Annotated in this window: 54 protein-coding genes and 1 tRNA gene (1 of these 55 running past the window's edge); 16 read left to right on the top strand and 39 right to left on the bottom strand. The window is 72.7% G+C overall.

The annotated features are described in order from the left end of the window. Nucleotides 1-386 carry the final stretch of a sensor histidine kinase gene (locus ACYVP9_RS21445; RefSeq protein ID WP_460607006.1) on the top strand. The gene continues 703 nt to the left of window position 1, outside the view, so only the last 386 of its 1,089 coding nucleotides appear in the window; the start codon falls outside the window, past its left edge; it ends in the stop codon at nt 384-386. A gap of 2 nt (nt 387-388) precedes the next feature. Here ACYVP9_RS21445 and grpE read toward each other — a convergent pair whose 3' ends face one another. Further along, on the bottom strand, nt 389-859 hold the full coding sequence (gene grpE, locus ACYVP9_RS21440) for a nucleotide exchange factor GrpE (RefSeq protein ID WP_460607005.1): 471 nt from the start codon (nt 857-859) through the stop codon (nt 389-391). Nucleotides 860-894: 35 nt separating this feature from the next. Here grpE and ACYVP9_RS21435 point away from each other — a divergent pair, with 35 nt between their 5' ends. Further along, nucleotides 895-2,586 (top strand): Hsp70 family protein, encoded by a 1,692-nt coding sequence (locus tag ACYVP9_RS21435; protein ID WP_460607004.1) that lies wholly within the window; start codon nt 895-897, stop codon nt 2,584-2,586. A 7-nt stretch (nt 2,587-2,593) separates the two neighbouring features. Next, nucleotides 2,594-4,675 (top strand): fibronectin type III domain-containing protein, encoded by a 2,082-nt coding sequence (locus ACYVP9_RS21430; protein WP_460607003.1) that lies wholly within the window; start codon nt 2,594-2,596, stop codon nt 4,673-4,675. Here ACYVP9_RS21430 and ACYVP9_RS21425 read toward each other — a convergent pair. Then, complete coding sequence (locus tag ACYVP9_RS21425; protein ID WP_460607002.1) at nt 4,639-5,121, bottom strand: tRNA (cytidine(34)-2'-O)-methyltransferase; 483 nt, start codon at nt 5,119-5,121, stop codon at nt 4,639-4,641. The genes ACYVP9_RS21430 and ACYVP9_RS21425 overlap by 37 nt on opposite strands. A 393-nt stretch (nt 5,122-5,514) precedes the next feature. Between ACYVP9_RS21425 and ACYVP9_RS21420 the strand changes: the two genes are divergently transcribed. Further along, complete coding sequence (locus tag ACYVP9_RS21420) at nt 5,515-6,258, top strand: class I SAM-dependent methyltransferase (RefSeq protein WP_460607001.1); 744 nt, start codon at nt 5,515-5,517, stop codon at nt 6,256-6,258. Here the strand turns inward: ACYVP9_RS21420 and ACYVP9_RS21415 are convergent. From ACYVP9_RS21415 to ACYVP9_RS21405, 3 genes are read right to left on the bottom strand one after another with little or no spacing between them, the layout of a single operon-like run. After that, a complete protein-coding gene (locus tag ACYVP9_RS21415) occupies nt 6,236-6,505 on the bottom strand; it encodes a hypothetical protein (protein WP_460607000.1) in 270 nt (89 codons plus the stop codon). The genes ACYVP9_RS21420 and ACYVP9_RS21415 overlap by 23 nt on opposite strands. Before the next feature lies 1 nt (nt 6,506). Next, nucleotides 6,507-8,240 carry a sodium:solute symporter family protein gene (mctP, locus tag ACYVP9_RS21410; RefSeq protein WP_460606999.1) on the bottom strand — a complete coding sequence of 578 codons (1,734 nt, stop codon included), beginning with the start codon at nt 8,238-8,240 and terminating at the stop codon, nt 6,507-6,509. After that, nucleotides 8,237-8,476 carry a DUF3311 domain-containing protein gene (locus ACYVP9_RS21405; protein ID WP_460606998.1) on the bottom strand — a complete coding sequence of 80 codons (240 nt, stop codon included), beginning with the start codon at nt 8,474-8,476 and terminating at the stop codon, nt 8,237-8,239. The genes mctP and ACYVP9_RS21405 overlap by 4 nt, the downstream gene beginning before the upstream one ends. 51 nt (nt 8,477-8,527) lie before the next feature. On the opposite strand from ACYVP9_RS21405, the gene ACYVP9_RS21400 reads away from it, so the two are divergent. Then, nucleotides 8,528-10,063 (top strand): sensor histidine kinase, encoded by a 1,536-nt coding sequence (locus ACYVP9_RS21400; RefSeq protein WP_460606997.1) that lies wholly within the window; start codon nt 8,528-8,530, stop codon nt 10,061-10,063. 22 nt (nt 10,064-10,085) lie between these two features. Here the strand turns inward: ACYVP9_RS21400 and ACYVP9_RS21395 are convergent, their stop codons facing one another. Together ACYVP9_RS21395 and ACYVP9_RS21390 are read right to left on the bottom strand one after the other, a co-directional pair. After that, the gene (locus tag ACYVP9_RS21395) at nt 10,086-10,337 is read right to left on the bottom strand and encodes a WhiB family transcriptional regulator (protein ID WP_460606996.1); all 252 of its coding nucleotides are present in this window, start codon (nt 10,335-10,337) and stop codon (nt 10,086-10,088) included. A gap of 259 nt (nt 10,338-10,596) precedes the next feature. Next, a complete protein-coding gene (locus ACYVP9_RS21390; protein WP_460606995.1) occupies nt 10,597-11,535 on the bottom strand; it encodes a diacylglycerol/lipid kinase family protein in 939 nt (312 codons plus the stop codon). Between the two features lie 33 nt (nt 11,536-11,568). Here ACYVP9_RS21390 and ACYVP9_RS21385 point away from each other — a divergent pair, with 33 nt between their 5' ends. After that, a complete protein-coding gene (locus ACYVP9_RS21385) occupies nt 11,569-11,970 on the top strand; it encodes a hypothetical protein (protein ID WP_460606994.1) in 402 nt (133 codons plus the stop codon). A gap of 13 nt (nt 11,971-11,983) precedes the next feature. On the opposite strand, the gene ACYVP9_RS21380 is transcribed toward ACYVP9_RS21385, so the two are convergent. The 5 genes from ACYVP9_RS21380 to sodN form a co-directional block, all read right to left on the bottom strand. Beyond that, nucleotides 11,984-13,264 carry an outer membrane protein assembly factor BamB family protein gene (locus ACYVP9_RS21380; RefSeq protein ID WP_460606993.1) on the bottom strand — a complete coding sequence of 427 codons (1,281 nt, stop codon included), beginning with the start codon at nt 13,262-13,264 and terminating at the stop codon, nt 11,984-11,986. 50 nt (nt 13,265-13,314) lie between these two features. Then, nucleotides 13,315-14,136: a sigma-70 family RNA polymerase sigma factor gene (locus tag ACYVP9_RS21375; RefSeq protein WP_460606992.1), complete on the bottom strand. Its 822-nt coding sequence runs from the start codon at nt 14,134-14,136 to the stop codon at nt 13,315-13,317. Then, entirely contained in the window at nt 14,133-14,540 is a 408-nt protein-coding gene (locus ACYVP9_RS21370) for an ATP-binding protein (protein ID WP_460606991.1), read from the bottom strand. The genes ACYVP9_RS21375 and ACYVP9_RS21370 overlap by 4 nt, the downstream gene beginning before the upstream one ends. Nucleotides 14,541-14,604: 64 nt before the next feature. Continuing rightward, on the bottom strand, nt 14,605-15,258 hold the full coding sequence (locus tag ACYVP9_RS21365) for a histidine phosphatase family protein (RefSeq protein WP_460606990.1): 654 nt from the start codon (nt 15,256-15,258) through the stop codon (nt 14,605-14,607). 16 nt (nt 15,259-15,274) lie between these two features. After that, complete coding sequence (gene sodN, locus ACYVP9_RS21360) at nt 15,275-15,676, bottom strand: superoxide dismutase, Ni (protein ID WP_460606989.1); 402 nt, start codon at nt 15,674-15,676, stop codon at nt 15,275-15,277. 98 nt (nt 15,677-15,774) lie between these two features. On the opposite strand from sodN, the gene ACYVP9_RS21355 reads away from it, so the two are divergent. After that, entirely contained in the window at nt 15,775-16,098 is a 324-nt protein-coding gene (locus ACYVP9_RS21355; protein WP_460606988.1) for a S24/S26 family peptidase, read from the top strand. 10 nt (nt 16,099-16,108) lie between these two features. Here the strand turns inward: ACYVP9_RS21355 and ACYVP9_RS21350 are convergent, their stop codons facing one another. After that, nucleotides 16,109-17,332, bottom strand: coding sequence for a S53 family peptidase (locus ACYVP9_RS21350; RefSeq protein ID WP_460606987.1), 1,224 nt, complete (start codon nt 17,330-17,332; stop codon nt 16,109-16,111). Nucleotides 17,333-17,634: 302 nt separating this feature from the next. Here ACYVP9_RS21350 and ACYVP9_RS21345 point away from each other — a divergent pair, with 302 nt between their 5' ends. Beyond that, nucleotides 17,635-18,861, top strand: coding sequence for an NAD(P)-dependent malic enzyme (locus ACYVP9_RS21345; protein ID WP_460606986.1), 1,227 nt, complete (start codon nt 17,635-17,637; stop codon nt 18,859-18,861). A gap of 193 nt (nt 18,862-19,054) precedes the next feature. On the opposite strand, the gene ACYVP9_RS21340 is transcribed toward ACYVP9_RS21345, so the two are convergent. Together ACYVP9_RS21340 and yczR are read right to left on the bottom strand one after the other, a co-directional pair. Further along, a complete protein-coding gene (locus tag ACYVP9_RS21340) occupies nt 19,055-19,546 on the bottom strand; it encodes a LysM peptidoglycan-binding domain-containing protein (RefSeq protein WP_460606985.1) in 492 nt (163 codons plus the stop codon). A 101-nt stretch (nt 19,547-19,647) separates the two neighbouring features. Beyond that, a complete protein-coding gene (gene yczR / locus ACYVP9_RS21335) occupies nt 19,648-21,114 on the bottom strand; it encodes an aminotransferase-like domain-containing protein (RefSeq protein ID WP_460606984.1) in 1,467 nt (488 codons plus the stop codon). A gap of 86 nt (nt 21,115-21,200) precedes the next feature. Between yczR and yczE the strand changes: the two genes are divergently transcribed. Continuing rightward, nucleotides 21,201-21,827, top strand: coding sequence for a membrane protein YczE (yczE, locus tag ACYVP9_RS21330; RefSeq protein WP_460606983.1), 627 nt, complete (start codon nt 21,201-21,203; stop codon nt 21,825-21,827). Nucleotides 21,828-21,833: 6 nt separating this feature from the next. Here the strand turns inward: yczE and ACYVP9_RS21325 are convergent, their stop codons facing one another. From ACYVP9_RS21325 to ACYVP9_RS21305, 5 genes are all read right to left on the bottom strand, one after another. Continuing rightward, a complete protein-coding gene (locus ACYVP9_RS21325; protein WP_460606982.1) occupies nt 21,834-22,019 on the bottom strand; it encodes a DUF6104 family protein in 186 nt (61 codons plus the stop codon). Between the two features lie 6 nt (nt 22,020-22,025). After that, nucleotides 22,026-26,000: a multifunctional oxoglutarate decarboxylase/oxoglutarate dehydrogenase thiamine pyrophosphate-binding subunit/dihydrolipoyllysine-residue succinyltransferase subunit gene (locus tag ACYVP9_RS21320; RefSeq protein WP_460606981.1), complete on the bottom strand. Its 3,975-nt coding sequence runs from the start codon at nt 25,998-26,000 to the stop codon at nt 22,026-22,028. 89 nt (nt 26,001-26,089) lie between these two features. Further along, nucleotides 26,090-26,836, bottom strand: coding sequence for a hypothetical protein (locus ACYVP9_RS21315; protein WP_460606980.1), 747 nt, complete (start codon nt 26,834-26,836; stop codon nt 26,090-26,092). Beyond that, a complete protein-coding gene (locus tag ACYVP9_RS21310; protein ID WP_460606979.1) occupies nt 26,833-27,909 on the bottom strand; it encodes an ABC transporter ATP-binding protein in 1,077 nt (358 codons plus the stop codon). Before ACYVP9_RS21310 ends, ACYVP9_RS21315 begins: the two co-directional genes overlap by 4 nt. Beyond that, the gene (locus tag ACYVP9_RS21305) at nt 27,906-28,895 is read right to left on the bottom strand and encodes an LLM class F420-dependent oxidoreductase (RefSeq protein WP_460606978.1); all 990 of its coding nucleotides are present in this window, start codon (nt 28,893-28,895) and stop codon (nt 27,906-27,908) included. Before ACYVP9_RS21305 ends, ACYVP9_RS21310 begins: the two co-directional genes overlap by 4 nt. A gap of 59 nt (nt 28,896-28,954) precedes the next feature. On the opposite strand from ACYVP9_RS21305, the gene ACYVP9_RS21300 reads away from it, so the two are divergent. Both ACYVP9_RS21300 and ACYVP9_RS21295 read left to right on the top strand, forming a co-directional pair. Further along, nucleotides 28,955-30,730 carry a gamma-glutamyltransferase family protein gene (locus ACYVP9_RS21300; protein WP_460607244.1) on the top strand — a complete coding sequence of 592 codons (1,776 nt, stop codon included), beginning with the start codon at nt 28,955-28,957 and terminating at the stop codon, nt 30,728-30,730. An 11-nt stretch (nt 30,731-30,741) separates the two neighbouring features. Then, nucleotides 30,742-31,341, top strand: coding sequence for a TetR/AcrR family transcriptional regulator (locus ACYVP9_RS21295; protein WP_460606977.1), 600 nt, complete (start codon nt 30,742-30,744; stop codon nt 31,339-31,341). Here ACYVP9_RS21295 and ACYVP9_RS21290 read toward each other — a convergent pair. Both ACYVP9_RS21290 and ACYVP9_RS21285 read right to left on the bottom strand, forming a co-directional pair. Further along, nucleotides 31,280-31,951: a phosphatase PAP2 family protein gene (locus ACYVP9_RS21290; protein WP_460606976.1), complete on the bottom strand. Its 672-nt coding sequence runs from the start codon at nt 31,949-31,951 to the stop codon at nt 31,280-31,282. The two genes, ACYVP9_RS21295 and ACYVP9_RS21290, sit on opposite strands and share 62 nt — an antisense overlap. 14 nt (nt 31,952-31,965) lie before the next feature. Further along, nucleotides 31,966-32,472 carry a DoxX family protein gene (locus ACYVP9_RS21285; protein WP_460606975.1) on the bottom strand — a complete coding sequence of 169 codons (507 nt, stop codon included), beginning with the start codon at nt 32,470-32,472 and terminating at the stop codon, nt 31,966-31,968. Nucleotides 32,473-32,547: 75 nt separating this feature from the next. Between ACYVP9_RS21285 and ACYVP9_RS21280 the strand changes: the two genes are divergently transcribed. Beyond that, on the top strand, nt 32,548-32,874 hold the full coding sequence (locus ACYVP9_RS21280) for a plasmid stabilization protein (protein WP_460606974.1): 327 nt from the start codon (nt 32,548-32,550) through the stop codon (nt 32,872-32,874). Nucleotides 32,875-32,878: 4 nt separating this feature from the next. Here the strand turns inward: ACYVP9_RS21280 and ACYVP9_RS21275 are convergent, their stop codons facing one another. The 6 genes from ACYVP9_RS21275 to ACYVP9_RS21250 form a co-directional block, all read right to left on the bottom strand. Continuing rightward, the gene (locus ACYVP9_RS21275; protein WP_460606973.1) at nt 32,879-35,296 is read right to left on the bottom strand and encodes a glycoside hydrolase family 65 protein; all 2,418 of its coding nucleotides are present in this window, start codon (nt 35,294-35,296) and stop codon (nt 32,879-32,881) included. Then, nucleotides 35,293-36,027, bottom strand: a complete 735-nt coding sequence (locus ACYVP9_RS21270; RefSeq protein WP_460606972.1) for a beta-phosphoglucomutase family hydrolase — start codon at nt 36,025-36,027, stop codon at nt 35,293-35,295. Before ACYVP9_RS21270 ends, ACYVP9_RS21275 begins: the two co-directional genes overlap by 4 nt. Nucleotides 36,028-36,086: 59 nt before the next feature. Beyond that, the gene (locus tag ACYVP9_RS21265; RefSeq protein ID WP_460606971.1) at nt 36,087-36,392 is read right to left on the bottom strand and encodes a chorismate mutase; all 306 of its coding nucleotides are present in this window, start codon (nt 36,390-36,392) and stop codon (nt 36,087-36,089) included. Next, complete coding sequence (locus ACYVP9_RS21260; RefSeq protein ID WP_460606970.1) at nt 36,389-38,008, bottom strand: SelB domain-containing protein; 1,620 nt, start codon at nt 38,006-38,008, stop codon at nt 36,389-36,391. The genes ACYVP9_RS21265 and ACYVP9_RS21260 overlap by 4 nt, the downstream gene beginning before the upstream one ends. Then, nucleotides 37,999-39,273: an L-seryl-tRNA(Sec) selenium transferase gene (gene selA, locus ACYVP9_RS21255; protein WP_460606969.1), complete on the bottom strand. Its 1,275-nt coding sequence runs from the start codon at nt 39,271-39,273 to the stop codon at nt 37,999-38,001. The genes ACYVP9_RS21260 and selA overlap by 10 nt, the downstream gene beginning before the upstream one ends. A gap of 33 nt (nt 39,274-39,306) precedes the next feature. Further along, nucleotides 39,307-39,402 (bottom strand) — tRNA-Sec (locus tag ACYVP9_RS21250). Nucleotides 39,403-39,440: 38 nt separating this feature from the next. On the opposite strand from ACYVP9_RS21250, the gene selD reads away from it, so the two are divergent. After that, nucleotides 39,441-40,436 (top strand): selenide, water dikinase SelD, encoded by a 996-nt coding sequence (gene selD / locus ACYVP9_RS21245; RefSeq protein WP_460606968.1) that lies wholly within the window; start codon nt 39,441-39,443, stop codon nt 40,434-40,436. Between the two features lie 114 nt (nt 40,437-40,550). Here the strand turns inward: selD and ACYVP9_RS21240 are convergent, their stop codons facing one another. The 4 genes from ACYVP9_RS21240 to fdh all read right to left on the bottom strand — a co-directional run bounded on the left by ACYVP9_RS21240 (nt 40,551) and on the right by fdh (nt 46,522). Next, on the bottom strand, nt 40,551-40,883 hold the full coding sequence (locus ACYVP9_RS21240) for a YnfA family protein (protein ID WP_460606967.1): 333 nt from the start codon (nt 40,881-40,883) through the stop codon (nt 40,551-40,553). 400 nt (nt 40,884-41,283) lie between these two features. Continuing rightward, nucleotides 41,284-42,282, bottom strand: coding sequence for an NrfD/PsrC family molybdoenzyme membrane anchor subunit (gene nrfD / locus ACYVP9_RS21235; protein WP_460606966.1), 999 nt, complete (start codon nt 42,280-42,282; stop codon nt 41,284-41,286). Further along, nucleotides 42,279-43,298: a 4Fe-4S dicluster domain-containing protein gene (locus ACYVP9_RS21230; protein ID WP_460606965.1), complete on the bottom strand. Its 1,020-nt coding sequence runs from the start codon at nt 43,296-43,298 to the stop codon at nt 42,279-42,281. The genes nrfD and ACYVP9_RS21230 overlap by 4 nt, the downstream gene beginning before the upstream one ends. Further along, nucleotides 43,295-46,522, bottom strand: coding sequence for a formate dehydrogenase (gene fdh / locus ACYVP9_RS21225; RefSeq protein WP_460606964.1), 3,228 nt, complete (start codon nt 46,520-46,522; stop codon nt 43,295-43,297). Before fdh ends, ACYVP9_RS21230 begins: the two co-directional genes overlap by 4 nt. Nucleotides 46,523-46,604: 82 nt before the next feature. On the opposite strand from fdh, the gene ACYVP9_RS21220 reads away from it, so the two are divergent. Further along, nucleotides 46,605-47,462 (top strand): formate/nitrite transporter family protein, encoded by an 858-nt coding sequence (locus tag ACYVP9_RS21220; protein WP_460606963.1) that lies wholly within the window; start codon nt 46,605-46,607, stop codon nt 47,460-47,462. Between the two features lie 3 nt (nt 47,463-47,465). Here ACYVP9_RS21220 and ACYVP9_RS21215 read toward each other — a convergent pair whose 3' ends face one another. The 5 genes from ACYVP9_RS21215 to ACYVP9_RS21195 are packed head-to-tail and all read right to left on the bottom strand — an operon-like array spanning nt 47,466 to nt 52,940. Continuing rightward, a complete protein-coding gene (locus ACYVP9_RS21215) occupies nt 47,466-48,302 on the bottom strand; it encodes an MEDS domain-containing protein (RefSeq protein ID WP_460606962.1) in 837 nt (278 codons plus the stop codon). Between the two features lie 49 nt (nt 48,303-48,351). Beyond that, on the bottom strand, nt 48,352-50,121 hold the full coding sequence (locus ACYVP9_RS21210; protein WP_460606961.1) for a glycoside hydrolase family 15 protein: 1,770 nt from the start codon (nt 50,119-50,121) through the stop codon (nt 48,352-48,354). Between the two features lie 3 nt (nt 50,122-50,124). Further along, nucleotides 50,125-51,012 (bottom strand): Rieske (2Fe-2S) protein, encoded by an 888-nt coding sequence (locus ACYVP9_RS21205; protein WP_460606960.1) that lies wholly within the window; start codon nt 51,010-51,012, stop codon nt 50,125-50,127. Then, nucleotides 51,012-51,989, bottom strand: coding sequence for a TIGR03557 family F420-dependent LLM class oxidoreductase (locus tag ACYVP9_RS21200; RefSeq protein WP_460606959.1), 978 nt, complete (start codon nt 51,987-51,989; stop codon nt 51,012-51,014). The genes ACYVP9_RS21205 and ACYVP9_RS21200 overlap by 1 nt, the downstream gene beginning before the upstream one ends. A gap of 36 nt (nt 51,990-52,025) precedes the next feature. After that, the gene (locus ACYVP9_RS21195) at nt 52,026-52,940 is read right to left on the bottom strand and encodes an AraC family transcriptional regulator (RefSeq protein WP_460606958.1); all 915 of its coding nucleotides are present in this window, start codon (nt 52,938-52,940) and stop codon (nt 52,026-52,028) included. 107 nt (nt 52,941-53,047) lie between these two features. Here ACYVP9_RS21195 and ACYVP9_RS21190 point away from each other — a divergent pair, with 107 nt between their 5' ends. Next, complete coding sequence (locus tag ACYVP9_RS21190; RefSeq protein ID WP_460606957.1) at nt 53,048-53,974, top strand: NADP-dependent oxidoreductase; 927 nt, start codon at nt 53,048-53,050, stop codon at nt 53,972-53,974. 67 nt (nt 53,975-54,041) lie between these two features. On the opposite strand, the gene ACYVP9_RS21185 is transcribed toward ACYVP9_RS21190, so the two are convergent. Beyond that, nucleotides 54,042-55,094 (bottom strand): NAD(P)-dependent alcohol dehydrogenase, encoded by a 1,053-nt coding sequence (locus ACYVP9_RS21185; RefSeq protein ID WP_460606956.1) that lies wholly within the window; start codon nt 55,092-55,094, stop codon nt 54,042-54,044. A 30-nt stretch (nt 55,095-55,124) separates the two neighbouring features. Further along, nucleotides 55,125-55,601 carry an NUDIX domain-containing protein gene (locus ACYVP9_RS21180; protein WP_460606955.1) on the bottom strand — a complete coding sequence of 159 codons (477 nt, stop codon included), beginning with the start codon at nt 55,599-55,601 and terminating at the stop codon, nt 55,125-55,127. A 61-nt stretch (nt 55,602-55,662) separates the two neighbouring features. Between ACYVP9_RS21180 and ACYVP9_RS21175 the strand changes: the two genes are divergently transcribed. After that, nucleotides 55,663-56,994 carry a serine/threonine-protein kinase gene (locus ACYVP9_RS21175; protein ID WP_460606954.1) on the top strand — a complete coding sequence of 444 codons (1,332 nt, stop codon included), beginning with the start codon at nt 55,663-55,665 and terminating at the stop codon, nt 56,992-56,994. The last annotated feature ends 104 nt before the right edge of the window (nt 56,995-57,098 follow it).

The following is a 57,098-nucleotide window of genomic DNA, read 5'->3' as shown; positions in this document are numbered from 1 at the left end:
GCGCCGAGCAGCGCGAGGTGGCCCTCGAGCTGCAGACCGCGCCGGTGCGGGTGGTGGGGGAGCGGGCCCTGCTCGACCGCCTCGTCAGCAACCTGGTGACGAACGCGGTGAAGTACAACGAACCCGGCGGACGGGTGTCGGTGGCCGTCACGCCCGACGGGGCCGTCCGCGTGCTCAACACCGGACCCGTGGTCGCGCCCGAGCAGGTGCCCGGGCTGTTCGAGCCGTTCCGGCGGGCGTCCGGCGAGCGGCTCGACCACGGCGGCGGGGTGGGCCTCGGCCTCACCATCGCGCGGGCGATCGTCGCGGCCCACGACGGCACCATCACCGCGCACGCCCGGCCCGAGGGCGGCCTCGACGTCGTCGTGGAGCTCCCGCGCGCCTGACGTCAGGGCGAGCGGTACCGGCGGACGACCACCCGCGCCGGGCGCAGCGAACGGCGCGGCTCGGTGACCACCAGGCCGGCCTCGATCACCGACGCGACGGTGCGGTCGTCCGCGGCGACGTCGGTGTCGACGACCTCGGTGGCCTCCATCGTCGCGTGGTCGAACGGCGCACCCGGGGCCGGCGACACCAGCGTCCCGCCCCGTCCGACGATCATGCGGGCGAGCGAGTCGATCATCGTCTCGAAGCCCACCCGCTCCCGGCGGGTGCGCGCGGTCGCCGCCAGCGCGACCGCGTCGCGGTGCAGCGCGTACAGGTCGGTGAGCAGCACCGGGTCGGCCGAGCCCGTCTCCTGGCGCCGGGCGCCGTCGGCCAGCCGGTCGAGGGTCTGCTGCTGACGCGCGACCACGCGGGCGAGATCGGTGACGGCGTCGGCGACGTCCTGCAGGCCGGGTCCACCGGGGGATTCGTCCACGGACCGATCGTAGGAACCCTCGGTACGCTCCGCGCGTGCCCGTCCACGGAATCGATCTCGGCACCACCTGCAGCGCCGTCGCCCTGGTTGGGTCCGACGGCCGCCCCGAGGTGCTCGCCGGCCTGACCGGCGAGCCGACGACGCCGTCGGTGGTGCTGTTCGCCTCACCCGACGAGCACCTGGTCGGCGAGGGCGCACGGCGCCAGGCACGGCTCGACCCCGATCACGTGTGCGCGCTGGTGAAGCGGCGCATGGGCGAGTCGCAGTGGCGGTTCGTGGCCCACGGCAAACCGTGGTCGGCGCCCGCCGTCTCGTCGCTGATCCTGAAGTCGGTGTGCGCCGACGCCGAGTTCGCGTCCGGACAGCCGGTGCAGTCGGCGGTGATCACCGTCCCCGCCTACTTCGGCGACGAGGAGCGGCGCGCGACGGTGCTCGCCGGGGTGTACGCCGGGCTGGACGTCGTCGACGTGCTGTCCGAGCCGATCGCCGCGGCGCTGGCCTACGGGTTCGGACGACTCGACGGCGGCCTCGGCCTGCAGAAGGAGACCGGCACGGCGGGCGCCGAGACCGTGCTCGTGTACGACCTCGGCGGCGGCACCTTCGACGCCACCGTCATCGAGCTGGCCGACCGCCGCATCTCGGTGCTCGCCGTCGACGGCGACCACCAGCTCGGCGGCGCCGACTGGGACGAGCGGCTGAGCCTGCACCTCTCGCGCCGCTTCTGCGCCGAGAACCCGGACGCGGAGGACCCGCTCGACGACTCCGCCGGCTCGCAGGCCCTCGTGCTCGCCGCCGAACAGGCCAAGCGGGAACTGTCCGACCGCGAGGCGACCGACGTCGTCGTCGCCCACGACGGCGCGCGGGCGACGATCACGGTGACCCGCGCCGAGCTCGAGGACATGACCCGGGCCCTCGTGCGGCGGACGGTCGAACTGACCCGTGCCTGCCTCGACGCCGCCGTCCGGCGCGGAGTGGGCCGGGTCGGCCGGGTGCTCATGGTGGGCGGGTCGTCGCGCATGCCGATGGTGGCCGCCGCGCTGCGCACCGAGCTGGGACTCGAGCCCGAATTGCACGATCCCGACCTCGCCGTCGCCCGCGGCGCTGCCGTGTTCGGGCAGAAGAAGGACCTCGAGCGGCTCGTGCTCAGCGACCTCGTGACCCGCGGACGGCTGCCGCACGGCGCCGTGCTCGAGCAGGCACCGCCGGCCGAGCTCGACGACGCCTGCCGCCGCGTTGCCGACGCGCTGGCGATGCCGCTGGCGCAGGTGCGACGCGCGATCGAGGTGCGGGTCGACACGGTCGTGTCCCGGGGTTTCGGGGTGCTGGCCGCGAACCCGATGAGCGGCGAGCTGGAACCGGTCTGGCTGGTGCACCGCAACGACCGGCTGCCGGTGCGGGTGCAGCGTTCGTTCGGCACCGTCCGACCCGACCAGGACGCGATCGAGCTGCGGGTCGTCGAGCAGATCGGCCAGGTCGAGTCCAGCCATCTGGCCGACACCAAGCTGCTCGTGGCGGGGGCCATCGAGGGCATTCCGCCGGGGTACGACGAGGGCAGCGAGGTCCGGGTCAGCTTCGAGATGGGCTTCGACGGCGTGCTCACGGTGACCGCTTTCCACGTGCAGGCGAACCTGCCGCTCGTGCTCACGGCGCAGACCGGCGCGACGCTGTCTCAGACCGAGGTCGCCCGCGAACGGCACCAGTTGCACCAGCAGCGACGACGGGACTGACACGGCCGTGTCATTCGACGCCAACGACTACCGCAAACGGGTGCTCGCCGCCGTCCACAGACGCGGCGGGGCGGACGCGTCCGACCCGTTCGAGATCTACGACATCCCCGTCGACGAGGCCGACCGGTGGACCGACGGCCAGGTCGCCGCGCAGCTCGACGAGGTGTGGGCGTTCTGGCAACGCACCCGCGACCACCCGAAGTACGGCACGCTCGCCGGCGTGCTCGTCGAGACGCACGAGCAACGGTGCGCGCCGCTGCGGCACGCGGGATCGAGGGCCGGTCTCGCCGCGTCGGTCCGCGGCGCGCGGGAGCAGCAGCACTCCGCCCGGTTCGAGCTGCTCGACCAGGCCGTCCGCCGGCTCGTCTCCCGGTACCGGGGCATCCCGCGCGACAAGATCGACGGGCTCGTCGAGATCGGCGCGCTCGGTGGCCTGACCGCGGACGAGGTGCACGCCCGGCTGCGGCACCACCGCATCGTCGACGCGCCGGCGGCCGTGCCGGCGGCGACGCCCGCCCCGGCGGTGAGCGAGCACCGCCGTCAGCAGGTCCGCGACCTGCTCGACGAGTTCGGTCGGCTGCAGGAGATGCCGGCGCCGCCGACCCTGCTCGCCCTGCTCGGACTCGACCCGACCGCCGACGAGGGCGAGATCCACCGCCGCGCGTCGTCGTGGCGCGCGCGCTGCCGCGAGCTGCCGCCGTCGCGGTTGCGGGCGGTCGCCGACGAACTGCTCGTGCACGTGCGCGACCTGCTCGAGTCCGGACCGATCGTGCTCGCCGGCTACGTCGACGCGATCGCCGCCGACGTGGCCGCCGCCCTGCGCCCGCAGGTGCGGGCGGCCGTGCTCGTCGAGGACCGGCTCGTCGCCGACGACCACGCGCACCTGCTCGGCGAGGCCGTGGCGCTCGGGCTGGACGCACGCCGTGGCCGGCGCCTCATCACGGGCATCGCCACCGAACTGGGCGTCGAGGTCGATCCGCTCGGGGAGCCGTCGTCCGCGCCGGCGCGGCCGCGCGAGACGTCCTCGCCGCTGTGGGAGCAACGGCTCAAGGCCGCCCGCGCAGCCCTGCGGGAGGGCCGCCTGATCGAGGCGCGCCGGCTCGCCACCGAGGCGTCGGTCGAGGCCGGTGGGCAGGGCGCGACGCCCATCCGCGCCCTCGCCGACGAGATCGCCGACGCGCTGCGCGAGGCCGAGCGGCGGTGGCGGGCCGCGGCCACGGCGGTCGCGGCCCGGCGGTTCGCCGAGGCGGTCGGGCATCTCGAGCACCTGTGCCGTACCGCCACCGACGTGCCCAGCCCGACGGGCAATGCCCGCGCCGAGCGCGAGCTGGAGCGCGCCCGGCGCGAGCTGGCCACCGCCGATGCCGAGGTCGACGCCGCGCTCGCGTCCGCCGACCCGGCCGAGGCGCTGCTCGGCGTGCTCGAGCGCTTCCCCGAGCATCCCCGCGCGGTCGAGGCGCTCGCCGACGCGCCGCTCGCGGCGCCGTCCGCCGTGCGGGCCGTCCGCGACCGCACGGGCACGGTCGTGGTCACCTGGCAACCCTCGCCCACGCCCGGCGTCAGCTACCGGGTCGGGCGGACGGAGCCCGGCGGGTCGGTCCGCACCGTCGCCCGCACGTCCGCCACGACCGTCGAGGACGGCGGCGCGCCCACCGGCGCCGTCCCGGTGTACGTCGTCGCCGCCTTCCGGGCCGGACGGTCGTCGGCCGAGGTGTCGAGCGGGCCCGCAGCCGCGCCGGCGACCTCACGGCCGCCCGCGGTCGGGCCGACGTCGGCCCCGCCCCGGCCCCCAGCACCTGCGGCCGCACCGCCGCCGGCCCCGCGCGCTGCGACGCTGACGGCGCCGCGCGCCGTGGTGGCGGCGCGGCTGCCGGACGGCGGGGTGGTCGTGCGCTGGTCGGGACCGTCCGGGGCCGAGTACCGGGTGGCTCGCCGCACCCCCGAGGGGCGCGAGCAGGTCGTGGGCCGCACCCGCGCGCTCGAGATCGAGGACGGCGGGGCTCCCCACGGTGAGTTGCCGGTCTACGTGGTGTCGGCGAGCCGCAACGGCATCTACTGCGGCGAGGGCAGCTCGGACGCGCCGGAATAGCCCCCCTGTCGCCATGCCTCGTAGGCGGCGACGGCGGCGGCGTTGGAGAGGTTCAGCGACCGTCGCCCGGCCAACATCGGGATGCGCACCCGTTCGGTGACCCGGGGGTGGGCGAGCACCGCGGCGTCGAGGCCGGTGGGTTCCGGACCGAACACCAGGGCGTCGCCCGGACGGTAGGTGATGTCGGCGAAGGACGTCGTCGCCGAGGCGGTGAAGGCGAACGCCCGCGCGTCGGGCAGCGCGTCCCACAGGGCGTCGAGCGTCGGATGGACGGTGACCTGGGCGAGGTCGTGGTAGTCGAGCCCGGCGCGCCGCAGCTGCGCGTCGGTCATCGTGAAACCGAGCGGTTCGACGAGGTGCAGGTGCGCTCCCGTCGCCGCCACCATGCGGATGGCGTTGCCGGTGTTCGGCGGGATGCGCGGTTCGACGAACACGACGTGGAACACGCCTGCACGGTAACGGTCCCGGCACGCCTCGCCCCGGGTGACCGTCGCCGTGGTGTCTGCCGCGGACCGCTCACGACACCCCTCGCGTCGGCCCTTCTGCTCTGCCCTCCTAGATGCGGGCACGGGCCTGCGCGCCGGTGCGGGCAGAGCAGAAGCATCGGTGAGGGTCGCATTGCGCACCCGTGCGGGCAGAGCAGAAGCATCGGTGAGGGTCGCGTTGCGCACCCGTGCGGGCAGAGCAGAAGCTTCGGTGAGGATCGTGTTGCGCACCCGTGCGGGCAGAGCAGAAGCATCGGGGAGGGTCGTGTTGCGCGCGGGTGCGGGCAGAGCACAAGAACTCAGCGAAGGAGGGTGGCCGCGCTGTGCGTTTGCGGCCTGCGCGACGCTGGAGGCGTGCCCGACGCGTACTTCGAGGACGAGTACCTCGCCGACCTGTACGACCGCATCGAGGTGCGCAACGGCCCGGACGAGCAGTTCTACTTCGCGCTCGCCCGCCGGGCCGGGCGGGTGCTGGACGTCGGCTGCGGCACCGGCGCGATGCTCCACCACCTGCGCGACACCGGGCACACGGGCCGTCTCGTCGGGGTCGACCCCGCCGCCGGCATGCTCGCCCGGGCACGGCGCCGCGACGACATCGAATGGGTGCAGACCTACCTGGCCGACGCGGGCTTCCGGGCCGGGTTCGACCTCGCGTACATGACCGGCCATGCCTTCCAGGTGCTGCTGGACGACGACGCCGCGCGCGAGCTGTTCGAAGCCGTCCGGAAGGCCCTCGTGCCCGGTGGCCGCTTCGCGTTCGAGTCCCGCAACCCGTCCGCCCGGGCCTGGGAGGGTTGGAAGCCCGACGGGGTGAGCGAAGTGCGTGACCGGGACGGGCGCATGGTGCGGGTGTGGCACGAGGTCGAGGAGGTCACCGCCGATCCCGACCCTCTCGTGACCTTCACCGAGACGTTCGCCGTGGACGGCGAGGCCGAGCCACGGGTCAGCCGCAGCACCTTGCGCTTCCCGCGGGAGAGCACGATCGACCGCCTGCTCGCCGACGCCGGCCTCGTCGTCGAGGCCCGTCACGGGTGGTGGGACGGCGCCCCGTTCACAGCCGGCAGCCGGGAGATCGTCACGGTCGCGATGCGGCGGTGACGGCAGGGACGTCAGGGACGCCGCGCTGCCGTCGGCGCGGCGTCTCGCGGTAGGCGGCGAACCCGAGAGCGACGGCGAAGCAGCCGGCGGCGCCGATCCGCGACATCGGCAGCGTCACCACGCCGGCCAGCAAGACCGTCGCCCCAGCGGCAGCGGCCCGGGCGGGGCGCCAGTAGCGCCCGCCCCGGCCGCAGGCCGCGAGCAGGCCGCCCACCAGCAGCCCCAGGCCGAGTACCACCACACCCACGTCAGGGATGCTTCTCCTGCTCGTGGCCGGAGGTCAACGCCGCCGCCTCGGCCTGCACCTCGTCCGACGCCTGCTCCGAGTAGTAGTCGGACGGCTGGGTGCTGTCGGTGCCGGCCGGCGCCTTGAGCGCCGTGAGAATCAGCGTGAGCACGACCGCGATCAGGATGTTGATCACGAGCGCCGTGACGCCGATGTACACCTTCGTCGAGGTGAAGGGGATCTCGGCGATCGAGGCCGCGAAGTGCTTGGTGCCGTTCACGGTCGTCTCGGGTTTGCCGTCGACGATCTTCGTCACCGTGTCGGGCGCCTTCTGCAGGTACGCCTCGACGGTGCCGTAGACCATGCCGGCGGCCCAGCCGGCGAGCAGCGCCCACCGGTGCAGCCAGCGCGTGTAGAGGCCGATGACGATCGCGACGAGCGTCTGCAGGATCCACACGCCGCCGAGCAGCTGCATGTTGATGGCGTTGGACTTGTCGAGGAACAGCACGAACAGCAGGGCGCCGAACTTCACGAGGATCGACACGATCTTGCTGACCGCCGCCTCCTTCTTCGGTGACGCCTCGCGCTCGAAGAACTCGCGGTACACGTTGCGCGTGAAGAGGTTCGCCGCCGCGATCGACATGATCGCCGCCGGGACGAGCGCGCCGATCGCGATCGCGGCGAAGGCGACCCCCGCGAACCAGGACGGGAACGCCTCCTGGAAGAAGTGCGGGACGGCCAGTTGCGGGTTCACCACGCCGTCGGACCCGACGACGTCCATCCGGCCGGTGTTGACGAAGTAGATCGCCGCGAAGCCGAGCAGGGCGAGCAGGGCGAGCATCAGCGAGTACGCCGGCAGGATCGCGGTGTTGCGGCGGATCGTGTTGCGGGTGCGGCTGGCGAGCACCGCCGTCATCGAGTGCGGGTACATGAACAACGCGAGCGCCGAGCCGAACGCCAGCGTGCCGTACGCCCAGTAGGTGCCCTCGCCGGTCACGAACGCGCCCGCGGGTTTGCCGGTCTGCGGGTTCGGCGTCGTCAGCTTCGTCTTGGCCGCGTCGAACATGTCGCCGAAACCGATCTTCGCGCCGACGTAGATGATCGCCACCACGATGACGATGTAGATCAGCGTGTCCTTGACGAACGCGATCAGCGCGGGTGCGCGCAGACCCGAGGAGTACGTGTAGGCGGCCAGCACCGCGAACGCGATGATCAGCGGCAGGTCCTTGACGAACTCGTTGGACGAGCCGCCGAGCCCCATCGTGTCGAAGACCGCCTGGATGCCGACGAGCTGCAGCGCGATGTAGGGCATCGTCGCGACGATGCCGGTCAACGCCACCGCGAGGGCGAGACCCCGGCTGTCGTAGCGCCCGCGCACGAAGTCGGCCGGGGTGACGTACCCGCGCGTCTGCGCCACGCTCCACAGCCGCGGCAGGAACACGAACACGATCGGGTACGCGACGATCGTGTAGGGCACGGCGAAGAACCCCGACACCGCGCCGGTCGCGAACATCGCCGCGGGCACCGCGACGAACGTGTACGCCGTGTAGAGGTCACCGCCGAGCAGGAACCACGTGACGACGGTGCCGAAGCGGCGTCCGCCCAGCCCCCACTCGTCGAGGCTGTCCATCGACTCGGCGCGGCGCCAGCGGACGGCGACGAAACCGCCTGCGGTGACGACGACGAAGAAGAAGACGACGACCGCGAGCTCGACGCCGTTGACGCCCTCGTTGGCGGCCAGCAGGGGCGCGCTCACCGCTCGCCCCGTCCGCGCTTGATGACCAGGTACGCCGAGTAGGTCATGATCGGCGTGAGGATCACCCACAGCAGCTGGTACCAGTAGAAGAACGGCCAGCCGGCGAGCTTCGGTGTCTCGCGGGAGTACGTCGGGACGAGGGCGAGGGCGATGCACGGGATGGCCAGCAGGATCACCACCGCGGCGACGGCACCGCCGGACAGACGGCGACGTTCGGGATCGGGCGAAGCGGACACTGGCGCCTCCGGCGTGCGGGACGTAACGGACGATCTGGCACCTTAGTACCGATGTCCGCTCTCACCGACACCCTCGCGGCGCGTACCTCCCTGACGGACGCCCAGGTCGACCACATCGCGCGCCTGGTCGGCGAGTGGCAGCTGCTGTCCGATCTCGCCTTCGCCGACCTGCTGCTCTGGGTGCCGATCGCGGTGCCGTCGGGCGAGGGCGGCAGCGTGCCCGGCTTCCTCTGCGTCGCCCAGTGCCGTCCGACGACCGGCCCGACGGCCTACCAGCACGACCAGGTCGGCGTCGTGCTGCAGGGCAACCGGGTCGCGCCGCTGCGCATCGCGTGGGCCGAGTCGCGCATCTTCCGCGAGGTCGACCCCGACTGGGACGGCGACCTTCCCATCCGGCGCGAGGCGATCCCGGTGCGCTGCCGCACCGGCGACGCCGACACGGACGACGGCGAGGTCATCGCCGTCATCGGGCGCGACGCGAACCTCGCGAGCGTGCGCACCCCCAGTCAGCTGGAGCTCGTCTACCTGCAGACCGCGGCCGACCTCGCCGGCATGATCGCCGACGGCACGTTCCCCTCGGCCGACTCGCTGCGCTCGGAGGAGGGCGCGACCCCGCGGGTGGGCGACGGTCTCGTCCGCCTCGAACCGGACGGCACGATCATCTACGCCAGCCCCAACGCGCTGTCGGCGTTCAGCCGCCTCGGCGTCACCGGGCCGGTGCTGTCGGAACCCATCGACGCGCTCACCAGCAGCGTCGCCGAGGACCCGTTCGACGCGAGCGACCTGGCGGTGGCCGTCCGCGACGCCATCGACGGGGGACACCCGGCGAGCATCGAGATGGAGGCGCAGGGGGCCGTCATCTGGTTCCGCGCCTGGCCGCTGCGCCCGCGCGGCGAGACGCTCGGGGCGCTGCTGCTCGTGCAGGACGTGACCGAGCTGCGCCGCCGCGACCGGCAGATCATGAGCAAGGACGCGACGATCCGCGAGATCCATCACCGCGTGAAGAACAACCTGCAGACGGTGGCCGCGCTGCTGCGCCTGCAAGCCCGGCGGGTGGCCGTGCCCGAGGCGCGGACCGCGCTGGAGGAGTCGATGCGCCGCGTGCAGTCGATCGCTCTCGTGCACGAGACGCTGTCGGTGTCGATCGACGAGGCCGTCGACTTCGACGAGATCGTCGACCGGCTGCTCGAGATGCTGGCCGACGTGATGGGCTCACGCTCGCGCGTGGCCATGCGCCGCGAGGGGACGTTCGGGGTGGTGCCGGCCCAGGCGGCCACGCCGCTGGTGCTGGTGCTGACCGAGATCGTGCAGAACGCGATCGAGCACGGCTTCCCCGACGACCGGACGGGCACGGTGACCGTGCACGCGCAGAGTGCGCGGGGCACGTTGCGGGTGACCGTGCGCGACGACGGGGTGGGGCTGCCCGAGGGCTTCACGGGGGCGAAGTCCGACCGGCTCGGCCTGCAGATCGTGAACACGCTGGTGTCGGCGGAACTGCACGGGGAGGTCGCCTACCGGCCGTCCCCGGGCGGAAACGGAACCGACGCCGTGCTCAGCATGTCGCTGGGAGCACGGCGCCGGGTGTGACGCTGTCTGTGTCCGGGTTCGTTCAGGCCAACCGTGCGCGGGTGCGCGCGTTGCGCCGCTTCAGGGCGCGTCGCTCGTCCTCGGACAGTCCGCCCCAGACGCCGGCGTCCTGACCGGACTCCAGCGCCCAGGTCAGGCAGTCCTGGATGACCGGGCAGCGTCGGCAGACGCTCTTGGCCTGTTCGATCTGCAGGATCGCCGGGCCGGTGTTCCCGATGGGGAAGAACAGCTCCGGGTCTTCGTCACGGCAGATTGCGTGGTGCCGCCAGTCCATGTATCGATCTCTCCTCACTCGCGGTGGCCTCTCGGCCGCGCGCTTGTGAATCCTTTCACGAGCTGGCGCGTGGTTCAAGCAGCGGCGACGCAGGTCACCGGCACGTTCCCCCGCGCCCGGATTGTGGATCAGTGCCACCGTGGTGCCTGACCGAGAACGCTTTCTCCCGGACGGCGCCCACGCGCGGTGGCGACTTCGGGCGACGGTACGCGCTCGCCCGGTTCCGCGTCGAGGGTTGCGCTCCGAAATCTTGCGCGAATCAGGGCGAATCAGGCATCGGTGTGACGACCCTGATGGCCTCCGGTACGGAACGGAACGTCACCTTGTCCCGCGCGTCCAGTGCGTCCCCGTCGACCTGGAACGGGAGTGGCTCGTCGGCGATCAGCGTCAGGTGATCGACGTCATGGGCGCTGAACGCCCCGTACCGTCCGACCCGGGGCCGCGAGCCCGAGAGCCGGGCCATGCTCACGAGCATGCCGGCCGTCCGCATCCGCCGGCGCGCGTAGACGCCCAGACCGGACTCGAGGGTCACCTCGGGCGTGGGCCGCAGCGGACGGTTCCCCACGTACGTCCACGGGTCGGTGTTGGTGACGATCGCGAAGTGGATGTCGTCCCAGCGCGTGCCGTCCGCCAGCTCGACCGCCAGGTGGGGGTGGCGGCGGTCGGCTCGGAAGAACTCCTGAACCCCGACGCGGGCGTACAGCGTGTGCGTCGAGCGCTTGCCCTGGCGACGGCGTCGTTCGACCCCGTGGACGATCGCGGCGTCGAAGCCGAGGCCCGCGGCGAAGCAGAAGTACCGATCGTCCGCCTGGCCCATGCTCACCGTGCGGCGCGAGCCCGATCGCAGGCCCTCGAGCAGTCCGCCGGTGGCCTCGACGGCGTTGTTCGGCAGGCCGAGCGCGCGGACGAACACGTTGGTCGACCCGGCGGGCACGATGCCCAGCGCGGGGACGCGGTCGTGCACGCCGTCGGTGAGCAGCCCGTTGATCACCTCGTTGACGGTGCCGTCGCCGCCGAGGGCCACGACGACGTCGGTGCCGCCGCGCATGGCGCGGCACGCGAGGGCGGCGGCGTGGCCGCGGTTGGCGGTCTCGGCGATCTCGAGCTCGGCCTCGCCGGCGAGCGCGTGCGCCAGCACGTCGCGCTCGCGGTCGCTCACCGCGGTCGCCCGGGGGTTGGCCACCACGAGAACTCGCACGCGACTCACCCTAGATACATTGGGGTGGTGCGCGTGAACCGGACCGATCTGTCGGACGTCCCGACGCCGATCCGGGCCGCCTGCGGAGTGCTCGTCCTCGAGGCGCTCGCCCTGTTCGCCGCGGCCGCCTTCTACGTCTACGGGACGGCGTTCGGGCACCCGAACGGCGTCGCCCGCTCGCTGGTGGCCGCCCTCATGGCCGCCGGTGTCGGCGTCGGCATCCTCATGGGCGCGAGCGGGTTGCTGAAGCTCAGCCCGGCCGCCCGCTCGCCCATGGTGGTCGTGCAGTTGCTGGCCCTTCCCGTCGCGTACAGCCTCGCCTTCCAGGCCGGACGGGTGCTCTGGGGTGGCCCGATCCTGATCGCCGCGGTCGCCGTGATCTACCTGCTGTTCACCCCGCCGGCCCGGCAGGCGCTGGACCGCGACCCGCTGTGACGCGGCGCCCGGCTCACCCCAGCCGGTAGACGTCCACCCGGCCCAGCTCGGAGGAGTCCGACTCCGCGACGTACAACCAGCGTCCCGAGCCGGCGACGACGTGCCCGGGTACGGCGCCCACGACGGTCGTCCCGGACCGGTCCAGCGCGACGGACGAGCCGCCGCGCTCGTCGTGCACCCAGATGCGCCCGCCGCTCGTGACCGTGTCGAGCGTGTGGTCCTCGAAACCCGTGGCCGCCCCGAGCGCTCGCGCCGCGGCGGAGAACCCCGCCTCGCCGTCGACGATTGTGAGGAGGCGGTCGGCGACGTCGCACGCGATCAGCCGGCTGCCGTCCGACACGCACGAGCCCGCCGGCCCGGGGGCGGGGACCCGGACGCGGCCGCTCGCGACCGACAGCACCCCCGTGCGCACGGTCACGGAGGCCGCGGTGATCGCTCCGAGGTCGACGTACGCGCCGATCGACGTCCCGGGGGCCGTCCAGACGACCCGCCCCGTGCGCAGGTCCCGGCCCGAGCGGACGCCACGGTCACCGTCGCCCAGCGCGACGCTGCCCTCGCGCACGACGCCCGTCATCGCGACGTCGCCGGTCACGACGTCGGTGAGACTGCCGGGCACCTGCCACCCGGTCCGGCCGGTGGCCGCGTCCAGCCGCAGGGTGGCGACCTGTGCGGCCGGCGGGTTGCCCAGGGGCACGACGTCGACCACGATCCCGTTCCGGTCGGCGCCGCGGATGCTGACGATGTTCTGCCGTCCGCCGCGGAAGCCGACCGGGTTGGACCACATCAGGCGGCCGTCGCGCAGCCGCAGCGCGGCCACCCCCAGGTCGTTGCCGACGTGGCCGTCGCGTTCCGGGCCGCCCTCGTAGCCGACGACGAGCAACGGGCCCACGGCCGAGTCGACCGCGGTCGCGCCGCGGACCAGGGTCGACAGCCTCCTGCCGTCGCCGCCCCGGATCCGCGACGCGGCGTCGTACGCGCTGCGGGTGCGCCACAGGACGCGACCGGTCGCGGTGGCGACGGCGGCGAGACCTCTGTTCCCGTCCAGGCCGAGGACGGTGACGCTGCCCCGGGCGACGATCGAGTGCACCCGACCGAGGCCGGTCCGCAGGGTGTCCCAGACGACGGGCCCCGGTCGGGCCGCGCGCGCGCCGCTGGGCGGTAGCGTCCGCGCCGCGACGGCGCTGGAGCTGGACCCGGACGGGCCGGACGGACGCGTGTCCGGCGCGTCCGCGGTGCACCCCGCGACCGTCGCCGCGAGCACGAGCGTGGCGAGCGCGGCACGTCCTGCGGGCATGACCCGACCGTAGGACGGCACGGGCGGTCCGTCAGGGGGAGTGGTACCCGTCAGGAACGGCGGCGGCGCGGCTCGGTCGGCGGCTCGGGAGCGCCGAGGCTCTCGCGCAGCCGCCGCAGGCCACGCGCGACGAGGCGCGACACCTGCATCTGCGAGACGCCGACGATGGCGGCGATCTCGGTCTGGGTCTTGTTGGCGATGAAGCGCAGCAGCAGGATCTCGCGCTCGGACTCGGGCAGGTTCGCGATGACCCGGCGCAGCATGGCGCGCTGCTCGACCTGCTCGAACCCCTCGTCGACGACGCCGAGCATCGGGTGCTCGGGCACGTTCTCGCCGGGGGCGGCGAGCACGTCGATCGGCACGCCCGAGTAGGCGCGCGCGGCATCGAGCGCCTCGAGCACGGTCTCCTCGTCGACCTCGATCCGCTCGGAGATCTCCTTCACCGTCGGCGCGCGGCCGAGCTCCTGGCTCAGGTCGGCGCGGGCGGCGTTGAGCGTGGTCTGCAGTTCCTGCGCCCGCCGCGGCACGTGGATCAGCCAGCCGGTGTCGCGGAAGTGACGCTTGATCTCGCCGAGGATGGTGGGCGTCGCGTAGGTCGAGAATTCCAACTTGCGCTCGGGATCGAAGCGGTCGATCGCCTTGATGAGCCCGATGGCGCCGACCTGCACGAGGTCGTTCATCGGCTCGTTGCGGCCCGAGAACCGGCGGGCGAGGTAGACGACGAGCGGCATGTGCTGCTCGACCAGTTGGTCGCGCAGGCCCTGCCGGCGCGGGCTGTCCTCGGGGAGCTGGTGCAGCTCCGCGAGCATGCGGGCCGCTTCGCCGTGGTCGCGGCTCGGCTTCTGCGACTTCTGCGCCTTCTGTTCCGTCACCGGGGTTCGCGCTTCTTGACCACGGAGATGGTGAGACGGTCGGACGCGGCCTGGACGTCGATCTCGGACGCGAGCGCGCCCAGCACGGTCCACGCGAAGCCGTCCCGGTCGGGCTCGGCGACGCCGTCGGTCACGACCGTGGTGTGGACGCGCAACTCACCCGAGCCGACCTCGAACCGGGCGACCAGCGTGCCGCGGCCGTCCGCCGTCGTGGCGGCGTGCGGCAGCAGCAGCGAGCAGGCCTCGTCGACGGCCAGGCGCAGGTCCTCGATGTCGTCGATGGTCAGGTCGCAGCGCGCGGCGAGCGAGGCAGCGGTGAGCCGCAGCGTCGACACGTACGCGACATCGGCGGGGGTGCGCACCTCGACGACGTCGACATCGGTCCGGACTTCCGCGCTGGTCATGGGCTTCCTCGGGTCGAAGACGAATCCGCCCGGTGGGTCCGGGCGGGCGAACCGTCCGGCACGGCTACGTGACGGGGTTCGGCAGGTTCCAGTGCTTCAGCGTAGGGGTGCCGTACTGCGCGCCCAGCACCGACGGCGCCGCGGTGCCAAGCAGCAGCTTGGCGCCGCCGTCCGGGGGCAGGCCGATCCAGCGCGCGCCGAGGGCCCGGCTGAAGTGTCCGTGGCCGACGAGCACGACGGGACCGTCCGCCAGCAGGGGCGCCACACGACGCAGCACGCGCTCGGCCCGGGCCGCCACCTGTGCAGGGCTCTCGCCACCCGGGCAGCCGTGCGTCCAGACCGTCCAGTCGGGGACGTCCTCGCGGATCTCGGGCGTGGTGCGGCCCTCGTACTCGCCGTACTGCCACTCGCCGAGGTCCTCGATCGTCTCGTCGACACGCAGCCCGGCAAGCCGCGCCGTCTCGGTGGCGCGTTGCCGCGGGCTGCTGAGGACGAGGACGGGGTCGATCGCGGCGAGCTGGTCGCGCAGGGCTTCGGCCTGCTTCTCGCCGTTGCCGGTCAGCGGGATGTCGGTGGTGCCGGTGTGCTCACCGCCCACGCTCCACTCGGTCTCGCCGTGGCGGACGAGCCACAACTCGACGTCGTCGCCGAGCTCGACACCGAGATCGGGCACGCCGGAGGCGGGCCCCTGACCGGGACCCGCCTCCGAAGTTGTCATGCTCGAACCCGCCGGATCAGGCGGCCTGCTTGGTCTCCCAGAAGATCTTGTCGATCTCGGCGATCTGGTCGAGCAGCTCCTGACCCTTGGCCGGGTCGACCTCGCCCTTGCCGCCGGCGGCGCCGGCCGCCTTGGTGGCCTTGTTGAACAGCTCGTGCAGCTGCGGGTACTTCTCGAAGTGCGGCGGCTTGAAGTAGTCGGTCCACAGCACCCAGAGGTGGTGCTTCACGAGCTCGGCGCGCTGCTCCTTGATCATGAGCGCGCGGGTGCGGAACACCGGGTCCTCGTTGCCCTGGTACTTCTCCATGATGGCCTTGACGGACTCGGCCTCGATGCGGGCCTGGGCGGGGTCGTAGACGCCGCAGGGCAGGTCGCAGTGGGCGTACGCGGTGGTGCGAGCGGTACGGAAAAGGCGCATAGTCTGGGTCCTCCAGTACGAGTGCGGGACATGCTGAGCCGGGACGATCTCGACCCTACTCAGGTGCACGTTCCCCCCTGAGGAGAGTCGGTAACCGCGTGGGGCGCTGGTTGCGCGTCGCCGTGTCCGGCCCGTCGATGGTGCCGACCCTGCGGCACGGTGACGTCCTGCTCGCCCGCCGCGGCTCCCGGGTGCGGGCCGGCGACGTCGTGCTCGCCCGCTTCCGGGACCTGCCCGACCGGCTGGTGGTGAAACGCGCCGTCCGGCCGTCGGACGGTGGCTGGTGGGTCGTGTCCGACAACGGGTTCGCCGGCGGCGACAGCACCGTGCACGGCCCCGCGGACGTCGAGGCGCGGGTCGTGCTGCGACTCGGCCCGGGCAGACCACGACGGCCCCGACGCAGCGCGCCGGGGCCGTCGTAGCGGGGGACCGTCAGAACGCCGCGGTGCCGTTCGGCGTGCCGAGGCCGGTGGGGCCGTCCCAGCCGGTGCGGGCGTTGCACCACACGGTCGTGGAGCACGAGCCGTTCGAGCCGCTGGTGACGTCGTTGAGCGCACCGCTGTTCGACCACGTGTACGAGGCCGGGTAGCCCGAGAGGTTGCCGCCCATCGTGTAGACGGACGCGATGATCGGCGACGAGGCGCTCGTGCCGCCGTAGACCTGCCAGCCCGACGCGCCCTGGTAGGCGGTCGAGTCGTAGACCGCGACACCGGTGTTCGGGTCGGCGACGGCGGAGACGTCCGCGTTGGCCTTGCCGGAGCACTGCGTGACCGAGGTCTGCCACGAGGGCTTCGCGTTCAGCGTCGAGCAGCCGCTGCCGGCGCCGCTCCACGCCTTCTCGCTCCAGCCGCGGGTCGTGCCCGAGGCCTTCGACAGGCTGGTGCCGCCGACGGCGACGACCGAGTCGAAGCTGGCGGGGGACTCGATGCCGTAGCCGTCGTCACCGGTCGACGCGGTGACCGCGATGCCCGGGTGGTTGTAGGCGGACGTCTGCGCCGAGTCGCTGCCGCCGTAGCTGTTGCTGATGGCGGAGACCCCCTGGGAGGCGGCGTAGTTCACGGCCGTGCCGAGGTCGGAGAACGAGGTGCTCTTCGCCTCGACGAGCAGGATCTTGCAGTCGGGGCAGGCCGCGGACACCATGTCGAGGTCCAGGCTGATCTCCGTCGCCCAGCCGGCGTTCTTGGCCGGGAGCGAGGTGGTGCTACCGGTCTGGCTGACCTTCCTGAAGCAGCCGTTGCCGGTGGTGCAGGCGGGCAGGCCGTACTGCGAGCGGTAGACGCTCAGGTCGGACGCCGCGGTCGGGTCGTCGTAGGCGTCGACGATCGCGACCGTCCGGCCGCTGCCGGAGGCCGAGCCGAGGGCGTAGGCCGAGCGGATGTCCGCCGGGCCGTACCCGGCGGGGGTGGTCGTGACGACGGGCTTGCGTCCGCTGTTCACGACCACGCGGGCGAGACACGACGCGACGCCGACGCGCGTGGGCGCGGCGCAGGTGCGCTCGTTGCCGTGGGCGGTGGCGTGGAAGCGCGCGGCCGGGACAGCGGCCACGCCGGACGGAGTGGCGTTCGCGGTGGCGGGCAGGGCGGCGACGATGGTCGCGCCCGCCGCGGCGGTGAGTGTCGCAGCGATGGTCACGCTGCGGGTGAATCGACGCCTCATGGACGTGGTGCCTCCTCGACGACGGCAACTTAGGAGTTGCATGTGAATGCCAGGGAGACTCTGCCCCACAAAAAGCCGTTTAGGAAGACAAACCGGACAACTCGCGGGGTGCGGCGCGCGGTTGCCGGGGTGCGGGCCCCGTGAGCGGGCTCATCGGCTCCCTGCGCGAAACAGCTGCGACCACGTGTCAGACTGGAGCGGTACGGGCAACCCCCGAGGCCAGCAGCACGCGCCGCACCCGGCGCGCATTCCGACACCGGCCGGGTGACCTCTGCCCCGGCCACCACTCGAGGAAGCACATCGTGGTTGCCCACCAGTCCGACGCCGCCGTCGGCACCGCCCCGTCCGCCCCGTCCGCCCCTGCGGGACCGTCCGCTCCCGACAGCGAGGTCTTCCGCGCCCACCGCGGCGGCAAGCTCACCGTCGCCAGCACCATGCCGCTCGTCGACCGGCACTCGTTGTCGCTCGCCTACACCCCCGGCGTCGCCGAGGTGTGCACCGCGATCGCCGCGGACGAGCGCCTGGCTCGCGAGTACACGTGGCGCTCCCGGCTCGTCGCCGTCGTCAGCGACGGCACCGCCGTGCTGGGCCTGGGCAACATCGGTCCGGCGGCCGCGCTGCCCGTCATGGAGGGCAAGGCGGCGCTGTTCAGCGAGTTCGCCGGCATCAACAGCGTGCCGATCGTGCTCGACACCACCGATGCGGACGAGATCGTCGAGACCGTCGCCCGGATGGCTCCGTCCTTCGGCGGCATCAACCTCGAGGACATCTCGGCGCCCCGCTGTTTCGACATCGAGCGGCGGCTGCGGGAGCGGCTCGACATCCCCGTCTTCCACGACGACCAGCACGGCACCGCGATCGTGACGCTCGCGGCCCTGCGCAACGCCGCCGCGGTGACCGGGCGGACGCTCGCCGACCTGCGGGTCGTCGTGTCCGGGGCGGGCGCGGCCGGCGTGGCGTGCACGGACATCCTGCTGGCCGCGGGCATCGGCGACATCGCCGTCGCCGACTCGAAGGGCATCCTGCACCCCGGCCGGGCGCACCTGTCACCGGTCAAGGAAGCGCTCGCCGCCCGGACGAACCGCGCCGGGCACACCGGGTCACTCGCCGACGCGATGGTCGGTGCGGACGTCTTCCTCGGCCTCAGCGCCGGACACGTGCCCGAGAGCGTCGTCGCCACCATGGCGCCGGGCGCGATCGTGTTCGCCCTGGCCAACCCCGACCCCGAGGTGCACCCGGACGTCGCGCACCGCCACGCGGCCGTCGTGGCCACCGGGCGCAGCGACTACCCGAACCAGATCAACAACGTTCTCGCGTTCCCGGGCGTGTTCGCCGGGGCCTTCGACGCGAACGCGTCCGCCATCACCGAGTCGATGAAGCTGGCCGCGGCCGAGGCATTGAGCGAGGTCGTCGGCGACGCGCTCGCGCCCGACTACATCGTCCCGACGCCGTTCGACTCCCGCGTCGCGCCCGCCGTCGCCGCCGCCGTCTCGCGGCAGGCGGTGCTGGACGGCGCCGTCCGCGCCTGACCCTTGCACGGTCCGGCACGGTTCGGTCGCCCGTCTGACGGTCCGTCGGTCCGTCCGGCTGTCCGTCCGTCGGTCTGTCCGTCGGCCCGAAGGTGATCACGAAGAGGACGGGCTCGTCGGAGCGGGCAGAAGCTCTTCTTGATCACCGGACGGAGGTGGGGAACGTCTCGCCTCCCGGCCGCAGCAGGTCGGGTCAGGGAGCGGACGTCACCGTCATCGAGGCGGTCGCGCCGCGGGGCGTGATGGTGACGACCTGGCCCGGACGGATGAGGTCGGGGTTCGCGCCGATGGCGTCACGGTTGCGCAGGTACAGCTGCTCGTAGCCCTGCATCCTGAACCACCGCGCGATCGCGGTGAGGCTGTCGCCCGGCTTGACCGTGTAGACCACGGGCACCTGCGTCACGGGCGAGCGCAGGGCCACCGGCGACGACGCGAACGACGGCAGCGGACGGGGCGCGGCGGTGGGCGTCCGCCCGGCGGGGGCGGACCCGCTGCCGCGGGCGTCCGAGGCAGCGGCGCGCAGCGCGTGGGGGACGCCGGGGTCGGCGGCCGCGCGGGTGTCGCCGGCGAGCACGACGGTCAGGGCGACCGCCGACGTCGCGACGAGCCCCGCCGTGAGCGCGGCAGCGGCCGCGAGGCGGGCGGGAGTGTCGACGGCGGTGAGCGGCTGGAGCGGAATCGTCATTCCACGGCCTTCCGTACGGCCCGCGCGCAGGGGTTTGCCCGCGGGATCGAGGCGGACCGTATCGACGCGCGTCGCCCCGGTGTGGGAGCCGCGCGGCAGCGTCAGGTGACGACGGCGGGCGACGCGGCGCGCGGGACGGACCCGAGCTGGTCGCGCGCCCGGGCGAGCCGTGACACCGCCTCGGCCAGCCGCGGCGCGGGCAGCGCGAACGGCAACCGCAGGAAGCGCTCGAGGGTGCCGTCGACCCCGAAACGCGAGCCCGGCGCGAGCTGGACGCCGAGCCCGGCGGCGGCGACGGTCAGAGGCGTGGAGACCGGGGCGTCGAGCTCGATCCAGGTCGACAGGCCCCCGGCCGGGCGGGTCGTGCGCCACGCCGGCAGCTCGCGGGCGAGCGCGTCCAGCAGGACGTCGCACTGGCCCTCGAGCATCGCGGCCCTCGCCGCCGCGAGCTCGTCGATGCGCGGCAGCAGGGCGGCGACCGCCAGCTGCTCGACGACGGGGGCACAGAGGTCGATCGACGTGCGCAGAGCCGCCAACCGGCGCACGAGCTCGGGCGCCGCCCGCAACCAGCCGATGCGCAGGCCCGCCCACACCGTCTTCGACAGCGAGCCGACCGTGACGACGCCCGGGTCGAGGGCCGCCATGGGGGACGGCAGGTCGCGCCGGGTGTCGCGGAACCCCAGATCGAGGAAGGCCTCGTCGACGAGCAGCAGCGTCCCCGTCCGCCGGGCCGCAGCGACCACCGCGCGACGGTCGGCGGTGGGGACGAGCGCGCCCGTGGGGTTGTGGAAGTCGGGCATCAGGTAGGCCATTCGCGGCGCGGATTGGCCGAGCGCGGACCGCAACTGGTCCACGTCCCAGCCGCTGCCGGGGGCCATCGGCACCGGCACCAGCCGACCGTGGTGCGCCCGCACGGCATCGAGCGTGCCCGGGTACGCGGGCAGCTCGGTCAGGACGCGTTCGCCGGGGGACAGCAGCAGCCGCAGCAGCAGGTCGGTGCCGTGCAGCGTTCCGTTGGTGATCAGCACCTGCTCGGGGTCGGTGGGTACTCCCCGGGCGGTGAAGCGCTCGGCGACCGCTGCGCGCAGGGCCGGCAGACCGGACGGTTCGTATCCGGTGCCGCGCAGGTACGGCTCGGCGGCGCGGACCGCGTCGGCCAACGCGGGGGCGAGTTCGGGGGAGGCCGGGACGGCGGCCACGGTCAGGTCTACGACGTCCCCGGCGAGCGGGTCGGAGGTGGCTCCGGTCGTCCGCCAGCCGGTGTGTCCGGCGTGCGGGGTGTAGCGCTCCGGCACCGCGACGTGGCTGCCGGCGCCGACGCGGCTGGCGAGGAACCCGTCCTCGCGCAGCGTGTCGTAGGCCGCCGTGACCGTTGCGCGGCTCACCCTCAGCGCGAGGGCGAGTTCACGCTCGCTGGGCAGCCGGGTTCCCGACGCGACACGGCCGTCGAGCACCAGGGTGCGGACGGCGCCCGCGAGCGCGCTGTAGACCGGGCCCGGGACGTTGCGCAGCGGCGGGAGCAGCGCGGCCAGCGCCGTCCCGCCGATCCGCGCCGAGGGGGTCGTCACGGTTCGGCAGTATGCCACCCGTTCCAGGCCACTCGATAAGCGATTGGCCCGTGAAATCGGTTCGGGTGGTCTGCCATGCTGCGCCGGTGAGGTTGTTGCGCCGCGTCGTCCAGCTCTACGTCGGACTCGTCCTGTACGGCATCTCGCTGGCCCTGCTCGTGCGCGCCGACCTCGGGCTCGACCCGTGGGACGTGCTGCACCAGGGCGTCAGCGAGCACACCGGCCTCGCGATCGGCACCGTCACGATCGTCGCGGGCGCGATCGTCCTGCTGCTGTGGATCCCGCTGCGCGAGAGGCCGGGTCTCGGCACGGTGAGCAACGTGATCGTCGTCGGACTGGTCATGAACGTGGCCCTCGAGGTGATCGCCCGCACCGGCCACCTGGCCGTCCGCATCCCCGAGCTGCTCGGCGGCGTGCTGCTGTGCGGCCTGGCGACCGGCCTGTACGTCGGCGCCGCGCTCGGCCCGGGTCCGCGCGACGGGCTCATGACCGGGCTCGTGCGCCGCACCGGGCGGTCCGTCCGCCTCGTGCGCACCGGCATCGAGGTCACCGTGCTGGTGTCCGGCTGGCTGCTGGGCGGCTCGGTCGGCATCGGCACCGTCGTGTTCGCGCTGGCGATCGGGCCGACGGCGCAGTACTTCCTGCGCGTGCTCGGCGTGCCGGAGCGCCGTCCGGAACCCGTCGAGGTGGACGCGGCACGGATCGGGCAGTAGCCGAGGTCAGTCGTCGAGCTCGTCGTCGCTGTCGTCGCGCGCCAGCCAGGTGGCGAACCGCTCGACGGCGGTCTCGAACTCCGGGTGGGTGTCGACGAACACCTCCAGCCGGTCACCCAGCCACTCGAGGGTCACCTGCTCGTCACCCCGCCGGGTGACGAGCTCCTCGATGCCGCGGTCGGTGAAGTACACCGCAGCTCACCCGAAGGCGGTGGCGACGACCTCGCGCTGCTGCGCCTCGTGCACCGAGTGGGAGCCGACGGCCGGCGAGGCGGACGCCTTGCGCGACGCGAGCCGCAGCGCGCGTCCGCCGAGGTGGGCCGGCAGGTTGAGGGCCATGAACGGCCACGCACCCTGGTTGGCGGGCTCCTCCTGCGTCCACACCAGCTCGGCGTCCGGGTACTTCGCCAGCTCGGCGGCGAAGTCGTCCCCGGCCAGCGGGTACAGCTGCTCGACACGCAGGATCGCGACGTCGGTGCGGCCGGACTTCTCCCGCTCGGCGGCGAGGTCGTAGTAGATCTTGCCAGCGCACAGCAGCACCCGGCGCACGTCCGACCCGGCGTTCTCGTCGGGCAGCACCGGACGGAACGTGCCCGACGTGAACTCGTCCAGCTGGCTGACGGCCGCCTTGAGCCGCAGCAGCGACTTGGGCGTCATGGCGATCAGCGGACGGCGCACCGGCGACAGTGCCTGGCGGCGCAGCAGGTGGAAGTAGTTCGCCGGCGACGAGCACATCGCGACCGTCATGTTGTTCTCGGCGCACAGCTGCAGGAACCGCTCGGGACGGGCCGACGAGTGGTCGGGTCCCTGGCCCTCGTAGCCGTGCGGCAGCAGCAGCGACAGCGCCGAGCGCTGCCCCCACTTCGCCTCGCCGGAGGAGATGAACTCGTCGATGATCGTCTGCGCACCGTCGACGAAGTCGCCGAACTGCGCCTCCCAGCACACGAGGGCGTCCTCGCGGGCGACGGAGTAGCCGTACTCGAAACCGACGGCGGCGAACTCGCTGAGCAGCGAGTCGTAGGCGAAGAACGGCGCCTGGTCGTCGGTGAGTTCGCGCAGCGGCGTGTACTCGGAGCCGACCTTGCGGTCGATCAGCGTCGCGTGCCGCTGCGTGAAGGTGCCGCGGCGCGAGTCCTGGCCGCTCAGCCGCACCGTCCGCCCGTCCATGACGAGCGAGCCGAAGGCGAACAGCTCGGCGGTGGCCCAGTCGACGTTGCCCGAACTGCCCATCGCCACGCGGCGGTCGATCTGCGGCTTGAGGCGGGGGTGGATCGTGAAACCGTCGGGCAGGTTCGCGTAGGCCTCGGCCATGCGCTTGATCGCGTCGAGGGTGATCGCGGTCGTGACCTGCTGCGACGGTGTCTGCTGATCGATCTCGTACGCCGGCGCCGCCTTGTCGCTGGCGTCGCGGGTCTCGACGAACACCTTCTCGAGTTGCGCCTGGAAGTCCTTCAGCGCGGTCTCGGCGTCGGCGAGGGTGATGTCGCCGCGACCGACGAGCGCCTCGGTGTAGAGCTTGCGGACGCTGCGCTTGCTGTCGATGATGTCGTACATCATCGGCTGGGTGAACGAGGGGTTGTCGGCCTCGTTGTGGCCGCGCCGCCGGTAGCAGACCATGTCGATGACGACGTCCTTGCGGAACTCGCGGCGGTACTTCACCGCGAGTTCGGCGACGCGGACGCACGCCTCGGGGTCGTCGCCGTTCACGTGGAAGATCGGCGCCGAGATCATGCGGGCGATGTCGGTGCAGTACAGCGACGAGCGCGACGACGACGGCGAGGTCGTGAACCCGACCTGGTTGTTGACGACGACGTGGACGGTGCCGCCGGTGCGGTAGCCGCGCAGCTGCGAGACGTTGAGCGTCTCGGCCACCACGCCCTGACCGGCGAACGCGGCGTCGCCGTGCAGCAGCACGGGCAGGACGGTGAACCCGTCGTCGCCCTTGTCGAGCTTGTCCTGCTTGGCGCGGACGATGCCCTCGAGAACCGGGTTGACCGCCTCGAGGTGGGACGGGTTCGCGGTGAGCTCGACCTTGATGTCGTTGCCGGTCGGGGACGTGAACCGGCCCCGCGCGCCGAGGTGGTACTTCACGTCGCCCGAGCCCTGCGCGGTGCCCGGGTCGATGTTGCCCTCGAACTCGTTGAAGATCTTCGAGTAGGGCTTGCCGACGATGTTGGCGAGCACGTTGAGCCGGCCGCGGTGCGGCATGCCGATGACGACCTCGTCGAGGTCCTGGTCGGCGGCCTCGGCGAGCACTCGGTCGAGCAGCGCGATCACCGTCTCGGCGCCCTCGAGGCTGAAGCGCTTCTGCCCGACGTACTTCGTCTGCAGGAACGTCTCGAACGCCTCGGCCACGTTGAGCCGGCCCAGGATGTGCAGCTGCTCGTCGCGCGAGGGCGGGTTGTGGTCGACCTCGATGCGCTCCTGCAGCCAGGCGCGCTGCTCGGGGTCGGTGATGTGCATGTACTCGACACCCACGCGGCGGCAGTAGGCGTCGCGCAGCACGCCCAGGATGTCGCGCAGCTTCATCAGCTTCTTGCCGGCGAAGCCGTCGACCGGGAACTCGCGGTCGAGGTCCCACAGCGTCAGGCCGTGGTGGGCGATGTCGAGGTCGGGGTGGCTGCGGACGGTGTACTCGAGCGGGTCGGTGTCGGCCATCAGGTGGCCGTTGGTGCGGTAGGCGTTGATCAGCTCGATGACGCGGGCGTTCTTGCCGATCTGGCCCTCGTGGGTCCAGTCGCGGTCGACGAGCCAGCGCACCGGCTCGTACGGGATCTTGAGCGCGGCGAAGATCTCGTCGTAGAACTCGTCGGACAGCAGCAGCTGGTGCACGACCTTGAGGAACTCGCCCGACTGGGCGCCCTGGATGATGCGGTGGTCGTACGTCGAGGTCAGCGTCATGATCTTGCTGATGGCGCGGTCGACGAGCTGCGCGGGGTTCATGCCGCTGAACTCGGCGGGGTACTCCATCGAGCCGACGCCGATGATCGCGCCCTGGCCCTGCATCAGCCGCGGCACCGAGTGGTTCGTGCCGATCGTGCCCGGGTTGGTGATGCTGATCGTCGTGCCCGCGAAGTCCTCGGTCGTGAGCTTGCCGCCGCGGGCGCGCCGGATGATGTCCTCGTAGGCGCCGTGGAACTCGGAGAAGTCCATGGTCTCGGCCTGCTTGATGGACGCGACCACCAGCGAGCGCGACCCGTTCTTCGCGACCAGGTCGATGGCGATGCCGAGGTTGACGTGCTCGGGCGTGATCAGCGCCGGCTTGCCGTCGAGCTCGCCGTAGGCGTTGTTCATCTCCGGGTGGACGGCGAGCGCCTTCACCACGGCGTAGCCGATGAGGTGGGTGAAGCTGACCTTGCCGCCCCGCGCCCGGCGCAGGTGGTTGTTGATCACGACGCGGTTGTCGAACAGCAGCTTCGCCGGCACGGCCCGCACGCTCGTGGCGGTGGGGACGGCGAGCGAGCTCTCCATGTTCTGCACGACGCGCACCGCGGCGCCCTTGAGGCGGGTCGAGGTGGGCTGGTCGTTCTTCGCGTCGACGGCGGGCTTCTCGGCGGGCTTCTCGGCGGGCTCGGCAGTGGGCTTCTCGGCAGCGGGCTTCCCGGCAGCGGGCCTGCCGGCCGCCCTCTCGCCGGTCGCGTTCTCGGCGGCCGGGCTCTCGGGGGCCTTGCCCTCGGCCGGGCTCGCGGCCGGGGTGGGCCGCTGCTGCGCGGACGGCTCCGTGCGCGGCTCGGCGGCGGGAGCGGACGGTGCCGCCGGTGCGGACGCGTCGCCCGGGACGGGCGGCGCGAGCGGGGCGGCCGCGCCGTTGCTGCCGTAGTCGGCCCCGGCGGCGGTGTCGGACGCGGTGGCGTCCGCGGTGTCGTCTATGTCGTCCGTGTCGTCGGTGTCGTCGGTGTCGTCCGTGTCGTCGGTGTCGGACGGCGCCGCGTGGGCACCGTTGCCGTTCTGCCCGGGCTTGTAGTCGGCGAAGAAGTCGTGCCACGCGGCATCGACGCTGCTGGGATCGGCGAGGTACTGCTCGTACATGTCCTCGACGAGCCACTCGTTGGCGCCGAAGTCGCCGCGGCCGGAGGTGTGTTCGTTGGTTGTCGACTCGTCCGTCGTCGCCACTGTCGTCGGCCGTCCTCGCCTGCGGTTGGTGGTCCGTGGTGCCGCCACGGCTGCACCCATCGACCCTACGCGTTACGGGCGGACGCGGCATGTGAACCGCGCCCGAGTGTGCGGCATGAGACTCCCGGGGCCGGGCGGCGCGCGCCGCGTCAGGTGATGTCGCGGGTCAGCGTCAGCGCCGAGCCGAGGATGGCCGGGACGAACGCCCACAGCAGCAGCGCCACCACTCCGCCCCAGACCGGCAGCAGGGTGACCCCGTTGAAGTCGCGGTCGCCGCTGATCAGGATCGCGTTCAGCGCCCCGGCGGGCAGGTAGGGGAACACGTGCTTGATGCCGGGCACGGCGCCGATGATCGGCTGCAGGACGAGCAGGAAGACGATTCCCACGACGACGGCCACGATCTGGTTGCGCAGCAGCGCGCCCACACCGAGGCCGATGATGCCGAAGAGGGCGAGCACCGCGAACACACCGATGATGGCGCGCTGCACGTCGCCGTCGCCGAAGTCGACGTCGACCCCGCGGCTCGAGAGCCAGGGCAGTGCGATCGCCAGCTGCACGATCACGGCGGCGGCCGCGTAGAGCACTCCCAGCACGGCGTACGTGATCATCTTGGCGGTGACCACGACCCAGCGCGACGGCGTGATCAGCACGGTCGGGGTGATCGTCTGGTAGCGGAACTCGGTCGTGACGCCGAGCACGCCGAGCACGAACGTGACGACGTAGCCGGTCGCCGAGGACGCGAACAGGTTGGGGACGTCGTCGCCGGCGAGGCTCTGCTGGCTCGCGATCCCTCCCACGACGAGAAGGCCGCTGACGGCCATCGCGGCCAGCAGGAGCCAGAACCACACCTGCGTGGTGCGCACCTTGAGGAACTCGGCCTTGACGAGCGCTATCACCGGACACCTCCCTGGGGTGGTCCGTACTGCCCGGGCGGTGGTCCGTACTGCCCCGGCGGTGGTCCGTACTGCCCCGGCGGGGGCCCGTACTGCCCCGGCGGGGGCCCGTACTGCCCGGGCGGCGCGCCCGGGGCCCCACCCGGACCGGGCGGCGGTTCGGACGTGAGCTGGAAGAACAGGTCCTCGAGGTCGGAGCGCCGCGGGCTGAGCTCGTGCAGCTCGACCCCCGCGGTGAACGCGGCGTGGCCCACGCCGGCGACGTCGAGCCCGCGGACCTCGAGGGTGCCGGGGTCGACGCGGGTGACGGTGGCCGAGCCCGTCCGCTCCAGCGCCTCGGCGAGCTGCGCCGCCTGCGGGCTGCGGACGAGCACCCGGTCGGTGCCGGCGGTGAGCTCGGCGATCGAGCCCTGCCGCACGAGCCGTCCGCGGTTGAGGATGACCACGCGGTCGGCGATCTCCTGCACCTCGTTGAGCTGGTGGCTCGAGACGAGCACCGTCCGTCCCTCGGCGGCGAGCGATCGCAGCAGGTTGCGCAGCCAGCGGATGCCTTCGGGGTCGAGACCGTTGGCCGGCTCGTCGAGGATCAGGACGGCGGGGTCGCCGAGCAGCGCCTGCGCCAGGCCGAGCCGCTGCCGCATGCCGAGCGAGTAACCGCGCACCTTGCGCTTCGCGGCGTCGGTGAGGTTGACGAGGGCGAGCAGCTCGTCGGCGCGACCGACCGGGATCCCGGACGCGGTGCAGAGGATGCGCAGGTGGTTGCGGGCGGTGCGGGCCGGGTGGAACGAGCTGGCCTCGAGCATCGCCCCGACCACCCGCGACGGTGCGTCGAGGTCGCGGTACGGGCGGCCGCCGACGGTGGCGGTGCCGGCGCTGGGGTGCACCAGGCCGAGCACCATCCGCAGCGTGGTGGTCTTGCCGGCGCCGTTCGGGCCGAGGAAGCCGGTCACCGACCCGGGCTCGACGGTGAAGCTGAGCCGGTCGACGGCGCGGACGGACCCGAACTGCTTGGTCAGGCCGTCGACGACGATGCGGCCGCGGTCGGCCGGCGGTGCGGCGGTGGGGGCGGCGGTCACGACGCCAGCTCCGGGACGACCCGCGTCGCGAACAGCTCCATGGCGCCGCGGTCGTAGGCGACGTCGGCGAAGTTGGTGATCGCATAGGTCATGCCGAGGCTCTCGAGCTGCTTCAGCGTCTCGACGATCTGCTCGGGGGTGCCGACGAGTGGTCCGCTGCGGAACATGCCCTCGAACCGGGCGAACGCGTCGGCGGGCACGCGGGAGCGGTAGTGGTCCAGCACCCACTCGAGCCGCTGCTGCACCTCGGCCTCGGTCTCGCCGATGATCACGTTGTAGTTGGCGGAGCGGGTGATGGCGCCGAAGTCGGTGCCGAGATCACGGCAGTGCTGCTCGAGGATCTGCGACTTCTGCCGGAAGTCCTCGGGCGTGCCGTCGAAGTTCGTGTACTGCGCGTACTGCGCGGCGATGCGCAAAGTCTTCTTCTCGCCGCCGCCCGCGATCCACAGCGGGATGCCGCCGGGCTGCAGCGGCAGCGGACGACCGATCGCGCCGGACACCTGGTAGTGCTTGCCGGCGAGCGTGGCGGTGCCGTCGCGCCACATCTGCCGCATGATCTGCACGCCCTCGTCGAGCATGGCCAGCCGCTCGCCGGCACGGGGGAACCCGTAGCCATAGGCGTTCCACTCGTGCTCGTACCAGCCGGCGCCGATGCCCATCTCGACCCGTCCGCCCGAGATGACGTCGCACGTCGCCGCGACCTTGGCGAGGTAGGCGGGGTTGCGGTAACCCATGCAGGTGCACATCTGCCCGAGCCGCACCCTGGACGTCGCCGCGGCGTAGGCGGCCATGAGGCTCCACGCCTCGTGCGTCGCCTCCTCGGTCGGCACCGGCACCGTGTGGAAGTGGTCGTAGACCCAGATGGACTCCCACGGCCCCTCCTCGGCGGCCCGGGCCACGCCGAGCATCGTCCGCCAGTGCTCCTCCGGCGGGATCCCCGCCAGATCGAGGCGCCAACCCTGCGGGACGAAGACACCGAATCGCATGAAGCGACCCTAGCGGCGCTCCGCTTGGGCAGGATCGACGTGTGACCGCGCAACTTCCCATGACCACCCGTCCGGAGCTCGTCGGCGACTTCGGGATGGTGGCGTCCACGCACTGGCTCGCGTCGGCGGCCGGCATGGCGATGCTCGAACGCGGCGGCAACGCGTTCGACGCGGCCGTCGCGGCGGGCTTCACCCTGCAGGTCGTCGAGCCGCACCTGAACGGACCGGGCGGGGAGGTGCCGATCCTGCTCGCCCGCGGGTCGGGCGCGCACGTCGAGGTGGTGGCCGGCCAGGGACCCGCGCCGGCCGCCGCGACGACCGGGCGGTTCGCCGACCTGGGCCTCGACCTCGTGCCGGGGACCGGGCACCTGGCGGCCACCGTCCCGGGGTCGTTCGACGCCTGGCTGACCCTGCTCGAGCGCTACGGCACGATGCGGCTGGCCGACGTGATGGAGCCTGCGATCGGGTGCGCGCGCCGGGGCTATCCGGTGCTGCCGGCGATCGCCCGGACGGTCGCGACCGTCACCGACCTGTTCCGCGACCACTGGCCGACGTCCGCCGCGGTGTACCTGACCGACGGCGCGCCGCCGCGGCCCGGCACCCGGCTGCGCAATCCCGCCCTGGCCGACACGTACGAGCGGCTGGCGCGCGCGTCGCGCGGCATCGGTCGGGCGGCGGGCATCCGCGCCGCTCGCGACGCCTTCTACCGCGGCTTCGTCGCCGAGGCGATCGACGCGTTCGGGCGGCGGCCGGTCATGGACACGTCCGGACGCGAGCACGCCGCGCTGCTCACCGCGGACGACCTGGCCGGGTGGCGCACACCGATCGAGGCGCCCGCCACCCTGGACATCGGCCGCTACCGCGTCGCGAAGACCGGCGCGTGGGGGCAGGGGCCGGTGCTGCTGCAGCAGCTCGCGCTGCTCAGCGGCTTCGACCTGGCCGACACCGCGCCCGACGACCCGCAGCTGATCCACGTCGTGCTCGAGTGCGCGAAGCTCGCCTTCGCCGACCGCGAGGCCTGGTACGGCGACGTGCCCGACGTGCCGCTCGCGACGCTGCTGTCGCGTGCCTACGCCGACGAGCGGCGCGCACTCGTCGGTGACACGGCGGACGGCGAGTTGCGGCCGGGACGTCCGGACGGCCGCGAGCCGCGGCTGGCCGACTTCGGCGAGGCCGCCGGCGGCGCCGGGGTCGGCGAACCGACGCTCGACAGCGCCGTGGAGCCTGCCGTCGACGCCCGCGGCGGCACTCGCGGCGACACGTGCCATCTCGACGTCGTCGACCGCTTCGGCAACATGGTGTCGGCGACGCCGAGCGGCGGCTGGCTGCAGAGCTCACCGGTGATCCCGTCGCTCGGATTCGGATTGGGCACCCGAGCGCAGATGTTCACGGTGACGCCGGGTCTGCCGAATTCGATGGCGCCGCGCAAGCGTCCGCGTACGACGCTGTCGCCGTCGATGGCGCTGCGCGACGGTGCGCCGTACCTGGCGTTCGGCACGCCCGGTGGCGACCAACAGGACCAGTGGCCGCTGCCGTTCTTCTTGTTCCACACCCTGTTCGGCCTGAACCTGCAGGAGGCGATCGACGCCGCGACGTGGCACAGCACCCACTTCCCGTCGTCCTTCTACCCGCGGGAGTCCTACGCCCGCGGCGCCGTGGTGGAGGACCGCGTCGGGCAGGACGCGATCGACGGGCTGCGGCGCCGGGGCCACGACGTCACCGTCTCCGGCGGGTGGACGCTGGGGCGGCTCAGCGCCGTCTCGCGGGAGCCCGACGGGACGCTGCGCGCCGCCGCGAATCCTCGCGGCGCGCAGGGTTACGCCGCCGGACGGTGAACACTGAGCGGGTGACCTCGTCGGGAACCGAGCGGCAGACGGAGCGACGCGGCGCCGTGGACTACTTCGGCGTCGCCCTCGAGGTGCTGGCCGAGCTGGGTCCCGACGCGCTGACCATCGCCGAGCTGTGCCGCCGTCTCGAGCTGACGAAGGGGTCCTTCTACCACCACTTCGGCAGCATGCCGGCGTTCGTCGACGACCTGCTCGAGTTCTGGCAGCGCGAGCACAGCCAGCGGTTGATCGACGCGGCGGGCGCGCTGGGCGAACCCGTCCTGCAGCTGACCGCGATGAAGGACTACGCGGTGGCGCTGCCCCACCCGTCCGAGGCGGCGATCCGCGCGTGGGCCCGCAGCAACGCGCGGGTCGCCCGGGCGGTCGCCGCGGTCGACGAGCTGCGCGACCGTGCACTCGTCGAGGCCCTTCAGGCGCTGGGGGTGCCCCCGCCGCGGGCGGACGTCATCGCCGCGCTGGGCATGTCGGTGCTGGTCGGCGTGCAGACCCGCGACCGTCCGGTGCGTCCGGACCGGCTCGCCGCCATGTTCGACGAGGTCATGCGGCTGGCACTGCGGGAGGCGGATCCGGCGCTGCTGTCGGGGGCCGACGGTCACTGACCCGCTGCAGCACGACCGTGGCGACCAGCACCCAGGTCGTCGCGAGCAGCCACCCCCCGGCGACGTCCGTCGGGTAGTGCACGCCGAGCCACAACCGGCTCGCGGCGACGACCACGGCGATCGCCGCACCCAGCACGACGGCCGCCGCCAGGAGGGGTCCGCGCCGCAGGCGTGACAGCACGATCAACAGCACGAGCACCCCGGCCATGGACGTGGTCGCATGGCCGCTGGGGAACGACGCGCCCGCCGCGTGGGTCAGGTCGTCGGCGACCGCCGGCCGGTCGCGCCGGACGGCGAGTTTCACAAGGGTGCTGAGCGACGACGCGACCGGCACCGTCACCGCGCAGTAGAGCGCGAGGGACCGCCGGCCCCGCAGCCTCAGCGCGACACCGACCGCCACGGCGACCGCCTGGAACACCGCGGGCTGCCCGACCGCGCTGACGGCCTTCCAGAACGTGACGAGCGCAGGATGCCCGGCGGTCTCGCCGCTCAGCGTGGCGGACGCGTCGACGTCGAACCGCCGCAGCGGACCCCACCGGCTCGTCACGAGCACCAGGTCGAGCACGAACAGCACGGCGGCACCGGCGGCACCGACCTGCAGGCGACGCACCCCGGCGCCGGCGTTCAGGAGCCGGAGGGCTTGCGCCAGAACGCCGCGAGCTGCGCGGCGGCGCCGGCGAGACCGAGCCCGGCGGCGAGCGCGGCCCGGCGGCCGGGGGTGCCGGCGTCGGCGACGCCGACGAGCCGGTCGACGCTGTACCGGCCGCTGCCGAGCGCCGCGAGCGCCACGGACGCGACTGCGATCATGCCCGTGTACTCCCACCCCTCGGCGGTGATGAAGAAGCCGTTCGGCTGGTGGACGGTGCGGATCGCGACCGACATGGTGCCGACGACAGCCGCGGCCGACAGCGGTGTGGCCGCGCCCGCGACCAGGGCCGCGCCGCTGCCCACCTCGACGGCGGACGACAGCTGGGCCTGCAGCCGCGGCTGCCGGAAACCGATGGAGCCGAACCAGCCCGCGGTGCCCTCGAGCGAGCGTCCGTGTTTCACCCCGTGGGCGATCATCGTGCCGCCGATCGAGCCGCGCAGCAGCAGGCGGGCGAGCTCGGCGGGATCGCGTCGGCGGGCCATGACCCGAATCTAGTGCCCGCCCGTGCGGCGAAGCGGGTACGACTTCTCCGTCCGTCGAGCAGAGGATGTGGTCGCATGCCGCAGGGGTGGAGCAAGAAGCGCGAGAAGCAGTACGAGGACATCAAGGAGAGCCTCGAGGACCGCGGCCGGTCGGAGAAGACGGCCAAGGAGATCGCCGCGCGAACGGTGAACAAGAACCGGGCCCGGGCGGGGGAGTCGAAGCAGGCCAGCAAGACCTCGACCGACGACATCTCCTCGTCCCGGCGCGGTGGCCTGCGCTCGCACCAGGGCGCCCAGGGGCGCACCAAGGCGCAGCTCTACGAGGAGGCCAGGCGCAAGAACATCGAGGGCCGCTCGAGCATGACCAAGGCCGAGCTCGAGAAGGCCGTCGGACGGCAGTAGCGCCTCAGCCGGCGGTACCGTCCGCGTCCCGCGAGCCCGCCCGGTGCGGCCGCCGTCCGGGCGGTTGTGTCGGTGTCGGGGTCATCGGGTCGACGGACGTCCACGGCCGGGTGACCGGCTCGCCGGGCGTGACCTCGAGGTCCTCGCGGTCGTCACCGTCGCTGAGGTGCGTGACCGGCACCGAGCAGTCGCCCTCGACGCTGTAGGTCGCCGAGTCGGCGTCGACCTCGACGTGCAGCAGGCACCCGCGGTAGCGCAGGCCGAAACGCAGCTTCGTCCACGTCGGTGGCAGCTGCGGGCGGAACGTCAGGCGCTCGCCGAAGTCGCGCAGACCGCCGAAGCCCGCCACGACCGCGAGCCAACCGCCGGCCAGCGAGGCGATGTGCAGCCCGTCGCCACCGTTCTTGTTGAGGTCGCGCAGGTCCATCAGCGCCGCCTCGGCCAGGTAGTCGGTGGCCAGCTCGAGGTGACCCACCTCGGCGGCGATCACCGCCTGCGTGCACGCCGACAGCGACGAGTCACGGACGGTCAGCGGCTCGTAGTACGCGAACGCCTTCGCCTTCTGCTCGGCGGTGAAGGCGTGACCGGCCCAGTGCAGCGCCATGACGAGGTCGGCCTGCTTGACGACCTGCCTGCGGTAGAGGTCGAAGTACGGCGCGTGCAGCAGCAGCGGGTACGCGTCCTTGTCCTCCGACTTCTCGAAGTCCCACACCTCGAGGTCGGTGTAGCCGCGCGACTGCTCGTGCACGTCGCGCTGCTCGTTGAACGGCACCGCCACCGTGTCGGCGGCACGCTGCCACTCGGCGCGCTCGTCGTCGGTCACGCCGAGCTCGGCGGCGGCGCCCGGCCACCGCGCGGCGACCGCGGCGGCGTCGTCGAGGTTCTGCGCGGCGAGCAGGTTCGTGTACACGTTGTCGTGCACGATCGCGCTGTACTCGTCCGGGCCGGTGATGCCGTCGATGTGGAAGCGTCCGTCGTCGCCGTGGTACCCCAGTGACGCCCACAGCCGGGCGGTCTCGACGAGCACCGGCAGCGCGACGTAGTGGTCGAAGTCCTCGTCGCCCGTCCAGCGCACGTGGCGTGACACCGCGGCCGAGATGCCGGCGTTGACGTGGAACGCGGCGGTGCCCGCCGGCCAGTAGGCCGAGCACTCCTGGCCGCGGATCGTGCGCCAGGGGAAGGCCGCCCCGCCGAGGTGCAGGGTGCCGGCTCGCTCGCGGGCCAGCTCGATGGTCGACGCGCGCCAGCGCAGCGCGTCCGCCGACGCGTCCGGTGCCGTGGCGGTCAGCAGCGGCAGCACGAACATCTCCGAGTCCCAGAACGCGTGGCCGTCGTAGCCCGGGCCGGTGAGGCCCTTGGCGGGGATGGCGCGCTGCTCGGCCCGGATGCCGGCCTGGAAGGAGTGGAAGATGCCGAAGCGGACGGCCTGCTGCAGCTCGTCGTCGCCCTCGATCTCGACGTCGGCGCCGCGCCAGAACTCGGTGAGGTCCTCCTCCTGCTCCTGGGCGAGCAGGTCCCAGCCGGCGTGGAACGCACTGACGACGGCAGCGCTCACCTGGTCGCGCAGGGCGGGTGTCGAGCGCTGGCTCGACCAGCCGTAACCCACGACCTTCGTCAGGTCGAGCTCGGTGCCCGGCTCGAGCTTGACCGGGAACATCAACCGGGCCCAGTTGTCGTGCGTCTCGAGCTCGCAGCCGACCTTCTCGGGGGCGCGGATGACGTGGTCCATCATCGCCGCCATCTGCAGCTTGCTGCCCTCGGTGCGGTGCACCAGGTAGGCGCGGGTGCCCTTGCCCCAGTGCTCGACCGGCTTGAGCGCGTTCTTCATGACCGCGGCGACGCGTGGGTCCTTCGACTGCTTGGGCAGCTTCTCGTTGGCCACGAGTTCCGACTGCACGACCAGGCGCAACGGACGGTCGAGGGCCTCGACGCGGTAGCGGATGGCGGCGATCGAGCGGTGCCGGATCGACACCAGGCGGCTCGTCCGCAGCCGCACCCGGGCACCGGCCGGCGAGCACCAGACGACCTCGCGCTCGAGCACGCCACGGCGCATGTCGAGGCAGCGTTCGTGGTGCTCGATGACGCCGTAGCGCAGGTCGAGCGGCTCGTCGTCGACCAGCAGCCGGATCAGCTTGCCGTTGGTGACGTTGAGGACCGTCTGTCCCGACTCGGGGTAGCCGTAGCCCGCCTCGGCGTACGGCAACGGACGGGTCTCGTAGAACGAGTTCAGGTAGGTGCCGGGCAGGCCGCTCGGATCACCCTCGTCGAGGTTGCCACGCAGCCCGATGTGGCCGTTCGACAGCGCGAACAGCGACTCCGACTGCGCGAGGAACGACTGGTCGAGGCCGATCTCGCGCACGCACCACGGCTCGACGGGGAAGCGGCCGTCCCGCTCGCTGTGGTCGGTGACGTCGTGGGTCACTGGCCCTTCGCCTCCAGCAGCTCGGAGAGGTCGTCGACGACGACGCTCGCCCCGTGGGTCTCGAGGTCGTGGCGGTGGTCGTCGTCGAGACGGTTCACGCCGACGACGTAACCGAAGTCGCCGGCCCTGCCGGCCTGCACACCCGAGGTGGCGTCCTCGAACACGCACGCCTGGGACGGCTCGGCGCCGGCGTCCTTCGCGCCGGCGAGGAACGAGTCGGGCGCGGGCTTGCCCTTCATGCCGGTGCTCTTGATGGTCTTGCCGTCGACGCGTCCCTCGACGAGATCGGCGAGGCCGGTGACGTTCAGGACGTCCTCGGTGTTGGCGGACGACGACACCACCCACCGGCGCAACCCGGCGTCGCGGGCCGCCTCGAGGAAGCGGCGCGAGCCCTCGAAGACCTTCACGCCGTCGGTCCTGATCCGGCGCAGGACGTCCTGGTTCTTGCGATTGCCGATGCCGTTGACGGTGTCGCCGTCGCGGTCGTCCTCGTCGCCCTCGGGGACGTCGATGTCACGGGACTTCAGGAAGTCGCGGACGCCGTCGAGGCGGGGCTTGCCGTCGACGTAGGCGTTGTAGTCCTTGTCGGTGAACTCGCCCTGCCCGTGGCGTTCGAGCACCGGGTCGAACGTGGCCTTCCACGCGGCGCGGTGCACTGCGGCGGTGTCGGTGAGCACGCCGTCGAGATCGAACAGGCAGGTCGTGATCCCGTCGGGGAGTCCAAGAGGCACGAAGCGAATGGTGCCCCACACCCGGGGCTTCGTCACGGCGGCGCTCTGGGACCCCGCTCTCAGGACGGGGACGTGGTGCCCTGCGCGATCGCGCGGTGGTGCTGCACGACCTCGGCCACGATGAACGTCAGGAACTTCTCGGCGAACGCCGGGTCGAGGTGCGCGTCCTGCGCCAGTGCGCGCAATCGCGCAATCTGCCGCTCCTCACGGGCGGGGTCGGCCGGCGGCATGCCCGTCCGGGCCTTCAGCTCACCGACCGTCCGGGTGAGCTTGAACCTCTCGGCCAGCAGATGGACCAGCGCGGCGTCCAGGTTGTCGATGCTGCCGCGCAGCCGCTCGAGTTCCGCGGTGCTGTCAGTGGTCACGAGGTGACCGTACGGTGCGTGCCGTCGACCCGTTCGGTGAGGCCGCGGTCGTCGAGCAGTTCGAGCAGCGGCACCGCCACCCGACGCGTCGTGCCGAGTGCCTGGCGGGCCGCGCTGAGGGTGAACGGCTGCTCGATCGCGCGCAGCCGCGCGACGGCGCGGGCAGGGGCGTCGGCGCCGACGACCAGTTCGGGGGCCAACCGCAGCAGGCTGCCCGCCTTGTGGGCAGCCATCAGCGCCCGCGGCCCCAGACCCAGGGCGGCCAGCTCGTCGCGTTCGGGCGCGTCGAACGGGTTCGCGGCGAGCCGGGCGAGCAGCATGTCGAGCCCGGGGACGGCCGGTGCCGCGGCGGGGCGGCCGACCCGACCGCCGGTCTCGACGAGCCCGCGTTCGGCCAGCCAGCCCGGCCAGCGGTCGGCGGACACCAGCCAGCCGTCGTGCTCGCGGACGGGCGGTCCCGGAGTGCCGGTGATGCCCAGGCGGACGAGGTGGTCGGCGCGCACCGCCCCGCGGCGGGCGACCTCGTCGTCGAGGCGTGGCGTTCCCGTCGCAGCGGCGAGCGCGACGGCGCGTTCCGCGGCCGCGCCCCGGCGGCGCAGCGACGGCGGGTCGGCGTCCAGCACGAGGGCGCCCGCGGCAACGGTCTGGAGTCCGGGATCGCGCAGCACCGCGCGGTCGCCGGCGCGCAGCGGCAGGGGACGCGCGAGGGTCAGCCGGGCGTGCGTCTCGTCCAGGCGGCGGACGCGGACGGGTACCGCCGCGGTGCCGGCGTGCAGCACGAGTTCTCGCGGGATGTCCTCGCGGGGGGCGAGGCGGACGTCGAAGCGGTCGGTCGCGAGGAACCGGTCCGGGGTGAGCAGCGCGTCGCCGCGGCCGACCTCGTCCGGGTGGGTGCCGCGCAGGTTGAGGGCGACCCGGGCGACGCCGGTGACCCGCTGCCGCTCGGACTCCGCGCTCTGGATGCCGCGGACGGTGACGAGCCGTCCGCCGATCTCGAGCTGGTCGTCGACGGCGATCGTGCCGGCGGCGAGGGTGCCGGTGACGACCGTCCCGGCGCCTTTCACGCTGAAGCTGCGGTCGAGCCAGAGCCGGACGGGCGCGTCGTCGTCCGGTGCGGGCAGCGCGGCGGCCAGCCGGTCGAGCGCCGCGACCAGGTCGGGCAGCCCGTCGCCGGTGCGGCCCGACACGGTGAGCGCCTCGACGTCGCCGAGGGTGGTCGAGGCGAGCCGTTCCCGCGCGTCGGCGAGCGCGGGCGCGGGGTCGGCGAGGTCGCTGCGGGTGACCGCGAGCAGGCCGTGCCGGACGGCGAGCGCGTCCGCCGCGGCGAGGTGCTCCTCCGACTGCCGCGACCAGCCGCCGTCCGCGGCCACGACGAACAGCACGGCCGGGGCCGGGCCGAGGCCGGCGAGCATGTTGGCGACGAAGCGCTGGTGCCCGGGCACGTCGACGAACGCCAGGTGCGCGCCCGACGGCAGCGTCGTCCAGGCGTAGCCGAGGTCGATGGTGAGGCCGCGGCGGCGTTCCTCCGCCCAGCGGTCGGGCTCGGTGCCGGTGAGCGCGCGGACGAGGGTCGACTTGCCGTGGTCGACGTGCCCGGCGGTGGCGACTACCGGCACGCGCGGACCGCGTCCTCGATCACGGCGTCGTCCGCGGGGTCGACGCAGCGCAGGTCGAGCAGCAGGTGACCGTCCGTGACGCGGCCGACGACCGGGGGAGTGCCGGTGCGCAGTCGTGCGGCGAGACCTTCGTCGAGCGCGACCGCCCAGCCGGGCAGCCCGAGTCCGGGAGCGCCGCCGCCGCCGACCGCCCCGTCCGACGCGACGACCTCGCCGCCGGTCGCGTGCGCGAGGTGTTCGCACCGCCGGCGCAGCCCGTCGGCGTCGGCGGTGAGCGCCGCCCAGGTCGGGGTCCCGGGGCCGCGCAGCGTCGCCTCGAGCGCGGCGAGGGTCGTCTTGTCGACGCGGTACGCGCGGTACATCGGGTGGCGCCGCAGGGTGGCGAGGGTGTCGGCGTCGCCGAACAGCAGGCCCGCCTGCGGGCCGCCGAGCAGCTTGTCGCCGCTGCACGTGACGACGGCGGCGCCGGCCCGGACGGCCGTGGTGACGTCCGGCTCGTCGGGAAGCAGCGGGTGCGGGGCGAGCAGGCCGCTGCCGACGTCGGCGATCACCGGTGGTCCGAGGCGGGCCAGCTCGTGCACCGGCACGGTGCCGGTGAACCCCTCGATGCGGAAGTTGCTCGGGTGGATCTTGAGCACGGCCGCGGTGTCGGGCCCGATCGCCCGGGCGTAGTCGGCGACGGTGACGCGGTTGGTGGTGCCGACCTCGCGCAGCCGCGCGCCGGTGGCCTCGATCAGGTCGGGCAGGCGGAAACCGTCGCCGATCTCGACCAGCTCGCCGCGGCTGACGACCAGCTCGCGTCCCGCGGCGAGGGCGCCGGTGGCCAGCGCGAGCGCGGCGGCGCCATTGTTGACCACGAGGGCGGCGCCGCCGTCGGGCACGGCGTCGCGCAACGCCTGCAGGGTGCCGCGGCCGCGAGTGGCCCGTTGCCCGGTCGCGAGGTCGAACTCGACGTCGGTGTAGCCCGCGGCGGACGTGATCGCGTCCAGGGCGGCGGCCGACAGCGGGGCGCGTCCGAGGTTGGTGTGCAGCACGACCCCGGTCGCGTTGATCACCCGCTGCGTGCTCGTCGGTGTGGCGGGCAAGCGGCGGACGGCCTCGTCGACCGCGTCCTGCGGGGGCACCGTGCCGGCGCGCACGTCGGCGAGGGTGGCGACGACCGTCCGCTTGACCTCGTCGCGGCCGAGCCGGTCGACGGCGGCCACGAGGCGCGCGTCGGCGAGCACCGTGTCGGTGCGCGGGACGGCGCGTCTGGGGTCGGTCATCGTCGCTCCTGCGGGTCCCGTGGAGACGGACTGTGGCGGAGACGGACGGGAATCGAACCCGCCGAACCGAGTTGCTCGGCTCCACCGGTTTTGAAGACCGGGAGGGCCACCAGGCACCTGTACGCCTCCGCAGTCGACGCTACCCGGCGTTGCGTACCGTCGAACCGGTGACCGCGCAGCGCATCCGGCTGACCCAGTACGCCCATGGCGGAGGGTGCGCCTGCAAGATCCCACCCGGCGAGCTCGAGGACGTCGTCGCCGGGCTCACCGGCCGCACTCCGGACGGCGCGAACGAGCTGCTGGTCGGCCTCGACGTCGGCGACGACGCGGCCGTCGTGCGGGTCGACGGGACGACCGCCGTCGTGGTTACCGCCGACTTCTTCACCCCGGTCGTCGACGACGCCTACGACTTCGGGCGGATCGCGGCCGCCAACGCGTTGTCCGACGTCTACGCGATGGGCGGACGTCCGGTGGTGGCGGTGAACCTGGTCGGCTGGCCGCGCGACGTGCTGCCCGACGAGCTGCTGCGCGAGGTGTTGCGGGGCGGCCTCGACGTCGCCCACGCGGCGGCCTGTCACGTCGGCGGCGGGCACAGCATCGACGACCCCGAACCGAAGTACGGCATGGCCGTGACCGGGTTGGTCGATCCAACCCACTTGTTGCGCAACGACGCCGCCGTCGCGGGACTGCCGATCACGTTGACCAAGCCGCTCGGTGTCGGCGTGCTCAACAACCGGCACAAGAGCACCGGCGAGGTGTTCGCGAACGCGGTCGAGTCGATGACGACGCTGAACGCGGACGCCGCGACGGCCGCGGTGGCCGCCGGGGCGAGGGCGGCCACCGACGTCACCGGGTTCGGGCTGCTCGGCCACCTCTTCAAGATGGCCCGCGCGTCCGGGGTCACCGCCGTCGTCGACGCGGCCGCGGTGCCCTACCTCGACGGCGCCCGCGACGCGTTGCGCGACGGGTTCGTCAGCGGCGGCACCAAGCGCAACCTCGACTGGGTCGCGCCACACCTGTCCGCGTCCGTCGACAGCGACGAACTGCTGCTGCTCGCCGACGCCCAGACCAGCGGCGGCCTGCTCGTCGTCGGCGAGGTGCCGGGGTACCCGGTCGTGGGCGAGACCGTCGCCGCGGGCGATGCGGTGGTCGTCGTCCGCTGAGTCCCGCCCCGAACCGCGTCCCCGCCGGTTGACCGGCACGGTCCACCACTGACTGGACGACGTCAGGTCGCCAGTGAGTACCCGAACGCGCCACTCATCTCCGGACGATGCCGGTCAGTCGCTCGCGCGGGACATGATCACCGCGACGCCCACCAGGCAGAGGGCGGCACCGGCGACGTCCCAGCGGGTGGGACGGAACCCGTCCGCGACCATGCCCCATAGCAGCGATCCGGCGACGAACACCCCGCCGTAGGCGGCCAGCACCCGTCCGAAATGCGCGTCCGGTTGCGCGGTGGCGATGAAGCCGTACGCGACGAGCGCCAATGCCCCGCCGGCCGCGAACCACCACGGACGGGATTCCCGCACCGCCTGCCAGATCAGCCACGCCCCGCCGATCTCGGCCAGGGCGGCCAGCACGAACAGGACTCCGATACGCACCGCGGTCACAACGCCCGACGCTAGCGCCCGCAGGACAGTGCCCCTCGCCTTCGACGACGGTGACCCCTCGACCTGGCAGCGCGCGGCACTTCTGCTCTGCCCGCACGGACGCGGGCATCGAGCCGCCCCCGCACGGACGCGGGCAGAGCAGTAGGGATCGCGGAGGCCCCGCTGCGCACGGATGCGGGCAGACCAGTAGGGATCGCGGAGGCCCCGCTGCGCACGGATGCGGGCAGAGCAGTAGGGATCGCGGGGGCCCCGCTGCGCACGGATGCGGGCAGAGCAGAAGGGATCGCGGAGGCCCCGTCTGCGCACGGATGCGGGCAGAGCAGAAGGGATCGCGGAGGCCCCGCTGCGCACGGACGCGGGCAGAGCAGTAGGGCGTGCGGGCGCGGGGTGTGCGCCCCCGTCAGGCGCCGGACTCGGCGCGGCGGTCGGCGCGTTCGCGCTGCGGGACCACCGTGTACTTCGGGTCGCGCGCAGACTCCTGCCCGGCCTCGAACACCCCGAAGCGGGTGCAGACCGAGCCCGCCATGAGCGCGGCGCCCGAGACGGCCGAGACGGCACGCGACCGGCGGCCGAGCACCGCGAGCGCGGCGCCGGTGACGGTGAGCGCCTTCGACGCCCGCATCAGCCGACCCGGGGTGCCGTCGTGCAGCGCCTCGGCGGCGAGGCCCATCGACTGCTCCATGCGCTGCTCGGCCGCGAGCTCGACGAGCGCTCCGGCGACCGCCAGGCGACGTGCCGGCCCGCTCTCGGACAGCGGCGCGGCGATCATGCCGAGCCCGCCGGACGCGGCGGACGCCGAGCCGACGAACACGAACGGCAGCTCGCGGTGCGCCTCGTGCCACGCCGGTGTCGCGGTGTCGGCGAGCAGGACGGCCGTGTACGACGCCACCGCGGGTGCGGTGAGCGCCGCGCCGAGACCGGCCGGACGGGCGAACACCCGCAGCAGCCGGCCGGCCCACGCGAGCTTGCGCGGCAGCAGCGGCGCGAGCTCGGCGGCGCCCGCGAGCCCGGCGGCGGGACCGTAGACGGTGAGGATCCAGGTACCGACCGACATGGGGGACGTCGGCTTCGCAACCCGCAGCATGTTTACGAACCGCGCCGGCTTGCCGAGGTCGTGCACGAGCGCGGCGAACGACGCGGTGATGGCGGTCAGCGCGGCGATGCGGCCGGTCCGGCGCAGCCCGGGACGTCCGGTGAGGTCGGCGCCCGCGGCGAGCAGCGACGACCCGCCAGCCAACCCGCCGAGAAACAGGTACGCGGGGATGTCCGCTTCCCACGGCGACGGCTTGAGCACCGGCCGTCCGTAGTAGGACGTGAACTCGACGTCCGGGACGACCGGGTCGCCGTCGCCACCCCGGCGCCGGCGGCGTCCGCCCCGCCGCTTCGCGGTGTCAGTCACCGCCGCCGTCCCAGGAAGACGCTCGCCGCGGCGGCGAGCATGCCGGCGGCGGCGAGGCCGGCCTGCCGCCACATGGCGGGCAGGTCGCGGGTGGTCACCACCGGGTCGGGCGGCAGCCCGTAGACCTCGGGCTGGTCGAGCAACAGGAAGATCGAGCCGTTGCCGCCGACGCCGTCGTCGGGACTCTCGCCGTAGAGCCGGGCGTCGGTGACGCCCTGCTCGTGCAGTGCCTCGACCCGCTTCTGCGCGCGTTCGCGCAATTCGTCGAGATCGCCGTACTGGATCGACTGTGTCGGGCACGCCTGCGCGCACGCCGGTGGCTTGTCGGCCTGCAGCCGGTCGTAGCAGAGCGTGCACTTCTGGGCGATGCCCACGTTCTTGGTGCCCTTGTCGCCGATGCGCCGGTCGATGACGCCGAACGGGCAGGCGGGCACGCAGTAGCCGCAGCCGTTGCAGATCTCGTCCTGCACGACGACGGTGCCGAACTCGGTGCGGAACAGCGACCCGGTGGGGCACACGTCGAGGCACGCAGCGTGGGTGCAGTGCTTGCAGACGTCGGAGGACATCAGCCACCGCAGCTCGGTGCGGCGCTCGGTGTTCTCCTCACCCGGAAGTCGGGTGGTGGGGATGCCGAGCGACACCTTCGTGGTGTCGGTGCCGAGCATCTCGCGCTGCCCGGAAGTCGCGTCGTCCGCGGCGATGTTCAGGGCGTCGGACGCCGGCGGCCCGACGGGCATGCCCTCGCGGCCGGCGTCCTGGGTGCCGAACGGCTTGGACTGCTCGATGAACGCGACGTGGCGCCAGGTCGACGCGCCGAGCGCCCCGGTGTTGTCGTACGACGACCCGAGCAGGTTGAACCCGTCGTCGGGAACGCCGTTCCACTCCTTGCACGCCACCTCGCAGGCCTTGCAGCCGATGCAGATGGACGTGTCGGTGAAGAAGCCCTTGCGGGGCGGCGGCTCGTGCCAGCCCGCGCGTTCGGCGACGTGGGGGTCCGGTCCGTGGAACTGGCTCACGAGGACTCTTCCGGCTCGGAGGTGACCAGCTGGTTGCCGGTGTCGATCGTGGTACCCGCCCTGCTCTGGTACTCCGCGACGTAGCGGAGCAGGGCCGGACCGGTCGGACGGCGGCCGGGCTGGATGTCGCAGGACGCCACCTTCGACTCCTGGATGTGCACGTTGCGGTCGAGCGTCAGGCCGAACAGGTCGTTGGCGGAGTCACCGGACGTCAGCGCGTCCTTGCCGACGCCCCAGTGGTACGGCAGGCCGATCTGGTGCACGACGCGGTCGCCGAGGCGCAGCGGCACCATGCGGTCGGTGACCAGCACGCGAGCCTCGATCGCCGTGCGCGATGTCACGATCGTCGCCCAGCCGAGGTGCTCGAGACCGCGCTCGCGCGCGAGTTCGGGCGAGACCTCGCAGAAGAACTCCGGCTGCAGCTCGTTGAGGTACGGCACCCACCGGCTCATGCCGCCTGCGGTGTGGTGCTCGGTCAACCGGTAGGTCGTGAACACGAAGGGGAACACGTCGGCGGCGGGCTCGGGCGGCGACGGGTTCTGCAGGTTGTCCTTGCGCTTGAACACCTCGCGCGTCGGGTTCGCCTGCTGCGTGTAGAGCGCGTTGCGGACGGGCGATTCGGCCGGTTCGTAGTGCGCCGGCAAGGGGCCATCGACGAGCCCCGTCGGCGCGAAGAGCCAGGCCTTGCCGTCGCCCTGCATGATGAACGGCTCGTCGCCGCGCAACGCGTCCGGCCCGGTCGCGCCCTCGGGCGGACGGTAGGACGGCGCCTTCGTGGCGACGAAGTCGGCGTTGTCGTGGCCGACCCACTTCTGCTCGTCCTCGTCCCACCACACGTAGGCCTTGCGTTCGCTCCACGGCTTGCCGTCGGGATCGGCGGACGCGCGGTTGTAGAGGATGCGCCGGTTGGCCGGCCACGCCCAGCCCCACTCGGGTGCCACGTAGTTCTGCTCGCGACCGGGCTTGCGCCGCATGGCCTGGTTGACGCCGTCGGCGTACACGCCGGTGTAGATCCAGCACCCGCCGTAGGTGGACCCGTCGTCCTTCATCTGCGTGTACGAGTTCAGGAACGAGCCGTTCGGGCCGCGGCCGTTGATCTCCTGCAGCACCGCGTCGGCGGACGGCTCGCCGTGCCGGTCGACGGGGTAGTCCCAGGTGATGTCCAGCAGCTGCCGGTCGCGCGCCTCGGTCGAGCCGGCGAGCCGCTCGCGCAGCCGCCGTCCGAGGTGGAAGAAGAAGTGCAGCTCGCTGCGGCAGTCGCCCGGCGGCTCGACCGCCTTGTGGTGCCACTGGAGCATGCGCTGCGTCTGGGTGAACGTGCCGTCCTTCTCGACGTGCGAGGCGGCGGGGAAGAAGAAGACCTCTGTCTGGATGTCCTCGGTCTTCAGCTCGCCCGTCTCGATCTCGGGCCCGTCCTTCCAGAACGTGGCCGTCTCGATCATGTTGACGTCGCGGACGACGAGCCACTTCAGGTGTGCCATGGCCAGGCGCTGCATCTTGCCGTGCGCGGAGCCGACGGCCGGGTTCTGCCCGAAGACGAGGTAACCCTCGATCTTGTCGTCGAGCATGTCCATCACCGTGCGGTACGTGCCGTGGTCGTCGTTGATGCGCGGCATGCGATCGAAGGCCCAGTCGTTCTCGGCGGTGGCGGCCTCGCCCCACCAGGCCTTCTGCAGGTTGATCGCGTAGGTGCGCGCGGCCGACCAGAACCCCTTCTGGTCGGCGTCGGCGATGTCGCCGACCCAGTCGTCGAACGACTCGTGCGCCACGCGCGGCATGGGGATGTAGCCCGGCAGCAGGTCGAACAGCGTGGGGATGTCGGTGGAGCCCTGGATGCTCGCGTGCCCGCGCAGCGCCATGATGCCGCCGCCCGGGCGGCCCATGTTGCCCAGCAGCAGCTGGATGATGGCCGAGCCGCGGATGTACTGGATGCCCACCGAGTGGTGCGTCCAGCCGACCGAGTAGACCCACGACGTCGTCCGCTCGCGGTTGCTGTTCTCGGTGACGGCGCGGCACACGTCGAGGAACTGCTGCTCGGTGACGCCGCAGATCTCGGCGACCTTCTCGGGCGTGTAGCGGGCGTAGTGCCGCTTCAGCACCTGGAAGACGCAGCGCGGGTGCTGCAGCGTCTCGTCCCGCGTCTGCGGGTCGTTGGTGACCGGCACGGTGTTGCCGGTCGCGCGCTTGCCCGCAGCCGAGTGGACGGTGCCGTCCTCGTACTGCCACGTCGTCGTGTCGTACTCGCCCTTCTCGGGGTCGTAACCCGAGAACAGGCCGTCGAGATCGTCGGTGTCGACGAAGTCGTCACGCAGGATCGTGGCGGCGTTGGTGTAGGCCTTCACGTACTCGTCGAACCACAGCCCGTTGGACAGGATGTAGTGGACGATGCCGCCGAGGAACGCGATGTCGGAACCTGCCCGCAGCGCGACGTGCTGGTCCGCGACCGCGGACGTGCGCGTGTAGCGCGGGTCGATGTGGATGATCTTCGCGCCGCGCGCCTTCGCCTCCATCACCCACTGGAACCCGACCGGGTGGCACTCGGCCATGTTCGAGCCCTGGATGACGATGCAGTCACTGTTGGCGAGGTCCTGCAGGAACGTCGTCGCGCCGCCGCGCCCGAGCGATGCCCCCAGACTGGGGACGGTGGCGGAGTGTCAAATACGGGCCTGGTTCTCGATCTGCACCGCGCCCATTGCGGTGAACAGCTTCTTGATGAGGTAGTTCTCCTCGTTGTCGAGGGTCGCGCCGCCCAGGCCGGCGATGCCCAGGGTGCGGTTCACGACGCGCCCCTGGTCGTCGCGCTCGTTCCAGGTGCGGGCGCGGGTCTCGAGGACGCGGTCGACGATCATCTCGGTCGCCGTCTCGAGGTCGAGCGGTTCCCACTCGGTGCCGCCCGGACGGCGGTACAGCATCGCCGTCTGCCGCGTGGGCGAGTTGACGTACTGCTCGCTCGCGGACCCCTTCGGGCACAACCGGCCGCGTGACACGGGGGAGTCGGGGTCGCCCTCGATCTGCACGACCTTGCTGTTCTTGACGAACACGTTCTGGCCGCAGCCGACGGCGCAGTAAGGGCAGACGCTCTTGACCACGGCGTCGGCGGTCTCGGTGCGGGCGACCTTGTCGCGGGTGCCGGCGGACTGCGCCGCGGCACCGCGGCCGTAGCGATCGGCGCCGGTCAGCTGCCGGACGACCGGCCAGCCGAGGAAGGTGTCTCCGAGCCCCACGCCCCGGACGCTACCCCGTCCCGATCACCGGCTACCGCATCGGACGGATACGCGACCCCTGTGTCCGGGGTAAGAGCGACCCGTGACCCTCAACGCCCCTCCCGAGATCGCTGCCGCGGCCGTCGCCAGCGGCACCTCGAAGGCCGCCGCGTCCCCCGCGAAGGCCCTGGTCGGCGGATTCCTCGCCGGCGCCTACATCGCCTTCGGCGCGCTGCTGGCGATCATCGCCTCGTCCGGTCTCGACGCGAAGACGTGGGGCGGGCTGATCACCGTCGTCACCGGTGTGGTGTTCAGCCTCGGGCTGATCCTGGTGGTCGTCGGCGGTGCCGACCTGCTGACCGGCAACATGGCGCTGATCCCGATGGCGGTGTTCGCCAAGAAGGTCACCGTGGCCAAGATGCTCGTCAACTGGTTCTGGGTGACCATCGGCAACCTGGCCGGATCGCTGTTCGTCGCCTACGTGCTGGCCGACAAGACGGGTGTGATCAAGGAGGGCGGCAAGGCCACCGCGGGCACCGGCTGGATCCGGTTGCAGACCATCGCCGAGGGCAAGGGCATGACCGAGACCCACGTCGAGCAGTTCCTGCGTGCCTTGGGCTGCAACTGGCTGGTGTGCCTCGCCGTGTGGCTCGCCCTGGCCGCCACCACGGTCGGCGGCAAGATCCTCGCCATCGTCTTCCCGATCACCGCGTTCGTCGCGCTGGGCTTCGACCACGTCGTGGCCAACATGTTCTTCCTGCCGCTGGCCATGTTCGAGAACACCGGCATCACCTTCACCGAGACGCTGACGAACCTGATCTTCGCGTTCCTCGGCAACGCCGTCGGGGCGGCCGTGTTCGTTGCCGGCGCCTATTGGTACCTCTACGCCGACGACGTGCGGGCCGCCGACAGCAGCAACGCCGACAGCAAGGACGCCGAACGGGCGGCCGGACGGAAATAGGCGTCAGTCGACCCGCAGGCGATCGAGGCGGGGCAGCGCGTCCAGGGTGCGCTGCACGCCGCCGGGCACGCCGCGCAGCCGTACCTCGCCCGGTGCGGTGTGGCGCTGCAACGCGAGCAGCGCACTGTGGTGCACGTAGCCGGCGCGGCCCAGATCGACGGTGAGCGGCTCGCCAGGGGGCGTCGTCCGCGCGTCGCGCCGCAGGGCGAGGGCGAAGGCGTCGGCGTCGAACGCCTCGATGTCGCCCTCGACGGCGAGCACGGTGCCGTCGTCGCTGTGGTCGTGGAACAGCCGCATGCCCGGCAGCGGCGTGCCGTGCACGAGCGGGTGCAGGGCGGCGATGCGGGTCATCCGGTGTGCGGGCACGAGGGATGTGTCGAACCAGCAGATGCCGGTGACCTCGCGTCGGCTCTGCCACCGGTCGACGAACTGCTCCCAGTCGAGCCATCGCTCGAAGGTGGCGTCGTCGGCGTCGGCGAACGGCGTGTTGTCGGCGACGACGCGCAGCGCGGCGTAACCGTCGGCCAGCGCCTCGTCGACCAGCGCCTCGAAGCCGGCGAGCTGCTGGTGCATGGTGCCGACCCCGTAGGGCCCGTCGAGGTCGGCCAGCCGCATCCGACCGGACGCCAGGTCCTCGGCGAGATGCTCCTGGGTCTCGAACTCGAGCCCGGCGAGCCGTCCGACCACGAGCAGCCGCTGGTCGTCCGGGAGGGTGGCGAGCGCGAAGGTCACCAGCCGCAGGAAGTCGGCCGGGCCGCGGCCGGTCCAGACGACGTGGTCGTGGGGGTGCAGCACGGCGGGGCCGTCGGCCCCGTGTTCCAGTCGTCCCGAATTGCGCATCCGGACGACCATAACCCCGATCGGGCCCTGCGCCACCGTTCCTGCGTGATCAGAGGCCGGAGGCGGTGATAGCCGCGTTGAGCAGGGCCAGGTGGCTCAGCGCCTGGGGCAGGTTGCCCAGGAACGACCCGTCCGGGGCGGTCATCTCGGCGAGCACGCCGACGTCGTTGGGCAGCGCATCGACGAGCTCGTCCATGAGGGCGACCGCCTCGTCCTCGTGCCCGCACAGGTACAGCGCCGACACCGTCCAGTAGGCGCAGGCGACGAAGGCGCCCTCCTGCTCGCGGGCGCCGCTGAACCGGTACATCGACGTGCCCGCACCCAGCTCCTCGCGCAGCACCCGGATCGTCGACACCATGCGCTCGCCGCGGTCGAAACCGCTGATCGCGTGCAGCAGGATCGACGCGTCCAGCTCCCGCGTGCCGGGGTACCAGACGTAGGCGCCGAGCTCGCCGTCCCAGCAGTGGTCGTCGACCCAGGCCCGTATGGCGTCGGCCTCGTGTCGCCACCGTTCGGGGTTGCCCTGCACCTGGCCCAGCTCGGCGAGGTGCACCGCGTGCTGCAGCGCCTGCCAGCACCCGAGTTTCGAGGTCGTGTAGTGCCGCGCCTCGGGCAGCTCCCACATGCCGGAGTCCTTCGAGCGCCACCGGTCGCAGACCACGTCGGCCAGCGCGGCCAGTGCCCGTCCGGTCGCCGCGTCGAGCACGTTGCGGTCGTCGACGTACAACCGGACGATGCTGAACACGTCGCCGTACACACCGAGCTGCAGTTGGTCGGCGGCGCGGTTGCCCTCGACCACCGGCCCGATGTTGCGCCATCCGGGGACGTCGCGCTCGTGGGTGCCGTCGGGCTGTGCGCCGTCGAGCCGGTACATCACGTGGGGAACCGACCCGGACGCGCGCAGCGCCCGCAGCAGCCAGCTGATCGCCGCGTGGACCTCCTCGCGCAGGCCGAAGCGCAACAGCGCGGTCAGCGAGTAGGCCGTGTCCCGCGTCCACGCGAAGCGGTAGTCCCAGTTCTTGCCGCCGGACGTGCTCTCGGGCAGTCCCAGGGTCGCGGCGGCAGCCATCGAGCCGTCCGAGACGCGGATGAGTTGCTTGAGCAGGGTGGCGCTGCGCTGCACCTGCTCGGGCCACCGTCCGTCCCACGCGAAGGTCGTCGACCAGTGCTGCCAGTTGGCGATCGTGCGGTCGACCCCCGCGTCGATCGCGGCCGCGTCCGGGACGAACAGCGGTTCGCCCTCCGTGGCCACGAGCGCGAACAGCTGCCGCGACCCGGCGGACGTCGTGAACGTGACCGTCACGTCGCGGGCGGTCCAGTCGACGGCGTCCTCGCCGTCGCACTGGACGGTCATCGCGAGCGAGTTCGATCGCAGCAGGCACGCCGAGAAGTCGGTGGCCTCGACGTACGGCGCCGCGGTGTTGAGGCAGGTGCCGGGCCGCACAAGTGCCCGCATCGTCACCGATCCTTCGACGCCCTCGATGCGCCGCGCGAACTCCGACCACGGCAGCGGTCCGGCGAGGCCGGAGTTCAGCGAGTCGGTGACGCGGACGCGTCCGGCGGCGGTGGTGAACTCGGTGACCAGAACGTTGGTGCCCGGCAGGTACTGCCTCGTGCTCTCGAACGGCCCGTCCGGTTGCAGGGTCAGGTGGCCGCCGTGCTCGGCGTCGAGCAACGCCGCGAACGCCGGCGGCGAGTCGAGCCGAGGCAGCGGCAGCCAGTCGACCCGTCCGTCTGTGGCGACCAGCGCCATCGTTCGGCCGTCGCCGACGGCCGCGTAGTCGCGCAGGTCGGCATAGCCGTCGGCGTCACGCGCCAACGGTCACGGTCCGACGGAACGGACGGGCAGGGTGCGGCTCTGCTGCTTGCGCACCTGCAGCCGGCCGTCGTGCACCCGCGTCTCGAGGTACGGCTGCGGACGGGTCGCGGGTCCCGCCGCGACCGCTCCGTCGCGCAGGTCGAACGCGCTGTCGTGCCAGGGACAGACGACGCAGCCCGCGTCGATCGACCCCTCGTGCAGCGGTGCGCCCCGGTGCGTGCAGCGGTCGGCCATCACGACGATCTCGCCCTGATGGCGCGTGACGAGCAGCGGCACGCCGCCCACCTCGACCGACGCGAGTTCGCCCGCTGCCGGCACGGCATCGACGGCGCCCGCGTCGGCCCACTGGTCCGGCAGGGTCTCGAAGACGGTGGTGTCGACCCCGGCCCCCTGCGCGTAGCTGAGGTGCCCGCCCAGCCAGCCGGCGACGGACACGAACGCCGCTCCGACCGCGCTCAGGGCGACGCCCGCCGGACGGTTGCGCCGCCGCACCCACCAGCTCGCCCCGAACGCGCCGACGGCCGCGTAGTTGAGCACGGCGTGGGCGAACCCCACCCGCCGCTCGGCCCCGGAGAGGGTGAGCCAGTCGGACGCTCCCGACGCGGCGGTGGGCAGCGCGGCGACGACCCCGAGCCCGACGAGCGCGCGAGCGGCATCGGCGTCGCCGCCGGTCAGGTCGAGGGCCAGCGCGGACGTCCACGCACCGATGGGGACGGTGACGAGCAGCGGGTGCAGCGGGTGTCCGAGCGGCGTGCCGCTGAGCACGTCCTCGACGACTCCCGGCCGGACGACGGCTCCCACCGCCTTGGCGAGTGCGTCGGCCGGCGCGTCGAGCGCCTCGGCGTCCTCGACGGCGTCCGTCGCCCGGGTCAGGAACTTCGGCGTGCGCATCAGAGCGCCCGCAGCTTCTCGAGCAGCGGCTCGGCGACCTCGGCCAGGAACTCGTCCTGCGACTCGTCGCCGATCTGCACGAGGGCGACGTCGGTGAAGCCCGCGTCGAGGAACGGCTTCACCGACTCGGCGATCGCGTCCAGGTCGGGACCGCACGCGATGGCGTCGGCGACGTCGTCCTCGGTCACGAACTGCGTCGCGGCCTCGAACGCGGCCGGCGTCGGCAGGTCGGCGTTGACGAACCAGCCGCCGCCGAACCAGCGGAACAGCTCGTGCGCGCGTCGCTTGGCCTCGGCCTCGTCCCTGCGCCAGCAGATCGGGATCTGCCCGATCTTGCGGTTGGTGTCGAGGCCCTTCTCGCCGCGGACGCGGTCCCAGGTGGCGATGGCGTCGCCGTCCGGCTCGACGGCGATGAGGTGATCGGCCAGCGGCGCGAACTTCTCGATGGATGACTCGCCGGACACCGCGACCCCGATGGGCAACGGCTGGTCGGGGACGTCCCACAGCTTGGCCGACTCGACCTGGAAGTGCTGCCCCGTCCACGACAGCTGGTTGCCCGACTGCAGCGCCCGGATGATCTCGATCGCTTCGACGAGCATCTCCTGGCGCACCCGCGCGACCGGCCAGCGGTGCCCGGCGACGTGCTCGTTGAGGTTCTCGCCGGAGCCGAGCCCGAGGGTGAACCGGTTGTCGGACAGCAGCGCGAGCGTCGCGGCCTTCTGCGCCACCACCGCGGGGTGGTAGCGGAAGGTCGGGCAGGTCACGTAGGTCATGAACTCGATGTGCTCGGTCGCCTGCGCGACCGCGCCGAGCATCGTCCACGCGTGCGGCGCGTGGCCCATGCTCTCGAGCCACGGGAAGTAGTGGTCGCTCGAGACCTCGAAGTCGAAACCGGCGCGCTCGGCGGCGGTGGCGTAGCGGACGAGCTCGCGGGGGCCGCTCTGCTCGGTCATCAGGGTGTATCCGAATCGCGTCACCCCCGGGCGGTACCCCGATCGCACGACCGGTTGTCGTCAGGTGCCGTTCGCGGCGCGCCAGCGTCCCGGCGCGACGCCCACCTGCCGCTTGAACGCCGACGCGAACGAGAACTCGGACGCGTAGCCGACGTCGGCCGCGATGGCGGCCAGACCGTCGTCGGTGTCGCGCAGGCGTTCCTTCGCCAGCGCGATGCGCCAGTCGGTGAGGTACTGCAACGGGGGAGCGCCGACGACCTCGGCGAAGCGCCGCGCGAACAGTGAGCGCGACTGCCGGGCGATGCCGGCGAGCTCGACGACCGTCCACGGATGGGCGGGGTCGCCGTGCACGGCGCGCAGCGCGTCCCCCAGGCCCGGTTCGTCGAGCGCGCGGAACCAGCCGGGGGCGTCCTCGGCCTGCGCGAACCAGGCGCGCAGCGCGTGCACGAGAACGACGTCGAGCAACCGGTCGAGCAGCGCCTGCTGCCCGGGACCGTCGCCGGCCATCTCCGCGACGAGCAGGTCGATCGACTGCCGCAGCGGCGAGCCGGCCTCGGGACGCAACCGGGCGAGGGGCGGCAACGACGCGATGAGCGGACGGGACAGGTCGCCGTCGAACAGGTAGGCGCCGCAGCAGAACTCGGCAGCCGGCCCGTCCGCCGGATCACCCAGCCGGCCGCGGCGGCCCACGGACACCGCCGGTCCGAGCACGTCCAGGAACGGGACGGTCGGCAGCCCGGGCGCGGAACCGACGTGGTGCGGCGCGTCGCGCACGAGCAGCACGTCGCCGCCGATCACGCGGACGGCGGCGGCGGGATCGTCCGACCACAGGTACAGCTCGCCGTCGACGATCGCGTGGACGGCCAGGGGTGCCGCGCCGGGGAACTCGAGCGCGACCGGACCGTGCACGGTCGAGCGGGAGAACGCCGCGCCGCGCGCATGGGAGCGCTGCAACAGATCGGAGAGGACGTCCACGACTGTGGACGCTCGCACAAAAATCACGGCGTATCAAGCATGGAGCGTCCACCGTGGCCCCGGTTGACTGAGCACATCGCAGAACGACCACGACAAGGGAGCAGACCATGAAGGCAGTGCAGTACGACCGGTTCGGCGGCGTCGAGGTGCTCGAGGTGCGCGAGGTCGCGCGGCCGGTGGCGGGCGAGGGGCAGGTCGTGGTCCGGGTACGGGCCGCCGGCATCAACCCGGGTGAGTCCTCGTTGCGCGAGGGCGTGCTCAAGGACGTGTTCCCGTCCACGTTCCCGTCCGGGCAGGGCAGCGATCTCGCCGGCGTCGTCGACGAGGTCGGGGCGGACGTCGACGGCTGGCAGGTCGGGGACGAGGTCGTCGGCTGGACGGACGAGCGTGCGAGCCACGCCGAGTACGTGCTCGTGCCGGTGGGCCACCTCATCCGCAAGCCGGCGGGGGTCAGCTGGGAGGTCGCGGGCGCGACGCACGTCGTGGGGGCCACCGCGTGGGCGGCCGTCCGCGCCGTCGACCCGCAGCCGGGGGAGACGGTGCTGGTGTCGGGCGCTGCCGGCGGTGTCGGCGGGCTCGCGGCGCAACTCGTCGCCGAGCGCGGCGCGCGGGTGCTCGGCGTCGCCGGTCCGGCGAACCACGACTGGCTGCGCGCGCACGGCGTGGAGCCCGTGTCCTACGACGGTGGCCCCGACGCGCTCGAGGCGCGGCTGCGCGACCTCGCCCCCGACGGCGTGCACGCAGTCGTCGACACGGTCGGCCAGGGGTACGTCGAGCTCGCCGTGCGTCTGGGCGTGCAGACCGACCGCGTGAACACCAACATCGACTTCGCCGCCGCGCAGCAGTACGGCGTGAAGGCCGACGGCAGCACGCAGGGTGCGAACGTGCCGGACCTCACCGCCGTGCTGGACCGGCTCGCGGACGGCCGGCTCGAGCTCCCGATCGCGGCGCGGTACCCGCTCGCCGAGGTGGCCGACGCGTTCACCGAGCTCGACCGGCGCCACACCCGCGGCAAGATCGTCCTCGTTCCGTGACGCCACGACGCCGCCCCGGTCGGGTGACCGGGGCGGCGTCGAGTGTCAGTCGGTAGGAGAACCGAACTCAGTTCTCGAACGTGCTCGTGTCGATGACGAAGCGGTAGCGGACCTTCGAGTCGACGGTCCTGTCCCAGGCCTCGTCGATCTGGTCGCCGCTGATGATCTCGACGGTGGCGCCGATGTTGTGCTCGGCGCAGAAGTCGAGCATCTCCTGCGTCTCCTTGATGCCGCCGATCAGCGAACCCGCCCAGACCTTGCCGCCCTCGATGAGTCCGAAGGCGGGCACGGACAGCGGTTCGGCCGGGGCGCCGACGTTGACCATCACGCCACGGGTCTTGAGCAGGCCCAGGTACTTCTCGACCGGGATCTGCGCCGAGACCGTGTTGAGGATGACGTCGAAGGTGCCGGCGAGGTCGTCGAAGACCGCGCCGTCCTTGGTGGCGTAGTAGTGGCTCGCGCCGAAGTCCTTGCCGTCCTCCTCCTTGGAGGTGGTCTGCGACAGGACGGTCACCTCGGCGCCCATCGCCGCGGCGATCTTGACGCCCATGTGGCCGAGGCCGCCCATGCCGACGACGGCGACCGTCTTGCCGGGGCCGACACCCCAGTGGTGCAGGGGCGAGAAGGTCGTGATGCCGGCGCACAGCAGCGGCGCGGCGTTCTCGAGCGGGATGCTGTCCGGGATCTTCAGGGTGTAGTTCTCGTCGACGACGATGGCGGTGCTGTAGCCACCCTGCGTCTGGCGGCCGTCGACACGGTCGGTGCCGCCGTAGGTCGAGGTCATGCCGCCGTTCAGGCAGAACTGCTCCTCGTCGTTCCTGCAGTTCTCGCACTCGCGGCACGAGTCGACGAAGCAGCCGATGCCGGCGTGGTCGCCGACCTGGAACTTGGTGACCTCGGAGCCGACCTCCTCGACGACACCGGCGATCTCGTGGCCGGGGACCAGCGGGTAGGTGGCCTCGCCCCACTCGTCGCGTCCGGTGTGGATGTCGGAGTGGCAGATGCCGGCGTACTTGATCGCGATCAGCACGTCGTGGGGGCCGACCTCACGGCGTTCGATGGTGGTCTTCTCGAACGGCGCCTTCGCGGCCGGGGTCTGGTAGGCGATGGCGGTGGGCATGAAGCTCCTCGTGGGTTGAGTTGTGTGCAACTAGTTGCGTACCCACGGGCCGCGGTCGAGGAACGTGACCTGCGCCGGGAGCAACTTGACGCGGGCGTCCTCGACCGTCACCCACTCGGCGCGGTCCATCTCGGGGAACGACTGCATCCGCCCCGACCGCGGCGGCCACTCCATCTCGAAGGTGTTGCTGACGAACCCGGACACGTCGAGGTCGGCCTCGAGCGCCCACACGATCGCGACCTTGCCGTTGTTCTGCTTCGCCTCGCCCAGGGGGACGGGCTCGCCGTCCGGGGCGGGGATGCCGATCTCCTCGCCGAACTCCCGGTAGGCGGCGGCGAGTTCGTCCTCGCCCGGGTCGGGTTCTCCCTTGGGGACGGACCACGCGCCGTCCTCGCGCTTCGACCAGTAGGGCCCGCCCATGTGGGCGATGAGCACCTCGACACGGGTGTCGGCCCCGCCGTCGCCACGGCGCCACAGCAGCAGTCCTGCGGTTCGTCGAGCAGCCATGTCCGTCAGCCTGCCCGTCCGGGAGGGACGTCGTTCAGCCGGTCCGTGTCAGGATCGGCGGGTGCCCACGCAGGACCTCGTCGCGAGCGACCCCGAGACGCTGGGCCCGTACCGGCTCGTCCGCCGTCTCGGGTCCGGCGGCATGGGCGTGGTCTACCTGGGCACGGGGGGTCCGGACGGACGCGAGGTCGCGGTCAAGTGCCTGGCACCGGGCGTGGGCCCGGACGTCCGCTCGAGGCTGCGCCGCGAGGCCGACTTCCTCGCCGCGGTGCGGCACCCGCGCGTGGCCGCGTTCGTCTCGGCCGACACCCAGGCCTCGCGCCCGTGGATCGCCATGCAGTACGTCGCCGGCCCGTCGCTCGCGCAGGCGTCCGTGCCGCTCGGACCGGTGCAGGTCCGGCACCTCGCCGAGGGGCTGGCCGACGCCCTGGCCGCCCTGCACCGGCAGGGCCTGACCCACCGGGACGTCAAGCCCGGCAACGTGATCCTCACCCACGACGGCCCGGTGCTCGTCGACCTCGGCATCGCCGCGGGCGCGGGGCTCTCGTCGCTCACCGCCGTGGGCATGGTCGTCGGCACCCCGGAGTGGATGGCACCCGAGCAGCTCACCGGCACCGGGTCGGGGCACGCCGTCGACCTGTGGGGGTGGGCGGCGACCGTCGCCTACGCCGCCACCGGCCGTCCGCCCTTCGGAACCGGGGCCATCGAGGCGCTCGCCCACCGCATCCGGCACGACGAGCCCGATCTCGCCCGCGCGCCCGACTGGCTCCGTGGCGCCCTCGTGGCCTGCCTCGCGAAGGACGCGACGCGGCGCCCGACCGCGGCCCAGCTCGCCGCCGTCGACGGGGTGCGGCGGGTCGGTGCGGCCGTCCGAACGGCGATGCCCGTGGCGCCTCCCGCGGCGATGCCCGCGGCGCCTCCCGGGCCGGGTCCCGTGGCAGGTCCCGTGGCAGGTCCCGTGGCGCCGTGGCGTCCCGTCCCACCGCCGGTGCGCACCATGCCGGCCCGCGGCCCGGTGCCCGCGCCCGCCATCCGTCCGCCGGTGCAGCGGGCTCCCGCGCGACCGCCGGCGGGTCGGCCGATCATCGTGCCGCCGGTTCCGCGCCCGCCCGTGGCGCCGATCGCCGCCCGCCCCGCCCCGGCACCTGCCCCGACCCGTGGTCCGACCCGTGGTCCGACCCGCGGCCCGACCCGTGCGTCCTCGCCTGCCCGGCGGCGCCCGTCGTTCGTCCACCGTCTCGTCCGTCGCCTCGTGTGGACGACGGTGCTGCTCGTCGTGGCGCTCGTGATCGGCGCGCTCGTCTTCACCTGGGTCTCGTCGGCCGTCGGCGGCGGGTCGTGGCGCGACTCGCTGCGCGATCTCGACCACACCCTCGGCCGTCTGCTCCGCTGACCGTCTCTCGAAAACAATTGAGTGGGCTTCACGAGTGGGCTTCACGAGTGGGCTTCACGAGTGGGCTTCACGAGTGGGCTTCACGAGTGGGCTTCACGAGTGGG

It is taken from the genome of Jatrophihabitans fulvus (assembly GCF_054781375.1).
Note: the sequence above shows the minus strand (reverse complement) of the source record. Positions and strands in the feature narration are given on the sequence as shown.

Coding starts and splice junctions, on each gene's coding strand:
- ACYVP9_RS21400 (WP_460606997.1), top strand. CDS start 8,528: ATGTCCGCTCTCACCGACACCCTCGCGGCGCGTACCTCCCTGACGGAC.
- ACYVP9_RS21395 (WP_460606996.1), bottom strand. CDS start 10,337: ATGGACTGGCGGCACCACGCAATCTGCCGTGACGAAGACCCGGAGCTG.
- ACYVP9_RS21380 (WP_460606993.1), bottom strand. CDS start 13,264: ATGCCCGCAGGACGTGCCGCGCTCGCCACGCTCGTGCTCGCGGCGACG.
- ACYVP9_RS21370 (WP_460606991.1), bottom strand. CDS start 14,540: ATGACCAGCGCGGAAGTCCGGACCGATGTCGACGTCGTCGAGGTGCGC.
- ACYVP9_RS21365 (WP_460606990.1), bottom strand. CDS start 15,258: ATGACAACTTCGGAGGCGGGTCCCGGTCAGGGGCCCGCCTCCGGCGTG.
- sodN (WP_460606989.1), bottom strand. CDS start 15,676: ATGCGCCTTTTCCGTACCGCTCGCACCACCGCGTACGCCCACTGCGAC.
- ACYVP9_RS21350 (WP_460606987.1), bottom strand. CDS start 17,332: ATGAGGCGTCGATTCACCCGCAGCGTGACCATCGCTGCGACACTCACC.
- ACYVP9_RS21340 (WP_460606985.1), bottom strand. CDS start 19,546: ATGACGATTCCGCTCCAGCCGCTCACCGCCGTCGACACTCCCGCCCGC.
- ACYVP9_RS21320 (WP_460606981.1), bottom strand. CDS start 26,000: ATGGGTGCAGCCGTGGCGGCACCACGGACCACCAACCGCAGGCGAGGA.
- ACYVP9_RS21305 (WP_460606978.1), bottom strand. CDS start 28,895: ATGCGATTCGGTGTCTTCGTCCCGCAGGGTTGGCGCCTCGATCTGGCG.
- ACYVP9_RS21300 (WP_460607244.1), top strand. CDS start 28,955: ATGACCACCCGTCCGGAGCTCGTCGGCGACTTCGGGATGGTGGCGTCC.
- ACYVP9_RS21285 (WP_460606975.1), bottom strand. CDS start 32,472: ATGGCCCGCCGACGCGATCCCGCCGAGCTCGCCCGCCTGCTGCTGCGC.
- ACYVP9_RS21280 (WP_460606974.1), top strand. CDS start 32,548: ATGCCGCAGGGGTGGAGCAAGAAGCGCGAGAAGCAGTACGAGGACATC.
- selA (WP_460606969.1), bottom strand. CDS start 39,273: ATGACCGACCCCAGACGCGCCGTCCCGCGCACCGACACGGTGCTCGCC.
- ACYVP9_RS21215 (WP_460606962.1), bottom strand. CDS start 48,302: ATGCGCAATTCGGGACGACTGGAACACGGGGCCGACGGCCCCGCCGTG.
- ACYVP9_RS21205 (WP_460606960.1), bottom strand. CDS start 51,012: ATGCGCACGCCGAAGTTCCTGACCCGGGCGACGGACGCCGTCGAGGAC.
- ACYVP9_RS21190 (WP_460606957.1), top strand. CDS start 53,048: ATGAAGGCAGTGCAGTACGACCGGTTCGGCGGCGTCGAGGTGCTCGAG.
- ACYVP9_RS21185 (WP_460606956.1), bottom strand. CDS start 55,094: ATGCCCACCGCCATCGCCTACCAGACCCCGGCCGCGAAGGCGCCGTTC.
- ACYVP9_RS21180 (WP_460606955.1), bottom strand. CDS start 55,601: ATGGCTGCTCGACGAACCGCAGGACTGCTGCTGTGGCGCCGTGGCGAC.